At 50.3% G+C, this 57,671-nt stretch carries 37 protein-coding genes (2 of these 37 cut by a window edge); 8 read left to right on the top strand and 29 right to left on the bottom strand.

Annotated elements, in window-relative coordinates; genetic code table 11:
- From METTU_RS04345 to METTU_RS04320, 6 genes are all read left to right on the top strand, one after another.
- Positions 1-307, top strand: the 3' end of a protein-coding gene (locus tag METTU_RS04345) for an HD domain-containing phosphohydrolase (RefSeq protein ID WP_006890090.1). The gene continues 1,337 nt to the left of window position 1, outside the view; 307 of the gene's 1,644 nt are visible here — the last part of the coding sequence; the start codon falls outside the window, past its left edge; the stop codon is at positions 305-307.
- Positions 308-580: 273 nt separating this feature from the next.
- A complete protein-coding gene (locus METTU_RS04340) occupies positions 581-2,815 on the top strand; it encodes a CHASE2 domain-containing protein (protein WP_006890089.1) in 2,235 nt (744 codons plus the stop codon).
- 105 nt (positions 2,816-2,920) lie between these two features.
- A complete protein-coding gene (locus METTU_RS21565) occupies positions 2,921-7,741 on the top strand; it encodes a beta strand repeat-containing protein (protein WP_006890088.1) in 4,821 nt (1,606 codons plus the stop codon).
- Between the two features lie 28 nt (positions 7,742-7,769).
- Positions 7,770-9,104, top strand: coding sequence for a FecR family protein (locus METTU_RS04330; RefSeq protein WP_006890087.1), 1,335 nt, complete (start codon positions 7,770-7,772; stop codon positions 9,102-9,104).
- 80 nt (positions 9,105-9,184) lie between these two features.
- Positions 9,185-10,810: a ShlB/FhaC/HecB family hemolysin secretion/activation protein gene (locus METTU_RS04325; RefSeq protein ID WP_006890086.1), complete on the top strand. Its 1,626-nt coding sequence runs from the start codon at positions 9,185-9,187 to the stop codon at positions 10,808-10,810.
- Positions 10,811-10,906: 96 nt separating this feature from the next.
- A complete protein-coding gene (locus tag METTU_RS04320; protein ID WP_006890085.1) occupies positions 10,907-13,189 on the top strand; it encodes a PAS domain S-box protein in 2,283 nt (760 codons plus the stop codon).
- A 514-nt stretch (positions 13,190-13,703) separates the two neighbouring features.
- On the opposite strand, the gene METTU_RS04310 is transcribed toward METTU_RS04320, so the two are convergent.
- The 8 genes from METTU_RS04310 to nrdR all read right to left on the bottom strand — a co-directional run bounded on the left by METTU_RS04310 (position 13,704) and on the right by nrdR (position 19,664).
- Complete coding sequence (locus METTU_RS04310; RefSeq protein ID WP_006890083.1) at positions 13,704-14,210, bottom strand: phosphatidylglycerophosphatase A family protein; 507 nt, start codon at positions 14,208-14,210, stop codon at positions 13,704-13,706.
- On the bottom strand, positions 14,194-15,129 hold the full coding sequence (gene thiL, locus METTU_RS04305; RefSeq protein ID WP_006890082.1) for a thiamine-phosphate kinase: 936 nt from the start codon (positions 15,127-15,129) through the stop codon (positions 14,194-14,196). The genes METTU_RS04310 and thiL overlap by 17 nt, the downstream gene beginning before the upstream one ends.
- A gap of 33 nt (positions 15,130-15,162) precedes the next feature.
- The gene (gene nusB / locus METTU_RS04300) at positions 15,163-15,597 is read right to left on the bottom strand and encodes a transcription antitermination factor NusB (RefSeq protein ID WP_006890081.1); all 435 of its coding nucleotides are present in this window, start codon (positions 15,595-15,597) and stop codon (positions 15,163-15,165) included.
- Positions 15,597-16,073, bottom strand: a complete 477-nt coding sequence (gene ribH / locus METTU_RS04295) for a 6,7-dimethyl-8-ribityllumazine synthase (protein ID WP_006890080.1) — start codon at positions 16,071-16,073, stop codon at positions 15,597-15,599. The genes nusB and ribH overlap by 1 nt, the downstream gene beginning before the upstream one ends.
- A gap of 168 nt (positions 16,074-16,241) precedes the next feature.
- Positions 16,242-17,345, bottom strand: a complete 1,104-nt coding sequence (ribBA, locus tag METTU_RS04290; RefSeq protein ID WP_006890079.1) for a bifunctional 3,4-dihydroxy-2-butanone-4-phosphate synthase/GTP cyclohydrolase II — start codon at positions 17,343-17,345, stop codon at positions 16,242-16,244.
- Between the two features lie 15 nt (positions 17,346-17,360).
- On the bottom strand, positions 17,361-18,017 hold the full coding sequence (locus METTU_RS04285; protein WP_006890078.1) for a riboflavin synthase: 657 nt from the start codon (positions 18,015-18,017) through the stop codon (positions 17,361-17,363).
- A gap of 58 nt (positions 18,018-18,075) precedes the next feature.
- A complete protein-coding gene (gene ribD / locus METTU_RS04280; protein ID WP_006890077.1) occupies positions 18,076-19,161 on the bottom strand; it encodes a bifunctional diaminohydroxyphosphoribosylaminopyrimidine deaminase/5-amino-6-(5-phosphoribosylamino)uracil reductase RibD in 1,086 nt (361 codons plus the stop codon).
- A complete protein-coding gene (nrdR, locus tag METTU_RS04275) occupies positions 19,161-19,664 on the bottom strand; it encodes a transcriptional regulator NrdR (protein ID WP_006890076.1) in 504 nt (167 codons plus the stop codon). The genes ribD and nrdR overlap by 1 nt, the downstream gene beginning before the upstream one ends.
- Before the next feature lie 207 nt (positions 19,665-19,871).
- On the opposite strand from nrdR, the gene METTU_RS04270 reads away from it, so the two are divergent.
- Positions 19,872-20,522: a class II aldolase/adducin family protein gene (locus METTU_RS04270; protein ID WP_040579605.1), complete on the top strand. Its 651-nt coding sequence runs from the start codon at positions 19,872-19,874 to the stop codon at positions 20,520-20,522.
- Between the two features lie 36 nt (positions 20,523-20,558).
- Entirely contained in the window at positions 20,559-20,816 is a 258-nt protein-coding gene (gene grxC / locus METTU_RS04265; protein ID WP_006890074.1) for a glutaredoxin 3, read from the top strand.
- A 193-nt stretch (positions 20,817-21,009) separates the two neighbouring features.
- Here grxC and METTU_RS04260 read toward each other — a convergent pair whose 3' ends face one another.
- From METTU_RS04260 to METTU_RS04160, 21 genes are all read right to left on the bottom strand, one after another.
- Positions 21,010-22,191, bottom strand: a complete 1,182-nt coding sequence (locus METTU_RS04260; RefSeq protein WP_006890072.1) for an O-succinylhomoserine sulfhydrylase — start codon at positions 22,189-22,191, stop codon at positions 21,010-21,012.
- A gap of 120 nt (positions 22,192-22,311) precedes the next feature.
- Positions 22,312-23,820, bottom strand: a complete 1,509-nt coding sequence (gene purF / locus METTU_RS04255) for an amidophosphoribosyltransferase (protein WP_006890071.1) — start codon at positions 23,818-23,820, stop codon at positions 22,312-22,314.
- 42 nt (positions 23,821-23,862) lie between these two features.
- A complete protein-coding gene (locus METTU_RS04250; protein ID WP_006890070.1) occupies positions 23,863-24,354 on the bottom strand; it encodes a CvpA family protein in 492 nt (163 codons plus the stop codon).
- A gap of 16 nt (positions 24,355-24,370) precedes the next feature.
- Positions 24,371-25,333, bottom strand: coding sequence for an SPOR domain-containing protein (locus METTU_RS04245; RefSeq protein ID WP_006890069.1), 963 nt, complete (start codon positions 25,331-25,333; stop codon positions 24,371-24,373).
- Between the two features lie 9 nt (positions 25,334-25,342).
- On the bottom strand, positions 25,343-26,614 hold the full coding sequence (folC, locus tag METTU_RS04240; protein ID WP_006890068.1) for a bifunctional tetrahydrofolate synthase/dihydrofolate synthase: 1,272 nt from the start codon (positions 26,612-26,614) through the stop codon (positions 25,343-25,345).
- Between the two features lie 13 nt (positions 26,615-26,627).
- On the bottom strand, positions 26,628-27,596 hold the full coding sequence (gene accD, locus METTU_RS04235) for an acetyl-CoA carboxylase, carboxyltransferase subunit beta (RefSeq protein ID WP_081466921.1): 969 nt from the start codon (positions 27,594-27,596) through the stop codon (positions 26,628-26,630).
- 40 nt (positions 27,597-27,636) lie between these two features.
- On the bottom strand, positions 27,637-28,440 hold the full coding sequence (gene trpA / locus METTU_RS04230) for a tryptophan synthase subunit alpha (RefSeq protein WP_006890066.1): 804 nt from the start codon (positions 28,438-28,440) through the stop codon (positions 27,637-27,639).
- Positions 28,437-29,639, bottom strand: a complete 1,203-nt coding sequence (gene trpB, locus METTU_RS04225; protein WP_006890065.1) for a tryptophan synthase subunit beta — start codon at positions 29,637-29,639, stop codon at positions 28,437-28,439. Before trpB ends, trpA begins: the two co-directional genes overlap by 4 nt.
- Positions 29,636-30,268 carry a phosphoribosylanthranilate isomerase gene (locus METTU_RS04220; protein ID WP_006890064.1) on the bottom strand — a complete coding sequence of 211 codons (633 nt, stop codon included), beginning with the start codon at positions 30,266-30,268 and terminating at the stop codon, positions 29,636-29,638. Before METTU_RS04220 ends, trpB begins: the two co-directional genes overlap by 4 nt.
- 242 nt (positions 30,269-30,510) lie before the next feature.
- A complete protein-coding gene (locus METTU_RS04215; protein ID WP_254257817.1) occupies positions 30,511-31,140 on the bottom strand; it encodes a DUF2231 domain-containing protein in 630 nt (209 codons plus the stop codon).
- A 294-nt stretch (positions 31,141-31,434) separates the two neighbouring features.
- On the bottom strand, positions 31,435-32,238 hold the full coding sequence (truA, locus tag METTU_RS04210) for a tRNA pseudouridine(38-40) synthase TruA (RefSeq protein ID WP_006890062.1): 804 nt from the start codon (positions 32,236-32,238) through the stop codon (positions 31,435-31,437).
- Positions 32,239-32,268: 30 nt separating this feature from the next.
- On the bottom strand, positions 32,269-32,775 hold the full coding sequence (locus METTU_RS04205; RefSeq protein WP_006890061.1) for a L,D-transpeptidase family protein: 507 nt from the start codon (positions 32,773-32,775) through the stop codon (positions 32,269-32,271).
- Between the two features lie 69 nt (positions 32,776-32,844).
- Positions 32,845-34,179 (bottom strand): 23S rRNA (uracil(1939)-C(5))-methyltransferase RlmD, encoded by a 1,335-nt coding sequence (rlmD, locus tag METTU_RS04200; RefSeq protein WP_006890060.1) that lies wholly within the window; start codon positions 34,177-34,179, stop codon positions 32,845-32,847.
- Between the two features lie 2 nt (positions 34,180-34,181).
- Positions 34,182-34,769 (bottom strand): YdbL family probable chaperone protein, encoded by a 588-nt coding sequence (locus METTU_RS04195; RefSeq protein ID WP_006890059.1) that lies wholly within the window; start codon positions 34,767-34,769, stop codon positions 34,182-34,184.
- 336 nt (positions 34,770-35,105) lie between these two features.
- Positions 35,106-40,028 (bottom strand): response regulator, encoded by a 4,923-nt coding sequence (locus METTU_RS21560; RefSeq protein ID WP_006890058.1) that lies wholly within the window; start codon positions 40,026-40,028, stop codon positions 35,106-35,108.
- Positions 40,029-40,085: 57 nt separating this feature from the next.
- Entirely contained in the window at positions 40,086-42,401 is a 2,316-nt protein-coding gene (locus tag METTU_RS04185; protein WP_040579603.1) for a TonB-dependent receptor, read from the bottom strand.
- 391 nt (positions 42,402-42,792) lie between these two features.
- Positions 42,793-44,292: a TolC family protein gene (locus METTU_RS04180; protein WP_006890056.1), complete on the bottom strand. Its 1,500-nt coding sequence runs from the start codon at positions 44,290-44,292 to the stop codon at positions 42,793-42,795.
- A 386-nt stretch (positions 44,293-44,678) separates the two neighbouring features.
- The gene (locus METTU_RS04175) at positions 44,679-46,820 is read right to left on the bottom strand and encodes a peptidase domain-containing ABC transporter (RefSeq protein ID WP_006890055.1); all 2,142 of its coding nucleotides are present in this window, start codon (positions 46,818-46,820) and stop codon (positions 44,679-44,681) included.
- Positions 46,821-46,855: 35 nt separating this feature from the next.
- A complete protein-coding gene (locus tag METTU_RS23025; RefSeq protein ID WP_006890054.1) occupies positions 46,856-55,144 on the bottom strand; it encodes a calcium-binding protein in 8,289 nt (2,762 codons plus the stop codon).
- Between the two features lie 13 nt (positions 55,145-55,157).
- A complete protein-coding gene (locus METTU_RS04165; protein WP_006890053.1) occupies positions 55,158-55,646 on the bottom strand; it encodes a hypothetical protein in 489 nt (162 codons plus the stop codon).
- Positions 55,647-56,086: 440 nt separating this feature from the next.
- A protein-coding gene (locus METTU_RS04160; RefSeq protein ID WP_006890050.1) for a calcium-binding protein crosses the window boundary here: on the bottom strand, positions 56,087-57,671 show its 3' portion. It continues 518 nt past the right edge of the window; 1,585 of the gene's 2,103 nt are visible here — the last part of the coding sequence; the start codon falls outside the window, past its right edge; the stop codon is at positions 56,087-56,089.

Below are 57,671 nucleotides of genomic sequence, written 5' to 3'. Positions count from 1 at the left end.
CGTTGTTGAGTATGCAGGCGGTCATCATGAGCGTATGGACGGCAAGGGCTATCCCAAGGGATTGAGTCGCGAGGAAATGTCCATCCCGGCACGGGCAATGGCGATAGCGGATGTATTCGAGGCATTGACAGCAAAAGACAGGCCCTACAAAAAAGGTAAAAAGCTTTCTGAAGCGTTGTTTATCTTAAAGAAGCTGAAAGAAGACAAGCACATTGACCCTGATCTGTATGATGCATTTATCAAACAGAAAATCTATAAAAAATATGCTGAAAAATTTTTGGATGATGTCCAAATCGACATCGACTAAGGATTTGGTTGAAAATAACTTCCCGAAACCACTATTTTCGATCATCGTGCTGAGCTTGTCGAAGCATGATCGGCTTGACGCGGTAGGCCGAAATTTTCCCGCTCACCCTTCGACAAGCTCAGGGCGAACGGAAAAATTTCACTTAATCCATATCGGGAAGTTATTACTGACCATATCCTAAGTAGATAGTCTTGTAAGGTGCGCATGCGCACCCTTTTCTAAAACCCTCCCCAAATCAATAAAAGCGCGCGGCGCGCCCCCTAGGTTTCTTTGATGAAATTCAGTAATAAATGGCTTAAATCTTATCGTTTTCTGGCATGCGCCCTAATCACGCTGTTATTCATGGCGCACACCGCGCATTGGCTGCACATTCCAACCCTGCAGCGCATGGAAAATATTTTATACGACTTGCGCTTGCGGACGACCGTTGTTAACACCGTCGATCCGCGCATTGTCATTATCGATATAAACGAGGAAAGCCTGGCCAAAGAAGGCCGTTGGCCCTGGCGCAGAGATAAACTGGCCTATTTGGTCGACATACTGTTCGATTATTACAACGTTAAGTTGTTGGGCTTCGACGTGGTTTTTTCCGAGCCGGATACCAGCGCAGGAGTCGAATTGTTGGAAAAACTGGCATCCGGCCCATTGCAAAAGGATGCCGATTTTTTATCGACGCTGGAAACAATGCGCCCGCAATTGTCTTACGATGACATGTTTGCCAAAAGCCTGGAAAACCGGCCTGTCGTCCTGGGTTATTTCACCAGCCATATAACCGAAAAAACGCCGGAAGTGGGCCTGTTGCCGCCTCCTGTGGCAGCGACCGATGAACACCCCTTCAGCCCTTTACTGTTCAAAGAAAAAAGCTACGCCGCTAACCTGCCGAAATTGCAAACAGCGGCCCTGTCCGGCGGTTTTTTTAACAATCCCAATGTCGACGAGGATGGCGTTTATAGAAGACTGCCGCTATTAATCAATTACAACCATCAGGTTTATGAAGCATTGTCGCTGGCGTTATTCAAAACCTTGCTGGGCAAGCCGGAAGTTAAATTTATTACCGGTGAGGGCTATGGCAAAAGCAATATCGACAGCCACCTGGAAGGTCTTGAAATTGAAGGCTTTCATATTCCTGTCGATCAAAGCGGCACCCTGTTGGTACCTTATCGCGGCCGGCAAGGCAGTTTTCCTTATGTTTCGGCAACCGATGTGCTGAACGGCGTTACCGACGTAGAGAAGTTAAAAGACAAGATTGTTATTGTCGGCACCTCGGCGGCGGGCTTACTCGACTTACGGGTAACACCGGTACAAAACGTCTATGCAGGCGTTGAGGTGCATGCCAATATTCTCAGCGGCTTGCTCGACCAATCGATTAAATCCAGGCCCAGCTATATTCTGGCCGTTGAATTGGCTGAATTACTGTCGATCTGCCTGCTGGCTGTCTTTATGTTCCCCCGCTTACCGGTGTTTTTATCCGCCATAATCTTCAGCGCGTTACTTATCGGCGGCATAGCTTTCAATTTTTACTGCTGGGCGATTTGGAACATCGATACCGTGCTGGCAAGCCCCATCACCTTATTGGCCTTGCTGTACGGCATCCAACTATTTTTCGGTTTTTTCTTTGAAAGCCGAAAGAAAAAACAAATGGGCAACATGTTCGGCCAATATATTCCGCCCGAATTGGTAGAACAAATGAGCCAATCGGATGAAGAATTTTCGTTAAAGGGCGAAAGCCGGGAAATGACCGTATTATTTTCCGATGTCCGGGGCTTTACTACCATTTCCGAAGGCATGGAACCGCAGGAACTGTGCGAACTGATCAACGACATTTTAACGCCGGTAACCCGCGTCATACATGAATCCAAAGGCACTATCGACAAATACATCGGCGATGCGATCATGGCGTTTTGGGGCGCTCCGATGCACAACCCGCAACATGCCGCCTACGCCGTCAGGGCGGGCTTGGCAATCTTGCAAGCTTTAACGGCCATTCAAAAAGATTTTAAAGCCAAAGGCTGGCCGGAAATCGACATAGGCATAGGCATTAATACCGGAAAAATGAGTGTGGGCAATATGGGATCGCAATTTCGCATTGCTTACACGGTGATGGGCGACGCGGTCAATTTGGGTTCACGTTTGGAAGGACTCACCAAGCAATATGGCGTAAGAATGATTGTCAGTGAAAGCACCCTGCTGGCGGCTCCGGAGTTCACCTACCGGGAACTCGACAAAGTACGCGTCAAGGGCAAGCATAAGCCTATCACCATTTATGAACCGCTGGGCGTAACAGAGGGCATCAGCCACGAACAATTGCAGATTCTCGACTTATTGAATCAGGGCCTGCACGGCTATCGACAACAACAATGGGCCACCGCCCAAACTATTTTCGAGCAATTAGCGGAGCGGTATCCGCAGGATAAGTTGTACCCGATTTATCTGGAACGGATAGCCTACTACCTTGAATCGCCCCCCGAAATCGATTGGGATGGCGCGTTTACCCATACCCGTAAGTAACACTTTGGCAATTGGTTCTCATTTTTCACCGTTGCCCTTAAAGAATTGGCTTAACACCCGATATAATGTAATAAAATAATTACAAATTAAAGTGCATTAATCACGATGAAAACCTATCGGAAAAAACAGTCTACGCGTCACCGGTCATTGTTTGACGCAAGCTTGCCGCTACGTCGTGCGCTGAATCTGGCTATTTTAACGGTGCTCTACCCGTCTTTTTCTCATGCCAATCCGGACGGCGCGCAAATCGTTAGCGGACAAGTCAGCATTGATACCGCCACGCCGGGCGTGACCACCGTCACCAACAGCCCCAATGCGATTATCCAATGGCAAAATTTCAGCATCGCCCAAAACGAACTCACCCAGTTTATTCAGCAAAACGGCCAAAGTGCGGTACTCAACCGCATTATCGGCCAAAACCCCAGTGAAATTCTGGGACAATTAACCTCCAACGGTAAAGTCTTTTTAATCAACCCTAACGGCATCGTGTTCGGCGCAGGCTCTGCGATTGACACCCAAGGCCTGATTGCCTCCAGCCTTAACCTGAGCGACCAGGATTTCCTTAGCGGCAACTACCATTTTATAGCCGGTTCCAGCGCCGGAAACATTGTTAATGAAGGCATCATCCGGGCAGGAAAAGACGGCAACGTTCTTCTTATTGCCCCAAAAATAGAAAACAGCGGCATTATCAAGAGCGAGGGCGGTTCCATAACCTTGGCAGCCGGACAGGAACTGACCATTACCAACCTGGATTCACCTGATATTCGTTTTCAAATCCAGGCCCCCGCCGATAGCGTCCTTAATCTGGGTAAGCTGCTAACCGAAGGCGGCGCAATTAATGTGTTTGCAGGCACCATCAAACACAGCGGCGAAATCAATGCCGACAGTGTCCAAATGGACAAACAAGGCAATATCCAACTGGTCGCGCAGCAGGATATAACCTTAGCCGCGGGCAGCAAAATATCGGCCAATAACAGTCAGGGCAATGCGGGGACTATCCATATTGAAAGCAAAACCGGCACAACTCTGGCTCAAGGCTCAATCGAGGCCCAAGCCACCCAAACCGGCAAAGGCGGCAACATAGCATTGCTCGGCGAGCGCGTCGGCGTACTGACTCAGGCGCGTATTGACGCCAGCGGTGAAAACGGCGGTGGGCAAGTTTTAATAGGCGGTGATTATCAGGGCAAAAAACCCAACCTCCACAATGCCAAAGCTACCTATGTAGGCCAGGGCTCGACCATTAAAGCCGACGCCAAAACCAAGGGTGACGGCGGTAAGGTCATCGTCTGGTCGGATGAGGTCACCCGCGCTTACGGCAACATCAGCACCAAAGGCGGTAGCTTGAGCGGCAACGGCGGTTTTATCGAAACATCCGGACACCAATATCTGGATGTCGAGGGCATTCGCGTTAACGCTTCGGCTACCAACGGCACCACCGGTAGTTGGCTACTTGATCCTAATAATATTAGGATTATTCATGCCACCAGCGCGTCGTCAGACGTATACATGAATGGAGCTAACCCCTTTGCGCCGCCCTCGGATGCGACAAACTCTACCCTATCCGATTACACTCTTAATCAAGCGCTTAGCGGCTATACCAGTGTTTCGCTGACCACGGCAAGTACCGGTACAGCCGGAACCGGTGATATTTTATTTGACGGGTCTAATGGCTCGATTGTACTAAGCAAAAATTCCGCCGATACGTTTTCGACCACACTGACTTTTAATGCTTTCAATAATATTAAGTTTCTTTCTTCCAGCAATACGACCATAGAAACCACTGCGACTGCCGGTACAGGCGGCCTTATCGTAGTGTTCAATCCCGGCACCGGAAAGGTAACCGTTGAGAGTGGAGCAACCTTGAACCTGAATGGTCAAGGAGGCGATTTGGAAGCTCAAATAAGCGGCGGAAAAACCTGGGAAAATAGCGGAACCATCAATATGCTGGGCAAGTCAGTTATCCGCCCCTACCTGTCCTCATTATCAACCTTCGACAATCTTGCCGGAGGTGTATTAAACATCGGCACTACGGGCGGTTGGTCATTCCTCAGCAATTCAGGCAACCAGGAAGGTATTGTCAATAATGCCGGGACAATTAATGTCAATCAAAGTACCTCGTGGGAAGCCAAGTTCTCGCAAGTCGCCGGCGGGATACTCAACCTGCACGCCGGTTTGTCCATGCAGCATCTTAATGTCGCTGCTGGCACTATCAATATTGACAGCGGTATAACGCTGTGGATTCCGGAGAATCATTCAGGCTTAAACAAGTTTGACGGTACATCCATCAATGGACCGGGACGACTCCAGATTGGTTATGCGGTTTCAAGCTACTCGCCTACCGTGAATTTCAATAATGTTAGCACCAGCGGACTTACCCTATTAAGAGAAGAAAAAGGCTCTTTGGCATTTTCCGGCACGAATACATTTGCCAATACTAAATTCTTCGCTAATGGAACCAGCAACACCGATTGGATAATACCCACTGCAACCTATACGGGCAATACGGAATGGTGGGCCAAGGGTAACATTACGCTGAACAGTAATCTGAGCACTGCCGGCAATATGACATTGGGCGCCGGGTGGAACGCCAACATTGCCACGCCTGCGAGCACATCGACCGGCATGATCACCCATAGCGCCGCCTTAAGCGCCGCCAATGTTATTTTCAAGGCCGGTAAAATGGCACTGACCGGCGGCACAATCAATGGCAGCAGCTCTGTCAGTCTCTTAAGCAGCAACGCCATTGACCTTGGCGCAGGCCCCACCGACGCGTTGAGCACACTTGAACTCAGCAACGCCGAGTTAAATACCATCACGACCCCTATTTTGCGTATAGGCGATACCGGCAGCGGCGCCATTGACATCAAATCGGCACTGACATTAGCGAATATTACGACCGCACTGAACCTGACATCCGGCGGCGCCATCACCCAACAGGCCGGTGCAACAATCGCCGCCGTACCCGGACTGAATTTATCAGGAACTTCAGTGACATTAACCGAAGCCAATTCGGCCGGGGTAATTTCCGGTTCGGCCTCAGCAGGTGATTTTCGATACCGCTCTTCCAGTTTGCTGACCATTGCCACGGTGGATGGTGTCAGTGGTATTACAGTACCTTCTGCCAATAATATCGCTTTGGAGTCCGGCGTGGGTATTGGCCAACAAACAGGCGCAAACCTTAATGGCGGCGGCCTGGCGCTAAAAACCATTGGATCGGTGAATCTGCTCAATAGCGGCAACAACATAGGCAGGCTTGCCGCCGATTTGACTTCGGGTACAGGTAGTTTCGATCTTTTTACGGGCAGCAACCTTGTCGTAACCAATATGCTATCGGCCGATGGCTCCACAACACTGAATGGCATTACCACTAATAACCAATCCATACGCCTTACTTCCAATGCCTTAAGCATCAATCGCCCCATAAATGCCGGTAGCTCCAGCGTGGACCTGACCACAGATACGCTGATATGGGATGCCGCAGGCTATGGTAGCGTGGTTGGCAGTCAAGCAGACATTCGCCCCTATACGGCGGGTCGTCCTATCACTGTCGGTGCCGCATGCATTGGCGGTTCCGGAACTTGTCTGAGCATAACCGATCTGTGGAAAGTATCCGCCCCCGTTATCGGCATCGGTAAAAATAATGCGGGGGCCATTTTTGTTAGCGGCATCACCTATGGCGGCACAACCCTCACTGACAGAAACTCAATAACTACCCGCATCGGCTTAATCAGTAACGGTGGCGTCACACAAGGCGCTACAGGCATTAACGTACAGGATCTTGGCATTGACGCAAACGGTACGGTGTTACTCAATGCAGTCAATAACATCACCAATCTTGCCGCTAAAACCTTAGGGCAAAACTTTACCTTTAATAACGGCCAGGGTTTCACCGTCACCCAAATGAGCGGCGGCACTACAAATTCCACTTACAATTTAAACGGCATTGACACCTGTTCGACGCCGGGCGGCTGTAATAATGCCGCATCGACCGGCGATGTATCTTTGACCGCCGGCGGCCCATTAACTATCGACACCGGGGGCGTCAGAGCCGGTGGCGATATAACATTGGTTGCGAGTGGCAATATTATCCAGAATGGGGCGCTTTCGGCTGGATTAAACGAAAACTTGACACTCGCTACCACGGGCGGCAATTACATTAACACTGTCGGTAGCGGCGCTCTCAATGTTTTCGGTACCGGTCGCTGGTTGGTCTATTCAACCAACCCAACCAGCAACACTTTGGGCGGATTAACCCCATCATTCAAACATTATGGCTGCCAATACGCGACCGGTTGTACTGATTACAGCATTCCCACCACCGGCAATGGCTTGCTTTACAGTATTACGCCCGTACTGAGTGTTACACCTGGGGCTGCCGGTAGCGTCTACGGAAGTCCGATCAGTCTAACCGGACTAGGCTATACATTAACGGGTTACATTGACGGTGATACCGTTGCCGGCTCTGGTGTCGAGGGCACAGTCGCCTTCTCGACCGATGCCACGGCGAGCTCATCTACGGGCAGTTACAACATCACCTATAATGCAGGATTAAGTAATAATCTGGGGTATGTCATTTCCGATAATACGGTGAGCCTGGCTGAATACACTATCACGCCAAGTTCAACGATTATTACTGAAGATCCGAGCAAGACCTTGATTAATAATGAAGAGTCGAACAAAACTCTGATTATTGACGAAGAACTGAGCAAGACCTTGATTAATAATAAAGAGTCGAACAAAACCTTGATTATTAATGAAGAACTGAGCAAAACCTTAACCGATTCCACAAAAAAAACTGACGCCGGTGTATTGGGAACAACGCCTCAATCAGGGCAGCCATTAGCCGATGAATCGGGTAGTAGCGCCGGCGGATTTTCCGGTTCCACAGAGGAAAAAGATAAAAAACCTCAACTGTGTACCAAATGATAATTCATCCTCTTTCTATAAAACCGCCATGCCTATTCAAATAACTCAACTCGTTAAAAGTTATGGCTTATGGCTGTTCTTATTAACTGTTGCCCTACCCGTTTATGCGGCGCCTCTAGTCGTTGGTCACATTAGCTTTGTGAAGGGCAGCAATGCCGCCCAGCAACCCGGGGGGACGCCTCGAATTCTCGGTAAGGACACGGAAATTTTCCAGGGCGACAATATCCAGACCACCGAACGCAGTTTTGTGATTGTCGAATTTACCGACGGCGCCAAGATTACCGTGCGTCCAAACAGTAACTTTAGCATTGACCATTATGACAGCCAATCTGCCAATAAAACGGCACAGTTGGTGTTGCATCAAGGCGGCGTTAACACCAGCACCGGCGATATTGCCAAGGCCCATCCGGAAAACTTTCAAATAAAAACACCGACATCCACTGTTAAACCCGAATCCGAAAAAGCGGAGTTTACTGTGCGTATTTGCGACAAAGATTGCGAAGATAAGGGAAAAGAAGCCGCCGCCAATGCGGTAAGAACCGAGCAAAGCGTAGTAGCTCGCGTGGTCGATATTAAAGGTGAAGTGAGCGCCATCAACCGTGCCGACAAAAATGCAAAGGAGCGCCCCCTGTCACTGGGCAAACCGGTATATAACGCCGATTCCATTCATAGCGAAAAGGATAGTTATGCGCTTCTGGTCTTTCCCGATGGAGAAAAAGTCACTCTGCAAGCCAATAGCGAACTGGATATTAAACAATATAACTATCAGATTAAAGACAAAAAAGACCAGGTTTTATTGCGCTTAACGACGGGAGGGCTGCGCGCACTAACCGGCAGTATCGGAAAAAACAACCATGATGCCTTTGCCCTGGATACGCCGGTCGCCACTATCGGTATAAGAGGCACAGGCACAGACACCTCTACAGACGGAGTAAACCTTGATCATTCTACCTGGCAAGGGCTCTCCTTTTTGCACAATGAAGCGGGAGAATTTGATGTACCGGAGGGTAGCAGCAGCTCCACTTTCGGTCAAAACGGCATACCTCAGATATATCCTACGCCGCCGAATGCCCCACAGCCTTCCGAGCCTCGACCGGATACTAATAAATCCGATCCCAAGAAAGTGTTTGAGGAAAAATCTGCCACCAAAGGCGATACAGTCGTTAAGTCTACGAGTGGAAATACGGCCGTTGAGAATAACAAAGGTGAAAAAAACACGGTAAACGAAGGCGAAACCGGTTCTGCAAACTCGAACGGTGAAATCACATCCGAGCAATCGGATAATACGACAGCTGACAATCCGTCTGGCAGTGGAAGTTCATTCGACGATGCCGACAACTCACTCGAAGGCTGTACAATATAATGTAACTTTAGAGGCGCTGCAGTACTCCGTCTCTACACAGGTAATGCTGAAAATGATTCAGCGACACAACTTGAAACATCATGAAAAAACAACAACAAGCGGATAAAAAAAATCATTGGTTTACTGTCCGCCTAGCCAGATCGACCTTACTCACCGCCAGTTTATACCTGATACCCCAAGCATTTTGTTTGGCAGCGGCCGCGCCGCAGGAATTCAAGTTTAACATTAAGCATTTTTCGGTTGAGGGTTTGTCGCCGCTGTCTCAATCCTTTATTGACGACTATTTTAAACCGCTACAAAACCGGTTATATACGCTCAAAGAGCTACAGGAAGTCAGTAAGGCGCTTGAGTTGATTATTCGTGAACAGGGCTATCCCTTTTATCGAGTTATAGTGCCGCCGCAAACCCTGGCTACCGGCGATGTAAAACTGCAAGTTATCTCTTTTACCTTGGGTGAAATCGAAGTAACCGGCAATAATTACTTTCCCCGGAACAATATTATTGCCAGTTTGCCGGTTCTTAATAAGCTCGAATCGCCCAATACACAAGCGTTGGCAGAAGCTATTAAAGTGGCCAACAAACACCCTTCAAAACAAGTACAACTGACCTTTAAACCCAGCAAAATCCCCGATAAATTAGACGCCGATATTACCGTGTCCGAACACCGTCCTTACCAGGCGTCTTTAATTGCCAATAATTACGGCACGGCCAGCTCGGGCGATTACCGGCTGACCGGCACACTGCAATACAGCAACTTATGGGGCTTGGATCATATCGTCAACGGCAGTTATTCAACCGCTCCCGATCACGCCGATACGGTCAAACAATACGGCGCCAGCTACAGTCTGCCTATCTATCGACTCAAAGGCTGGCTGAGCGCCTATTATGCCAATTCCTCGGTCAATACGGGCACCATCGCGACCGATTTAACGGTGACCGGATCGGGCGAAATGTACGGTATCCACTATCAGCAGTATTTACCCAAATGGGGCCAATACGAACATAGCCTGGATTTAGGCATTGATAATCGCTATTTCATCAATGACATTCAATTTCAAAATATCCAGTTGGGCGCCAATGTCCGCAGCGCACCTTTTAGTGTGCTTTATAAAGGCGAATATCCCTGGCTAAATACCCACACCGGCTATTATGTGCAGTGGGTGGGCAATACCGACTTCGGCGGACACAATACCCAGGCTCATTATCAAGCAGCTCGCCTTAATGCCAAGCAAAACTGGGATTTGTTGCGCTATGGCAGTAGTTTTTCAGTCAATGTTAATGAATGGCTGATGCAAACCAGTCTTACCGGACAGCATAGCCACAGTCCGCTCATTGCCGGAGAACAGCTCGGCATTGGCGGCAGTTTTGATGTGCGAGGCTATGATCAACGCGAAACCGGCGCGGATAGCGGTGAAATTGTAAAATTTGAAGTGACCACTCCCGCCTGGTCTGCCCTGAGCGTCGTCGAGGGACAAAAAACCAATTTATTTGTATTCTATGATTATGGACATGGCCGTCTGCAAAGCACCACGCCGGGACAAGTCAAAGACTGGAATCTGAGCGGTACGGGAATTGGTGCGCGCTTTCAATGGCGGGAGTATTTTCAAGGCAATATTACCTTTGCCAATGCCCTGGACACTGTTGAGGTAGGAACTACCCAAGCGGGCAACAATCGTATCCATGCCAATATTGTGTTCAAATACTGAAGATTGAGTCATACTCTACGCGGAACCTTATCGCGCTGTCTTGCAAGATGAACTCAGCGCGTTGCACGTAAAAACACTTATTACAAGCTGAAAAACATGCATCAGTTCGCACCCCATATCATTGTCATTGAGCTGGTTCGTCCAGATGACGTCGCGCCTCGTATTAAGCAGCTTACCCCCTCCGCCGCTACGTTGTTAGGCTATGGCGAGCAAGAACTTATCGGCAAGCCTGTTGACCTTATCTACGCGGCCGGAAACGACAAGGCACTATGGCAAGAAGCCCTTGCCGATGCAACTGATAAAAACACCCGCCAAAGCCCTTCGGCTCGGCTCAGGACAGGCTTTGCCTGTGAAATAGTCACCAAGGCAAATGACAAAATCCAGGTATTAATATCGCTTTCTGTCTTATCCAACCCAACGCCCAATAAAACCGACATTGCTTTACTGATTCAGGACAAGCCTGTCCTGAGCGAAGTCGAAGATTTCAGTGTTGAATCGGCGTTTACCGAAAGTGAAGAACGTTTTCGACAGATGGCGGAAATGGCCGGCGAATGGTTATGGGAGCAAGATCCTGAAGGTTACTACAGCTATAGCAGTGCCGCTGTTAGCCAAATACTGGGTTATAGCCCGGATGAAGTGCAAGGCAAACACTATACCGAGTTTTTAACCCCCCAGGATAAAGCCACCCAGCAGCACTACGCGACCAGTCACCGGCCTTTTTATGCGCTGCTGTCCCACTATCGGCACAAAGACGGTCGCCAGATACTGACCGAATCGACCGGCTTACCGATAATCAATGCAGCAGGAAAGCTGCTTAAATGGCGCGGTGTTGATCGGGACATTACCGCAAGAATGCATTTTCAGGATGCGCTTATCGAAAGCGAAAAACGTATCCGTTTGATTATTGAAAGTTCCTTGAGCGCTATCGTGATTATGGACTCTTACGGCATCGTTACCGACTGGAATCACCCGGCAGAAAAAATATTCGGCTGGACTAAGGATGAAGCCATCGGCCGACGTCTTGATGAGTTAGTTATCCCTCCCCGACTTCACGCGGCGCATCGACGGGGCTTGGAACACTTTCTGCACACAGGTTCCGGCCCGTTGTTAAATCGATTGATTGAGCAGACCGCCATTCGACGCGACGGTACTGAATTCCCCGTTGAACTGAGCATCTCACCCTTAAAACTGGGTAATGCCTACATATTCAGCGGCTTTATCCACGACATCACCGAGCGTAAGCGCCTGGAGCATCGGTTTCGACAAGCAGTGGAATCGGCGCCCAATGCGATTGTTATGGTAAACAAGTCAGGAACGATAGTGATGGTCAATGCGCAAACAGAGGCATTTTTCGGTTACTCACGCGCTGAATTAATTGGGCAACCGGTTGAAATATTAGTGCCGAAGCGCTTTCGCAATGCGCATGTCGGCGTTCGCCAAGCGTACCTCGCCACCCCTGTGTCCAGGCCTATGGGAGCGGGTCAAGACCTCTACGGGTTACGCAAAGACGGGACTGAATTTCCCGTTGAAATAGGCCTCAGTCTGATAGACAGTAAAGAAGAAACATTGGTACTGAGTACCATCGTCGACATTACAACGCGAAAAGCCACGGAAGCGGCCATTCGCCAAGCGCAAATCAATCTGGCCATTGCTCAAAGCGAAATCAAGATTGCCCAACGCATTCAGGCCTCTCTCTCGCCCTCGGCGCCGATCAAGTCCAATCATTTTGAAGTCACCGGTTATTGCTTACCGGCCGATCAAGTCGGCGGCGACTATTTTGATTATTTTTACCGCAATGAAGACCATTTGGACATGATTATTGCCGATGTTTCCGGTCACTCAATCGGCCCCGCCCTGTTTATGGTGGAGACCCGTAGCGCCATTCGCACTCAGGCAAATGGTTCGGGTACGCCCGCAGAAACGCTAAAAGTCCTCAATAATTTTCTCTTTGAAGATTTGGACAGGTCCGACTACTTTATTACACTATTTTATTTGCAATATAACATCACCAACCACCAATTGAGTTTTGCCAACGCAGGCCATCCTCCCCCTTTGCTACTGAGTCTTTTCCAATCCGAATGCAGGGAACTGGATGCTGACGGCTTAATACTGGGAGTCAACAAAAATGTAGTGTTTGAAGAAAAAACCACGACGCTATCCCAAGGCGACTTAATTTTGCTGTATACCGACGGCTTAACCGAAGCGGAAAATGCCGATGGCGAGTTTTTCGGCCTAAAGCGCGTCAATGACATCCTCGTTCAACATGCACTGAAATCTCCTCAAGCCATCATTGAGGCACTGTTGGAACAGCTAAAACAATTTTGTCGCAGTGAATCCTTTAACGATGATATTACGCTAATGATTTTTAAGCGGCATTAATAACCGACAGGATCAATTGCTCGCATCAACTCAGGGCAATTTACGAAAAATAGGTTATTTATCGAATACTTGCCATTACCAACCGTCTCTCCGCAACACCGTGGTTCCTCTAGCCGGGCGGCTTGGCGCTTTTCATTCTCCGCTTTTTGTCTCCACTATAGGGGATTGCTTACATTTATATGTGTTACCTTTAAAATTACACCAAAGAGCCTTATAGGCTCATAGTGCCGTTTTTGGCTTAGATTAAGGAACAATAATGCTTGGGAAATTAACAGAAGAGGCATGGGTTCTGTATCTGAAAATCCTGGATATTGAACGCATATCAGGCTTTTCAATAAAGCGGGATGAACGGGTTTACAGATTAACAGATCAAATTTATTACCGATACAAACGGCGACGGACTGCCTTGGAGCTTCAGACGATTAGAGAGAAACGATGATCAGCAGAGAGGGGATAAGGACGCTTATACTGAACCGCGCCCCACCTGAGAAGTTTTATTGCTAAAGAACCTGGTTTAGAAATAGCTTGAAAAGCCTAGCAACAAGCCGCCGGCAAACACGCCCGCCAGCACATCATCCAGCATAATCCCCAGGCCGCCATGCACCTGCCGGTCAATCCACTTAATCGGCCACGGTTTGAGTATGTCGAAGAACCTGAACAGGACAAAGCCCAGCACCATAGCCTGCCAGCTAAAAGGAACCAACCACATCGTTATCAGGTAACCGGCAATCTCATCCCAAACGATGCCGCCAAAATCATGCTCATCAAGCTTTTTTGCGGCGATGTCGCAAATCCGGATTCCGGCAACCGTCACGATTAGCGTCAACAGGCTATAAACGAACAGATTGGTTTGCGCAAATAACCAGTAAACCGGAATCGCAGCTAAGGTACCCATGGTGCCGGGAGCTTTTTTTGCCAGACCGGAGCCGAAACCGAAGGCTAGAAACAGGATGGGATCGGACAGTATCTGCTTGGGTGTCAGCTTGTTTTTACCCAACTGGGTATTAAGAAAAATGCTCAAAGCCTTTGACCTCTAATGGTTGGATATGACCCGATTTATTCAACCGCAAACCAGGCTTGGATTCAATGATGCCGATTTTAGTCGCCGCTATGGTCAACTGCGCCGCCTGCTCAGGGCTTACGGTAAAGCACAACTCGTAGTCGTCCCCGGCGGTCAGCGGCATAGACCAATCGCCGGTATCGTTGATGTAGTCCTGCACCGCTTTGGACAACGGCAACGCGTCCCAATCAAGGCACGCGCCTACCCTGCTTTGTTCCAGAATATGACCCAGATCTCCCGCCAAACCATCCGATAAATCGATGCAGGCATTGGCAATGCCGAGTAAGGCCAGCCCTGCTTCGATTTGCGGCTCCGGCCGGTTAAATCGCGCTAAAGTGGCCTCGGAATCGGCACAGATATAACCTTGCTTTATCTTTAAGCCCAATCCCGCATCACCCAAAAAACCGGTCATATAAATAAAATCGCCGGGCCGTGCCGCTGAGCGCCTGAGCGCTTGGCCTTTCGGAACTAAACCCATAGCCTGAACGGTCAAGGTCAATGGACCGGACGTGGTATCGCCGCCAATCAAATCCACTGAATAGCGTTCGGCCAAGTTTAAAAAACCTTGGGCAAACGCCGTCAACCAGTTTTCATCAACCTTAGGCAGGGTTAAGGCCAGTGTTACGGAAACGGGCTTTGCGCCCATCGCGGCAAGATCGCTCAAATTGACTGCCAGCAGCTTATGTCCCAGCAGTTCCGGGTCGGTCCCGGCAAAAAAATGCACGTTTTCCACCATGGTATCGGTGGTCACGGCTAACTCGAAACCCTCGGGGATGGACAACAACGCGCAGTCGTCGCCTATGCCCAAGTGCGTTGAAGGATTTTTGATCCGCTGCTGAGTGAAGAAGCGCTGGATTAAGGCGAATTCGGAAAGTGGCATGAGATTGGATTAAAGACTAAAGGTATATGCCCTTCACCTTGCGCCTTTTGCCTTAATTTCCCCCGCCCTTGTTTGCTGAGCGACCTTATCCAGTATGCCGTTAACGTACTTGTGACTACCGTCGGCGCCAAAGTCTTTGGCGAGATTGATGCCTTCATTTAAAACAACCCGGTACGGCATATTTAACCGGTACAACAACTCGTACACACCGATTCTTAAAATAGCCCTTTCGACCGGATCAATCGTATCGACAGGACGATCTACAAATTCCGACAAAACCTGATCGATCGCATCCAGGTTTTTAGGCACGCCGTAAAACAACTCGACAAAATAACTTTTCTGAGCGTCTTTCAAGCGCTCTTCTTCCAGAAACTGCCGTTCAATCTCACTAAGATTCTGGCCGGCCATTTGCCATTGATACAATGCCTGTACAGCAGCCTTTCGGGCATTGGTTCGAGCTTGACTCATTATATTTCCAGGTTATTAAATAAACTTACCATTTCAATGGCGGATAGTGCCGCTTCCGCGCCTTTATTACCGGCTTTGGTGCCCGCACGCTCTATCGCCTGCTCAATACTGTCAACGGTTAGTACCCCAAAACTGACCGGCACATTGTATTGCAGGGAAACCTGCGCCAGGCCCTTAACGCATTCACCGGCGACATATTCAAAATGCGGCGTGCCGCCTCGGATTACTGCGCCTACGGCGATAATCGCATCGTATTTTTTAGCCGCCGCCACGCGTTGAACCACCATCGGCAACTCAAACGCACCGGGAGCCTTAACCAGATGAATATCCGCTTTATTGGCACCGTGGCGAACCAGCGCGTCAATCGCACCCGCTTCCAGTTGTTCAACGATGAAACTGTTAAACCGCGAAGCTACGATGCAGAATTTTCCGCCTTGAGCGAGTAAATTCCCTTCAAAGGTTTTTAATGTTGACATGATGTTTCTCTATTGTGTGATTAACGTGTAATGTTGTTGAAGTCGCGTAGGGAGTGATTAATTCACCACGAAGGCACGAAGAACACGAAGTTTTATTGGTTTCTCTTCCTGTTCTTCGTGCCTTCGTGGTGTTATTTTTTAGTTAATACCTAATGTGGCAAATAATCTTCAACCCACATGCTCGGCGACTTCCAAATCAAACCCGGACAATGCGACATATTTCTTCTGGGTGCCTAGTACCTTCAGCTTATGCACACCCAGATCGGCCAGTATTCTGGCGCCGGTTCCGGTGGTGCGCCAATCTGCGGCGCCGACAGCCGGAGTCGGACTCACAATGCCGTTATCTTCCAGCTGATAGTGATGTATCAGTTCCGCCAGCGATTTATTGTCTTCGCTTTGCCTGATGACGACCAATACCCCGCGTCCTTCCTCCGCTATTTTTTGCATAGCCGAACGCAATGGCACGCTGCAATCGCTACGCTTGGATGCAAACAGGTCATCCAGCAAATTTCTTGCATGAACCCTGACTAAAACAGGCTCTTCGCCGGAAACCTGGCCCATGACCAGCGCCAAGTGCAGGTTATTGTCATTCCGGTCCTGATAGGCATAAAGCCTGAACTCGCCGAATTCGGTGGGATAAGCGCACTCGCTGATGCGTTCCAGCGTATTTTCGTGCTGAATGCGATAATGGATCAGATCGGCGATAGTGCCGATTTTAAGGTCGTGCTGCTTGGCAAACACTTCCAGATCAGGCCGTCTTGCCATCGAACCGTCTTCATTGAGTATCTCAACGATAACTGCCGCCGGTTCCACGCCTGCCAATCGTGCCAAATCGCAGCCCGCTTCGGTGTGTCCGGCACGGTTTAATACGCCGCCGGATTGCGCCATTAACGGGAAGATGTGCCCCGGCTGCACCAAGTCATCGGCTTTTGCATCCGCCGCTACTGCACATTGAATGGTACGCGCCCGGTCGGCTGCTGAAATGCCGGTGGTTACGCCGGTTGCCGCTTCGATGGACACGGTGAAATTGGTTGAATGGGCGGTTTTGTTTTCATTGACCATCAACGGCAAACGTAATTGCTGACAACGCTCACTGGTCAAGGTCAAGCAAATCAGGCCGCGGCCGTAACGGGCCATAAAATTTACATCTTCCGGGCGAGTGCATGAAGCCGCCATCACCAGGTCGCCTTCATTCTCACGGTCTTCATCATCCATAATGATGACCATTTTGCCTAAGCGCAAATCTTCTATAATTTCTTCGATTGTATTCATTTTACCTTTAGGCCGTTAGCCGAAAAAACCGCTTTTTTGCAATAATTCTTCTGTGATGCCGCCATGGCTTTTAGCCGCCGCATCACCCTTGATGAGCCGTTCCAGATAGCGAGCCAGCAAATCCACTTCCAGGTTGACTTTAGTTCCGACCACCGCATCGCCCAGCGTGGTCTCTTTGAGCGTATGCGGCACAATATTCACGCTGAACACGGCGCCATCGACGTCATTGACGGTCAGACTGATGCCGTTAATGCAAATAGAGCCTTTTTCGGCAATGTATTTGGCTAAGTTGTCAGGCGCTTTAAATTTAAAGCGAAAAGAGCGTCCGTCTGCCCGCTTTTCCATAACCGTGCCAATGCCATCGACATGGCCGCTGACGATATGCCCGCCCAACCGGGTCGTCGGCGTTAGGGCCAGCTCCAGATTAACCGGCGTACCCACGGTTGCGGCATTTAATAGGGTTCTGGACAAGGTTTCATTGGACACATCGGCGCAAAAATAATCTTTACCTAACTCCACTGCGGTCAGGCACACGCCGTTAACGGCAATGCTGTCGCCAAGCACGACGTCATTTAATGGTAATTTTCCGGTCGCTATAGTCAATCGGCAGTCGCCGGATTTCCGCTCGATTGCCGATATTTTGCCCACTGCCAAGATAATGCCTGTAAACATGGATGCCCTGTTAAGTTGTAGGGGCGAATTTATTCGCCCAGGGCGACTGAAGTCGCCCCTACAATGGTGTATAAGTTAATTTCAAATCCTGGCCGACCTGCCGGACATCGCGCAATTTTAACTGCTTTTTATCCGCCATTTGTTGTAAACCCGGCAGGTTAAATAATCCGCGCCCCTGGTCGCCTAAAATGCACGGAGCCATGTAGATCACATACTCATCGACCCAATCTTCGTCCAGTAACGCACCATTCAGCACGGAACCTGCCTCAACCAGCAGCTCGTTGATTTGCTGTTGGCCTAAAAAATCCATCACGGCCTGCAAATCAAGTCGCCCGTTTTTACAGGGCAGTTGATAGACTTCAAAACCCACCTGTTGCAACGCGCCTTGTTTTTGTTCATCCTGCGCACAGGTTAAGATTAGGCTGCGTCCCGGCAGTTTAGCCATCTGCGCGGTAACCGGCATGTTCAGATGCGTATCCAGCACTACCCTGACCGGTTGCAAGACATCTCCATCTACACGGGCATTCAGCGCAGGATCATCCGCCAACACGGTATTGATGCCGGTTAAAATCGCCGAGCTTTCCGCTCTTAATCGATGCACATCGGCTCTGGCCTCATTTGAGGTAATCCATTTGCTTTCACCCGATGCCATGGCGGTGCGTCCATCCAGGCTCATCGCCAGCTTGCTGCGCACAAACGGGCGGCTATCAGTCATGCGCTTGATAAAACCGCGATTTAACGCCAGCGCGTCTTCCTGCAATACGCCGCAAATAACCTCAATTCCTGCCACTTTAAGCTTTTTCAATCCGCTGCCCGACACCTGAGGGTTCGGATCCTGCATCGCCGCAACAACCCGGCTGACTCCGGCTTTTATCAACGCATCGCAACACGGCGGGGTTCTGCCCTGATGACTGCAAGGTTCCAGCGTTACATAGGCGGTTGCGCCTTTAGCATCCGGTACATTTTTTAACGCTTCAACTTCTGCATGTCCCTGGCCCGCTTTCACATGCCAGCCCTGCCCGATCACTTCACCGTCCCTGACTAAAACACAGCCTACACGGGGGTTCGGATCGGTTGTATAACGGCCTTTTTTAGCCAGGGAAATGGCTTGCGCCATATAAAAAGCATCGCGTACCGAAGACATTATTTTTGTCGCCCCGGTTCCGTACCGGTTGCGACACTTCCACCATCCCTGGCGGTCGTTTGTAGATCTTCAATCATGTCGGTGAATTCACTGACATCCTGAAAACTGCGATAAACCGAGGCAAAGCGCACAAAAGCCACATGATCCAGTAAACTTAATTCTTTCATGACTTTTTCGCCCAACTCCTGTGCCGATATTTCCCGCTCGCCCGACGCCCGCAACTCCTTTTTTATTCTATTGATCGCGGCTTCAATATCGTCACTGCCTACCGGGCGCTTTTCCAGAGCCCTGAGCATGCCTGAACGCAGCTTATTTTCCTCGAAAGGCTCACTTATCCCGTCGCGCTTAACAATCCGGGGCAGCGTTAATTCAGCCACCTCGTGTGTAGTAAATCGTTCCTTACAAGCATTGCATTCACGCCGACGGCGAACCTGATCGCCTTCATTTGCCAATCTGGAATCAAGAACCCGCGTATCTTGCGCCCCACAAAACGGACATCGCATAGTTAAGTCACTGTTTTATATATACCGATTACCTCCATGGATGGAGGAAATGCCGATGACTGCCGGAAGCGGTCGCGGCAAAATAGGCCTTCAAACTCGAAAACCGTTAATTTTATAACACTCTGCATTTTATCTGTATTTTATTTTCTAAACTATACTGTAGCCGTATTCCTGCCTACTCAACCACACCGCCCAAGATCCTGCCACATGAAAGAACAAGAAGGTGTAATAAAATACCAGTTAAATCATACGCAACGGTCGATTAGCTCCCCGTTATCATTGACCGAAATCAACGCCTGGCGCACTATTGCCGTGCGACTTGACCTTATCGGACAAATTCCTGAACGATACGACAACATCGGATTCGGCAATATCAGCCAAAGAATCGATCCTCGTAGTGATCAATTCATCATCAGCGGAACTCAAACCGGACACATTAAACAACTTAGCCCCGAACATTATTGCCTTATCGTCAAAGCGGAACCCCATCAAAACCGGCTTCAGTCCTGCGGCCTGCGCAAACCGTCTTCCGAATCCCTGACCCACGCCAGTATTTACGCCCAGGACAATACTATTCAAGCCGTTATTCATGCCCACAGTCCTGAAATCTGGAAGCATACCTTGGCGCTTGGACTGCCTCACACTAGCGCCGATGTCCCTTACGGCACGGTTGAAATGGCGACGGCTGTTGAGCAATTATTTCAATCCGGCAACCTATCGCAGACTTCATTATTTACCATGCTGGGACACGAAGACGGCGTAGTTGCTTTCGGCAGAAACATGCAGGAAGCGGCCTGGGAACTGATCAAATATTTATCACTGGCCATCGGAATTGAACAACAGCGCATTAACCGATAAAATGCTTGATCCTATATTAGCAACCCTTAATAAAATATGCCGGAAATACAAATCTACACGACCAATATTTGCCCTTACTGTATGATGGCTAAGCGCCTGCTCGACAAAAAAGGCGCTTCCTATACAGAAATCAATGTGGACGCCAAGCCCGGTTTAAGGGAAGAAATGATGCTCAAAACAAAGCGTCGAACGGTTCCCCAAATCTATATAGGCGATTATCATGTCGGCGGGTTTGACGAGTTGTATGCGCTGGATCAACAAAAAAAACTGGATGATTTACTGAAAGCTGCGTAGGTATTAAATTTAAATAAATTTTCACCACGAAGACACGAAGATTTATGTTTCATTCTTCGCCTCTTCGTGATGTCTTTGTGTGACTTGCGTAGGCGGGGTAACGGCTTTTCGTTGCCCAACCTTTCAGTGTTCAATGAGGGAATTCGCCTCGCATTGAAGCAGAAAAATATCGGGCATAAACGGCATGCCCGATCTACAAACCTCTTGAAATATCCTTTTTAATATCTTCAACATTTTCCAATCCTACTGAAATTCTTACCAAACCGTCTTTAATACCGGCGGCCACTCTGACTTCCGGCGTTAACCGACCATGCGTGGTAGTAGCAGGATGGGTGATGGTGGTTTTAACATCGCCCAGATTTGCGGTAATCGACAGCATTTCAGTGGCGTCGATCAACTTCCAGGCGTGCTCCTTGCCGCCGGTCAATTCAAAACTGACTATACCGCCGAAATGGCTTTGCTGGCGCTTGGCCAGTTCATGCTGAGCGTGCGATTGCAAACCGGGATAATGAACCTTGGCGACACTAGGTTGCTGCTCCAGCCAAAGAGCCAGTTCAAAGGCGCTGTCGCAATGCGCTTTCATTCTGACTGCCAGCGTTTCCAACCCGGACAAAAACACCCAGGCGTTAAAAGGGCTCATGGTCGAGCCGCCGGTGCGAAGATAGGGGTAAATATACTTTTCTATGATCTCTTCACTGGCAACGACGGCGCCGCCGACACAACGTCCCTGCCCGTCTATATATTTGGTTGCCGAATGAACGACGATGTCCGCGCCTAATTCCAGAGGTTTTTGCAACACCGGCGTACAAAAACAATTGTCAACAATCAGCAAGCAGTCGTGTTTATGAGCGATGTCTGCAAGCACCGAAATATCGGCAATTTCAGTCAAAGGGTTGGAAGGTGTTTCCAGAAACAAAAAGCGGGTATTCGGTTTAATCGCCGCTTCCCAAGCCGCGGTATCGATTAAATCGACAAAGTCCGTTTCAACCCCGAATTTGCTGAAATAATTCTGGAACATCAATACAGTGTTGCCGAACACACCCCGTGAACACACCACGTGATCGCCCGCTTTAAGCAAGCCCATACCGACCGCCATAATGGCCGCCATGCCGGAGGAAAACGCCAGGCAGCGTTCGCCTTTCTCCATTAACGCCAGTCTCTCCTGAAAGGCGCTAACCGTTGGATTAGTAAAACGAGAGTAGATATTACCGGGTTTCTGCCCGGTAAAACGTAAAGCGGCCTCTTCGGCACTCTTGAACACATAACTGGATGTGGCAAAAATCGGGATGCTGTGCTCATCTTCATGAGTGCGCTTATGTCCGGCTCTTATCGCCTGAGTTTCCAGAGAGTAGTTGTTCCAGTTAATGTCTTTCATTTGTTTTTAAACGTATTTATTTGTTAAAAAGATCAGGCAAAAGGCTAAGGGCGAAAGGCAAACAACAGGCTTCAATACGGCCGATCTTTACCCTTAGACCTTCGCCTTTAGTCTTGCTCCTCAATCACCGTTTTGCATTCCGATAATGAAATTTTCCGAGTTTCTTTCCGCTTGCGCGCCGTCATTGCGCAAAGCCTCAGTCCGCTCCAGATACTCATCGTCAATGTCGCCGGTGATGTATTCTTTACTGAAACAGGAGGTATCAAAATGCTGGATGTCCTGATTACCTTTACGAACCGCATCGATCAGGTCATTCAGTTCCTGATAAATCACCCGATCTGCGCCGATTGCTACACGCACCTCGTCTTCGGTGCGATCATGGGCAATCAATTCATGGGCGGCCGGCATATCAATGCCGTAAACATTGGGGTAACGCACCGGTGGCGCAGCAGAGGCAAAATACACTTTTTTGGCCCCGGCATCCCTGGCCATCTGGATAATCTGTTCGGACGTTGTGCCTCTAACAATCGAATCATCGACCAGCAACACATTCTTGCCTTCAAACTCAAGACTGATCGCGTTTAACTTTTGCTTGACCGATTTTTCGCGCATTTTTTGACCGGGCATGATAAACGTCCGGCCGATATAGCGATTCTTTATAAAACCTTCACGGTACTTTACGCCCAGAATGTTAGCCATCTGCAACGCCGCCGTCCTGCTGGTATCGGGAATAGGAATAACTACATCAATATCATGATCAGGCCAGTCTCTGAGCACTTTTTTGGCCAGCTTTTCACCCATACGCAGACGCGCTTTATAGACCGAAATACGATCAATAATAGAATCCGGTCTGGCAAAATATACATATTCGAAAATACACGGACAATGATCTACTTCATCTGAACACTGCTTGGTATGCAATACGCCTGATTCTTCTATAAACACCGCTTCGCCCGGTTCTATGTCCCTGATAAGCTCAAAGCCCAGCACATCCAGAGCGACACTTTCAGATGCGATCATAAATTCCGAACCTTGCTCGGATTTTCTTTCGCCAAACACTATCGGTCGAATACCGTGAGGATCCCTAAACCCTAAAATCCCGAATCCCGCAATCATAATTACAACTGCATAAGCGCCCCGACAACGGCGATGTACACCGGATACCGCCTGAAAAACATCGTCCACGCTTAATTGCAATTTACCCAAACTCTGCAATTCGTGAGCAAAAACATTCAACAAAACTTCGGAGTCGGAATCGGTATTGATATGCCGCTGATCTTCCACGAACAAGGCTTTTTTTAATTCTTCGGTGTTGGTTAAATTACCGTTATGCGCAAGCGTCAAACCGAAAGGAGAGTTTACGTAGAAAGGCTGCGCTTCCGCAGAACTGGTGCAACCCGCTGTTGGATAACGTACGTGAGCGATACCCATATTGCCTTTCAATCTCAACATCTGGGCATTGGTAAAAACATCACGGGTCAACCCGTTTTCCTTGCGTAGATGTAACCGCCCGGCCTCACAAGTCACAATGCCCGCAGCATCCTGACCTCTATGTTGCAAAACTGTCAGAGCATCATATAACTCTTGATTAACAGTTTGATGTGAAACGATAGCAGCAATACCACACATTATTTTTTAACCTGATTGTTTTGTAGAGATTAGCGAAAGAAATTAACGATAACTGATGTATTCCGCCATGCCTGACGAAAGGTGATCTCGCAACCATACGGCGAGCAACTGAAAAGGTGGAATCAATGTTGACTCTGTCCACCATGAATCCTTGGGCAAGGGCGTCAATCCCGCCAGTATGACAACGACAGTAACGACAATCATGCCGCGAACAACGCCAAAAACCATCCCGCCGAAACGATCCATAAAGGTTAACCCGGTTTTCTTAGCCAATACGCTCAATAGAAAACCGATTAAACCGCCGAGACTCAACGTGATTGCAAATAAAGCCACAAAAGAAGCAACCATTCTGGCTGACGGGTGGCTGATAGTCGATTCCAGAAAACCGGAAAACTCACGACTGAACATCAAGCTCACCCAAATTGCCAGCATCCAGAATACTAATGAAAAAACTTCCTTAGTAAATCCACGCAGCAACCCGCTGACAAAGAAAATAAAAATAAGCCCGATAAGGGTAAAATCGATCCAAATCATGCTGTTACTAAGCGCGTCACTCGGAAATCAGGATTGCCTTTATGTTCTGCTTATCCAGTCTTGCTTTCATTGCGGCCGCCTTTTTTCCGTCAAGTTCCGGGCCTACCCGGAGCCGATATGAAGTTCCTTTATCTGTTTGAACGGTATCCAATGAGGCGGGCAAACCTTGTTCATGCAAACTTTCCCAAAGAGACATTGCATTTTCTTTTTTACTAAAACTGCCTAATTGAATGTACCAACGCACCAATTTCGGAGTCGCTTTGGGCGGTACAACTACCGGTTTTTTCGCTTCCGCTACAGCGGCAGCCAAGCTCTTCGCGCTACTAGGCTGTTTAAGAATCGGTTGCCGTGCAGCATCACCCACAGCTGCTTTGGGTGCATCCATTGACGGTTCAATTTCAGGCTTTTTAACCGTTAATTTTATCGGCTCTACGACTTTTTTAACCTTTACTGGCTCTTTTGTTTCTACATGAGATTCTCTGGCCTGCATTTTGGGAGCCATGCTTTTGCGGATGCCATCCGCAGTAGCGTCTGTAGATAAAGGCTGCTCAGCGGGAGTCTGTTTTAGCCGCGATTTTGGCTGGCTGTCTTCAGGCTCAACGACTTCTTCCGCACCGGCATCCTCTTTGGTATAGCCTTCAGATTCGGTATACAAAGACTCTTCGGAACGCCCCTGTTTCGGCTGACCGGCTACAGGTTCATCGATAACTTCCTCTGCTGCACCGGTACTCTCAAGCGTATCGCCGGAGGCTTCAGTAGATAAAGGCTCCGGGTCCGGCAACTTTGAAATCTGTTCGGCACTGGTCGGCAACTTACCGGCTGTGTTTGCGCCTGAATCAGCTGGAGCGGGAATACTCAACTCACTGACTAACTGACCGCTATTATCGACGGGATCATCGAACAGCATGGGGATAAAAATAGCACAGAGTGCCGTAACAACGACGGCACCAATCAAACGTTGTTTTAATTCATGATCCATTTCGTCTACTCACTTTTTCTCAAATTCAACCAAGCACTCAGATACCAAAAAAAAAGATCCAAAAACCAATAACAGATCACCTTGTTGCGACTGGTTCTTTGCAGCAGAAAATGCTTCAGTAAAGTCGGCAAAACCAAAAGAAACATTGGACACCGAACTTTGTGAAAAAATCTCACGCATAACGGACTCCGAAGCGGCTCTAGGGTTTGCCAACGGTGCAAAAAACCAGTCGTAAACCACAAAATTCATAATTTCAAGGACACCGGCAATATCCTTGTCTTTCATCATTGAAAAAACAGCATGGATGCGCCTGCCTGGGAAAACAGTCGTCACATAATCGGCCAGCGTCCTGACTGCCTGGGGATTATGCCCCACGTCCAGCAGTACTGGAATTTCGCCATCAATCAGTTGAAAGCGCCCGGCTAACCGGACATTTGCCAGTCCCTGTCTAATCGATGCTTCAGTTACCGGTAAGATTTCAGCCATCTTCGTCACCGCTAAAATGACCGCGGACGCATTATGATACTGATGCTCCCCTTTTAGACCCGGCTCCGGCAATTGTAGCATTTTCCGGTCAGCAAAAAACCAATCCCACCCTGTTGCCCGCTTTTTATAACTAAAATCTTTATCAATACAATACAGCAAGGCATGCTGTTCAACAGCACTCTGCATCAATGATTCCGGGGGATCGGGATCACCCGTGATAGCGGGAATTGCGGCCCGGAAAATACCGGCCTTTTCCCGTCCTATCGCTTCTCGTGTACCGCCCAGCCACTCAATATGATCGATACTGATGCTGGTGATCAATGCCACGTCGGGATCGACAATATTGACAGCATCCAGTCGCCCGCCCAAACCGACTTCAAGCAATTGCACATCGACTCCGGCACGCTGGAATATATCAAGCGCCGCCAGTGTGCCGAATTCAAAATAGCTTAATGAGGTATTGCCCCGTACCGACTCTATTCTTGCAAATGCCTCGCAGATTTTGTCATCCGATACCGGTTTACCGTCTATTTTTATTCTTTCATTATATTTCAGAATATGCGGCGACGTATAAGACCCTACCCGATAGCCTTGCGCCGTATAAATGGATTCAAGATAAGCGACGGACGAGCCTTTGCCGTTGGTTCCGGCAACAGTAATGGTCGGGGGTTTGACATAATTGGGATTAAGCGCATGAAAAACCTGTGCCGCCCGCTCCAAACCTAAATCAATTACTAAAGGATGTAAGCTTTCCTGCCACTTCAGCCAACCCTGTAGTGAATCAAAACGTATCATTAACCGATATTTGTCAGTCTTCCTGATCCGGGTGATGTTCAACATCATCCGCTTCAACTTGAAATCCCCCTGCGCCTTCGGCCTCCCCCTTTGTCAAAGGGGGACTGAGGGGGATTTTGTCTCTACCCGCCATCAACATAGCTAAGATACCGGCTATTTTATCGCGCATTTCACGTCTGTCGATAATCATATCGATAGCGCCATGTTCCTGTAAAAACTCGCTACGCTGAAAACCTTCCGGCAGCTTTTCCCGGACGGTTTGTTCGATTACACGGGGACCGGCAAAGCCGATCAAGGCATTGGGTTCTGCAACATTAATATCGCCCAGCATCGCCAAACTGGCTGAAACGCCGCCCATGGTCGGGTCGGTCATAAACGAAATATACGGAAGACCCGCCTCGGACAACTTGGTTAATGCCGCGCTGGTTTTCGCCATCTGGAACAAGGAAAACAGCGACTCCTGCATACGCGCGCCGCCACTGGCCGTAAACACAATAAACGGCACGCCCAGTTCCAGGCTCTTGTTGACGCCACGAACAAACTTTTCGCCGACCACCGAACCCATTGATCCGCCCATGAAGCCGAAATCAAAAGCGGCTGCAACAATATCACGGCCTTTTAGCTGACCTTTCATCACCACCAGCGCGTCGCTTTCTTTAGTCTGTTTTTGCGCCTGAGCGATTCGGTCTTTATATCTCTTACTGTCTTTGAATTTTAACGGATCGACAGGCTTAATATTTTTGCCTATTTCTTCATGGTCGCCTTCATCCAAAAACATATTCAACCGCGTCCTGGCCGAGATGCGCATGTGATGCTCGCATTTTGGGCAAACGCTAAAATTTCTTTCCAACTCCGTGTTATAAAGAATTGCATTACAGCTAGGGCATTTATTCCACAATCCTTCGGGCACAGCGCCTTTTTTATTCGACCCTTCGGTTCTAATTGTTGAAGGGATTAACTTCTCAAACCAACTCATTCGTATGCCCCATCGTATTTCATCATCGTATTCCAAACCCTGTCTTTTAGCTATCCATTGCCTGGCGCATGGCGACCAATAACTCGATTATTTCTCTTTTAGCGCGTTCCGGATCATCCGGGTTTGCTTCGACTTTACTGATCAGAGCGCTGCCGATAACCACGCCGTCACCCAAACCTGCAACCGTCTTGGCTGTTTGTGCGTCTTTGACGCCAAAACCGATCGCCACAGGCAATCGCGTATTCGCCCTGATTTGCTTGAGCTTGGTTTCGACGTCCGCCGTATCCAAATGCCCGGCGCCGGTTACGCCCTTCAACGAAACGTAATAAAGGTAACCGCTACCGGCAGCATCCATCTTTTTAATACGCTCATCCGTACTATTGGGAGCCAACAGAAAAATCGGGTCAATATCACGCGCCTTTAACAAAGCAACGCATTCTTCCGCTTCTTCCGGCGGCAAATCAACGGTTAAAACACCATCGATCTCAGCGCGTTGTGCGGCATTGGCAAAATCTTCATAACCCATGGCTTCAATAGGATTCACATAACCCATTAACACCACCGGCGTTTGTTGATTGGTTTTTCTGAATTCTGCCGCAATAGCCAATGTGCGTCTTAAGCTCATTTTATGCTCTAAAGCGCGCTCACTGGCTCGCTGAATAACCGGGCCGTCCGCCATAGGATCGGAAAACGGCACACCCAATTCGATAACATCAGCACCGGCCTCAACCATGGCATGCATCAACGGCAAGGTGAAATCAGGCCTGGGGTCGCCTGCAGTAACGAATGGGATTAACGCCTTACGGCCTGTTTTGGATAACTGTTCAAATGTAGCGGCTAATCGACTCACAGCTCTATCCCCTCGCGTTGCGCCATCGTTTGCATGTCTTTATCGCCACGACCGGACAGACAGACAATGATAATTTCATCTTTTTTCATGGTAGGTGCAAGCTTCATCGTGTAAGCCATAGCGTGACTCGATTCCAATGCAGGAATAATACCTTCCATCCGGGTCAAAGCATGGAAACCTTCCAATGCTTCGGTGTCGGTAATATTGACATATTCCGCTCTGCCGGTATCTTTCAGCCATGCATGTTCAGGACCGACACCCGGATAATCCAGACCGGCTGAAATGGAGTGCGTCTCGATGATTTCACCATCGTCATCTTCCATCAGATAAGTCCGGTTGCCATGCAGTACGCCGGGACGACCTGCGCATAGAGGCGCGGAATGACGACCTGTTTCAATGCCGTCGCCGGCCGCTTCAACACCGATCATTTTTACTGAACTATCGTCAATAAAGGGGTAAAACAAACCGATTGCATTCGATCCGCCGCCAACACAGGCAACCAGCGCATCCGGCAAGCGTCCGGCCTGATCCAGGCATTGCTGTCTTGCCTCACGGCCGATGATCGCCTGAAAATCCCTGACCATCGCAGGATAAGGATGCGGACCTGCAACCGTACCGATAATATAAAAGGTATTGTCGACGTTGGTCACCCAGTCTCTGAGCGCTTCGTTTAACGCATCTTTTAAAGTTTTTGACCCGGATTCAACGGCGACAACTTTCGCGCCCAGTAACTTCATCCGATATACATTCAAAGACTGCCGTGCAACATCAACAGCGCCCATGTAAACCACGCACTCCAATCCCAGCCGCGCTGCAACCGTCGCCGTCGCCACACCATGCTGGCCGGCTCCGGTTTCAGCAATAATACGGGTCTTACCCATGCGTTTAGCCAATAAAGCCTGACCAACCGTATTGTTTATTTTATGTGCGCCGGTATGATTCAGGTCTTCGCGCTTTAAATAAATCTGCGCGCCGCCAAGCTCTCGACTCCAGCGTTCGGCATGATATAGAGGCGAAGGTCGACCTACGTAATGCTTTAAATCAGCATCCAGTTCCGCCATAAATTCAGGATCGTTTAAATACCGCTGATAAGCGGCATTCAATTCCTGAATCGGTGGAATCAATGTTTCCGCGACGAACATTCCGCCATACGGGCCAAAGTGTCCCCGCTCATCGGGCATATTATATTTTTCTGTCATATTATTATTCTGTCACCCTCATTAACTTCACGTATGAATGCCGCCATTTTCAGCGCATCCTTAACACCTTTTTCCGTTTCCACACCGCTGCTGACATCCAGAGCATAGGGTCTTACTGTCTGCACCGCCTGCCTGGCGTTACTCTCATCCAAACCGCCCGCCAGTACAATAGGCAAGGCGCACTGTTCAGGAATCCTGTTCCAGTCAAACCGGCTGCCCGTACCGCCTTTCGCTCCCGGATGATAGGCATCCAGCAGCAACCCTGCCGCATCATGATATTGCCGGGCCAAGCCTGAAATATCGATGCCTTCCTGCATTCTCACCGCCTTCATATAACGTTTGCCGTAAAGCCTGCAAGCTTCAGCGGGTTCATCGCCATGAAATTGCAGGCAATCTATCGATACCCGCTCCAGAACCTCGCGTATCCGTGCTTCCCGCTCATCAACAAATAAAGCGATGACTGAAACAAACGCAGGTAAAGCATTAACAATTTCAATAGCTTGATCAATACCCACATTTCTTGGACTGGGCGGATAAAACACCAAACCAATTGCGTCTACGCCTAATCGAGCAGCGCAAACAGCATCTTCAACACGGGTAAAACCGCAAATTTTAACGCGAGTTCGCATAAAGTGATATGAGAAATTTAACCAAAAAAAGCTAGCCGCCTAGAATAACATAAAATGACATTATGATTTGCCTGTAATCGTCATTAATTTAGCTCATAAAAAACAACCGCACCAACAAAAAAGGCCGATGCAATATCGGCCTTGTGCTTAATAACACTAAAAAATGCAGTGAGACTGAGTTTGCAATACAACCCAGAAATTTCAAAATGCCTTTAAATTTAAGCGAAAAAACTACTCTTTAATTAATGCTCATGTTCATGATGCTCGTGGTCATGAACATGCTCATGACCACCAACATTCGGAACTTGAACCGCTTTAACAGCCACGCCATATTTGTAAACCATCAATCCGCCTAAATCAGCGCCCAGCATCATTAGCATACAAAGCAACCCCGCTAATATAAGGAAAAAACCGTTAGCTCCGCCCTGAATTATTCCACCGCTTTTCAAGCGCCAGGCCGACAATAAAATCGCCAAAGACAGTACGGATACGCCAAAATGTTCATGCCGTTCCATGATCGCATGAACATCGTCCCCATGCGCTACGGAACCTGCGGCAATAAAACCGGCGGTTACCGTAAATACGGCCGCTACGGTACCAAAATAAAGCAGCCACCCGGCGACGTTACGCCAGTGTTGTTTTTTAGCCAGCGTCCCGACCACGTCCAAAGCAAAAAAAACCGATAGGAATGCAATGGGAAAATGCACCAGCAATGGATGAATATTATCCATATTGGCAATGCCGGGCATTAAAGCCGAAAAAATACCTTTAGAATCAAGAGCCGAAAGCTCTTCAAAAAAAGCCAGCAGACTTGCAATGCTGTCGGCAATGCCGTCACCGTGCTCGGCTCCGCCATGAATTTGAAAAGACATAAAGTTATTCATATTAACCATCACTATTATTTATAAGGAAAACAATCTACTTGATATTTGGACAATTGCAAATAAGTAAGAAGCATTGCAATGCAGTTAATTCCGGAAAAATTAATTTATCCACGAAAGCCAAAAGCAGGCGACACAAAAAGCACGAAAGAAAGAAGCGGAAAGGCGAAAGTAATTAAACTACCAAGTTACTTGAGACTCATCGACAGACGTTACGAGCGCTATGGTGCGACCCTTTGCCCTTCGCCTTTTTTCGTGTCTTTCGTATTTTTTGTGGACTCATCATTAATCATGCCGCTTGGCACCAACCGGCAATTTATCAAACACAGCATGCTTGGCAATGCCGTAATGCTCGGGATAATAAACCGCGCCCAGATACAAGCCATAAGGAGGTGCCGTGACACCGCCCAGTTTGCGGTTTTTAACCTCAAGCAACTCTTGCGTCCAGCTTTCATCCTGCTTTCCAGCCCCTATGTCCATTAATACCCCGGCAATATTCCTGACCATATGGTGCAAAAAAGCGTTGGCGGAAATATCGATAATGACTTTATCGTCGTCCCGATAAACATCAATAAAATACATCTCCCGGCAAGGACTTTTGGACTGGCAACCTTGCGCCCTGAACGTGGAAAAATCATGCTTGCCGATCAGATGTTGCGCAGCCCGGTGCATTTTATCGGCATCCAACGGATTGTGATGCCAAGTCGCCTGATTACGTAATAACGCCGATTTGATCGGCCGGTTAAGAATGACATAGCGATAAAAACGCGCAATGGCGCTGTATCTGGCATGAAAATCGCCCACCGCCGGTTTTACCCAGGTGATCCTGACATCATCCGGCAGATTGCTGTTACCGCCCAGCACCCAGGTGTGCAGTTCGCGCTCTACTTTTGCGTCAAAATGCACGACCTGCTCAAGCGCATGCACACCGGTATCGGTTCTTCCGGCGCACTGCACGGTAACCGGATGATTGGCGACTTTCGATAAGGCCTGTTCAAGCACCTGTTGGACACTGCGCTGATGAGTTTGCCATTGCCAGCCTGAAAATCCGCTGCCATCGTATTCAATGCCTAAAACGATACGCGTCATCCAAGTCCCTTTACGCTTACAAAAAAACAGCTACTCATGAATATAAACCTTAACTCCAACCTCAATCCTATTAAACAAATCCAGCACATCGGCATTTTTCATCCGAATACAGCCATGCGATTCAGGACTGCCGTTCATCAACTCATCAGGACAACCGTGGATATAAATATACCGCCAAGCGCTATCGACGTTGCCGTAACGATTCTTACCCGGCTCCAGCCCGCCCAACCACAAGATCCGGGTCAAAATCCAGTCGCGTTGCGGATGCTGCCTACCCAAATCGGCACTGTAAATTTCACCGGTGGCGCGCCTGCCGACAAAAACCGAGTTTAACGACCGACCCTCGCCGATTTTGGCCCTGATCTTATGCCAGCCGGTAGGCGTGCATTCACTACCCATCAGTTCGCCAGCGCCATTTTTGGCGGTGGAAACGGCATAACACTGCACCGGATGTCCATCCGCATAAACCGTCAGTTGCTGGCTGGCAATACAAATATCCAGATAATTCTGCATATCGCCTGGCTGATTATTTTTCATTTAGCGCCCAAGCCCTATCCGAATCAGAACGTCATATTTCGATTTAACAAAAATGAGTCATTACGTTGTTTATTTTTCAAATAAAGCCATCGACTCGACATGCCCGGTCTGCGGAAACATATCCATCACCCCGGCTTTAACCAGTTTATAGCCCAGCTCATTAACCAGAATTCCCGCATCACGGGCGAGCGTTGACGGATTACAGGACACATAAACAATCTGCTCGGGCTGCCATTTTTTAAAATGATGCAAAACATCGGACGCACCGGCCCTGGAAGGATCGAGCATGATTTTGTTGTATTTCCGGTTAGCCCAGGGCTGATCGCTAATATCCTTGCTTAAGTCGGCCGCGTAAAACTCGACGTTTTCGATGCCGTTATGACGGGCATTTTCCTTGGCGTGATTGACCAAGGGCTGGTCACCTTCCACGCCGACCACATGACCTGCAAATTTAGCCATCGGCAAAGTGAAGTTGCCCAGGCCGCAAAATAAATCCAGCACCGAGTCGTTTTCATTCAACGCCAAAGTCTCCAGCACCCGGTTGATCATTTGCTTGTTAATTTCATAATTAACCTGGGTGAACATGGCCGGTTTGAATTTAAACTCCAAGCCTTGATCCGGCAGCGCATAAGTCGGTATCAGTTCCGGCTCGCCATCCAACGGCACGATGGTATCAGGACCTTTGGATTGCAAACACAGAGATATGTCATGCTCATGAGCGAACTCACGCATCCGTTCCTTATCGGCATCGGTCGGCGGCTCCAGCACCCGAAAAGACAACACGCATTGCTGATCGCCGATGGCCACTTCGATCTGCGGAATTTTATCCTTGATGGTCAAACCACCGATCATTTCCGACAAGGCCATCAGTTTAGTGCCGACGACAGGATGCATGACGATGCAGCTTTCAATTTCGGCCAAATACGGATGCCGTCTTTCCCTGAACCCCACCAGCACCCGGTTTTTTTTCTCGACATATTTAACGCCCATCCGCGCTTTGCTGCGATAACCCCAATGCGGGCCTACCAACGGTTGCCAAAGCTCCGGTATTTCAGTCTTGCCGATGCGCTTGAACTGATCGACCAGCAAATCCTGCTTGATCCGGATTTGCGCAGACGCTTCGACATGCTGAAAACTGCAACCGCCGCATACGCCGTAATGCGCACATAACGCATCAACCCGATCGGCCGCGCGACTTAACAGCGTGACGACCTTGCCTTCCGCATAATCCTTGCGGCTTTCGGTATAAATAAACTCCACTTCCTCGCCCGGCAACGCCTCATCGATAAATATCACCTTACCATCGACGTGCGCCACCCCTCGCCCATCATGGGCCAACGATTCTATAGTGACTTTAACCGGCGTTTCCGGTAACTGCTTTCTCGCTCTTCTTCTATTTGCCATGTCTATTTTTGTTTCCAGCTTCCTGAGGATTGATACCACCAGCCCGCTTGAGCATTACTCACCCAGCGACCGGCAAAAGTTGATTTGATTTGCGCCGCCCAATCGGGATGGCCGTTGGCATTGGCAATCGCCTGATAAAGATTTTGCCGGTCGGCATTTTCTGCGGCGACCAGTTTATTGACCTGATTCCTGTCTTTAAGCGGCACGCTTTCAGCATCCCTGACCGCCAACAGGCCGTCCGCCTGAATGCCGATAAAACCCGCCGCATACAAAGGTTGCAGACTGGCAAAGCGGCTTTCCATGGCGGCGCGCAACTGTCTGATTTCAGCGCTATCGATTGCCAAGTCCGCCTCATCGGCCTGCGCTGGCGACACCACCACATTGATTGCACTATCAATCACCTGATAAATACTCGCCTGCCAATCCGGCAAACTGGCCTTAGGCTTGGGTTCCGCTTTCTGTGGGACGACATTTTGAATGTCTTTGATGATTTCATCCGCCGCTTTTTCAGCAGCGGCAGCGGGAAAATAAATGTTGATGGTGACACAGGCAGTCAACAATAACGCGCTTAATACGGATATTTTTCTCATAACGCTCTCCAAATTATTCAATGCTTACTTGATCTGATGTCGAAACACGCAGTAATCGCGCCATTAATACACCCCAGTCACGGCGAGGATTATAGCCGATCACATCAATCCGTGGCAGACCGCCGCCGGTAATAAACCGGAAAAAGGGGGATGGTGTCGGATATTCTACAGAAGGATATGCGGATAAAACCGAAAGTTATCGCCTGCGAAAAAAAGCTGGACGATTTTTCCCGCACTGAATCGTGGTCGCGGAACACCGGCATGTCTTACATCGGATATGCGGGACATTTTTTTCCGCCGCCTAGATCAGGATAAGTTCAGGGCTAAACCGCATGGTTACCCGGCATCGAGGGGATTGTAGAAATGGTAGCGGTTCTTGCCCGATTGCTTGGCGGCATACATGGCTTGATCGGCATGGCCTAGCAGCACGTCCGGGTCATTATCATCGTTAGGGAAAATGCTTACACCGATGCTGGACGTAAGCGAAAACGATTGATCCTGAATGCAAATCGGCAAGGCAATGACCTCATGTAGTCGCTTCAGGGTGGCTATACATTCCTCCTCGTGATTTAAATTCGGCAGCAATACCACGAACTCATCGCCGCCCAGACGGGCGACGGTATCCCCTTCACGAAGGATGTTGCCCATCCGCCGCGCCATTTCGATCAACACCTGGTCACCGGCTTGATGCCCCAAAGTATCGTTAACGGATTTGAAACCATCAAGATCCAGATAACAAATACCCAATATTTTTCGCTCACGTTTGGTTTGACTGACCGCCTGTTTCAGGCGATCAGCCAACAACACCCGGTTGGGGATACCTGTCAAGGCGTCATAATGGGCAATGCGCTTCAATTCCTTTTTATGCCGCTTGATCAACAGCTGGTTATGCACCCGCATTAAAGTAATGCCGGGACTGATGGGTTTACTGATGTAATCCGCCGCTCCCAGTTGTAGACCATAGGTTTCGGATTCCTGATCGAACGCGGCAGTCACAAAAATCACCGGAATATCACAGGTAAGCGGATTTTCCTGTAAGCGTTGGCATACCTCGTAACCATCCATCACCGGCATTCTGACATCAAGCAGAATGAGATCGGGATGAGGGGCACACTGCGCTATATCCAGTGCCCTCTGCCCATTGCCGGACACCTTGACTTGGTAATCCTGAGTTAGCAGTAAAGCCAGTACTTCCAGATTAACGCGCGTATCGTCGACGATCAGGATAGTGGGGCGCGGGTCTTGAGCTGATGTTTCAATTTCCTCATTTGGCACGTCCATGAGTGCGTTCAGCACAGATTTGGCCTTAGGATAATCGGTATTCAGAATGTATTGGACCAGGGTATTGTATTCCGCCTGTTTGTCATCCGAAAAAAGCATTTTGAGCCGGGCGAGCAGCTCGTCGTTGATAAATCTGTCATTGGCAAGCAGAGCGTCCAGTTCGACCATAAGTTGCCGATAAGTCGATACATCCCCGGCCGGAAACGCAACGGATGCCGATTCAGGATGCCTAAAATCCGGATTGAGCTCAGCATCCCGGCTCTGCAATGCTGGAACAGCGGGTTTGACCCAGCGAGTCAACGTCGGAAAAAACTGCTCCCAATCAATCGGCTTGCAAATATGATCGGTCATACCATTGGCTAGACAACGTTTTCGATCTTCCGCCATCACGTTGCCCGTCATGGCGATGATCGGCAGATCAGCAAAACGCGGATCGGCACGAATAATACGGCTGGCTTCAAAACCGTCCATTACCGGCATCTGGCAATCCATTAACACCATTGCATAATCGTTCTTGTCGATCATGGCAATCGCTTCAGCTCCGTTAGTGGCGAGATCGACCCGAATGCCTTCATAACCCAGTATATCCGGCATCATTTCCCGGATGGCCAAATCATCCTCCACGAACAGCAGATACACATTGTTCAGCTCCGGGTACTTATTCGACTTAACCGTTTGCAAAGCTGACTGATTAAACTCGCTCACGGCCTGCAAGCCGAGAGTGACTATAAAATAAAAGGTACTGCCAAACCCCAAACGGCTTTCGATGTTGATAGTGCCGCCCATGGCTTCGACCAGCTCCTTGCTGATGCTCAGCCCCAGCCCGGTACCGCCGTACTTGCGAGTGGTCGAGTCATCGGCTTGATTGAAAGCAGCGAACAAGTGGCTTTGTTGCTCTTCGTTCAGGCCGATGCCGGTATCGATAACACTGAAGCACAAACAGGCCTCTTTAGCATCAGAAGCCTGTAACTGCACCTGTAGTGTGACGCTGCCCTTCTCGGTAAACTTGATGGCATTGCTCAACAGATTGAGCAGCACCTGCCCCAGCCTTAGCGGATCGCCGATCAAGGTGGTTGGCACATCCGGGTCAACCTCAAAGCGCAGCGCCAATTGTTTACTGTTTAGCAGTGACGACGTTACGTCATCCAAATACTGCATGACCGTCTCAAGCCTGAATTCGGTGTATTCCAACTTGAGTTTACCGGCTTCGAGTTTGGAAAAATCCAAAATATCGTTGAGTATGCCCAGCAACCATTTAGCTGAGGAGTTGATTTTATAGAGATAATTGCGCTGCTTTGCCGTTAAATCGGTTAGCAAAACCAAATGGGTCATGCCCATGATGGCGTTCATCGGAGTGCGAATTTCATGGCTCATGTTGGCTAAAAACGCGCTTTTGACTTGTACCGCGGCCAACGCCTGCAAGGTCATGTCTTGAAGCTCCTCCGTGCGTTTGGCAACCTGATCTTCAAGATTAGCCTGAATCCGCTGGAGTTGGCGAACACGCCATAAATAGGCAGCCAGCAACAGACTTAATAATAAGCCGACCACGAATGTCCGGAACCACGCTGTTTGCCAATAATCTGGAGTAATAGTGATGGGCAAGCTGACCCCCGTTTCATTCCAAATTCCAGTGTTATTACTGGCTTTGACGCGGAACAGATACTGCCCTGGATCAAGATTGGTATAGGTTGCAACACGGTTGCTGCTATCGGTTTCCATCCAGTCCTGATCAAAACCTTCGAGCTTGTAAGCGTAACGGTTGTGCTTGGGATCGGCGTAATGCAGCGCCGAAAAGCGCAGGGAGAACATCGACGTCTGCCGTGACAACGTCAAAGCCTTAGGTTCGGTCACGCTGCCTTCCAGATTAACATCGGCATTCTTAAAGTCATCGGCAAGCGAACGGTTGAGCACACTGATGTCGGTTATTGCAGCAGACGGTGGCGTCTGGTTGTACCGAATTCGCTCAGGGTGAACAATGCCCAAGCCATTGCTGTTTGCAAAATACAGCGTACCGTCCCGGTGCAGTATCTTCGATGACACGCCGGCCTTACCCGCCGCATAATCCCCTTCGGTAAGATAGTGATTACTAAACTGCATTTTTGTTTGGTCAAAATACGACAATCCCGCAACGGTACTGAGCCAAAGCTTTCCTAAATCATCAACACCGATCGATAATACATTGTCGGAACCTAAACCATTATGGCTATCGTAATTGCGAAAGCTTATGCTGCCGTCTGCCGCAACTATTGCCTGGCTAATACCGTTGGTTGTGGCCATCCACACGACGCCATGACCGTCCTCCTGCAAATCTCTTATAAAGTTACTCGCTAGGCTGGCAGGGTTGGCAGGATCGAAATGAAAATTTTGGAATTGCCCGGTGGCGGGATCAAGCACCCCCAATCCTCCGCCTGATATTTCACCGCCCCCCACCCAGACCTTCCCGGAACGGTCAACTAGAAGCGCTACAATGGAATTGTCAGCAAGACTGTGAGGATCAAGCGGATCGTGATGAAACTCTCGAACAACGCCTGAAGTTGAATTATATTCAATCAAGCCGCCGCCAGTACCCAACCATAGTGTGCCATGAAGGCCCGGGGCAATTGTATTCACGAAATTATTGGCAATACTACCCAGCGGTATTGTTTGAGCTCGCTCCTGCCGGAGATCATAACGAATTAAGCCATTACGGGTGCCTATCCACAGCGGCCCCTGAGGTTGTTGATACAAACTATAAATAGTACCGCTGGGCAATCCGTGTTCAGAGGTATTCTTGGCGACCAGTTGTTTGACAATCTGCCGGGTTTTAGGTTCGATCAACAACAATCCAGACCGATTACCTAACCATAGTTGCCCCGAATCAGCAGCGGCCATCCCTGTTAATACGTTATCGGCTTTGTCGTCTATGCCTTTCATTGTTCTTGGAACCAGTTGTTCAAATCCGTCAAAGGACAAATCAACGCGGCTAATTCCATCCGCAGTGCTAACCCAAAACGCCCCAGAGCGATCCAACAATAATGAAAAAGCCTGATTGCCAATAAGGCTGTTTGGATCTTGGTATTGATGTTGGTAACTGTCGAATTGTTGTCGAGCCTCATCCCAACGCAGTAAGCCGTTTAAAGTTGCTATCCAGATAGTTCCCGAGCTGTCTTCGACAAAATCGTAAGCCCTAAAATTTCCAGAGATTCCGGGGATCGGCAACTTCTTTTTCTGTGTCCAATCCTGCCCGGATTTCCAGAGCTCAATCCCGGCCTCAGACCCCATCCACAAGCGTTGCTGACTATCAACAAACAAAGCTCTGATATTATTTGCGCGCGGAGCATTGTCATGAGAGTCGACTTGATAATGTTGAAATTGGGTACTACCCGCAGGCAGATAATCTATGCCTCCAGGCCAAGTTGCAATCCATAGACCACCCTGCTTATCAAGTACCAGCGTGTCGACGTTATCCCTGGCCAGGCTATCGGACTGAGCAGACTCATGCCGATAAATGCGAAATTGTCCCGTGTCGGGATCAAAGTGCTGTAGTCCCTGCCGTGTGGCTAGCCATAATCCGCTTTTGCCATCCGAAACGATTTTGCGAATTTGACGATTTTCCAGCGGATCGCCCTGTTCGGCCTGTGGCTGGTATGTTTTAAAAGTATTGGTTTCGGCTTCAAAAAGTGCCAGGCCATCGAGAGTGCCAAGCCACAACCGGTGTTGTTGATCCTCAAACAAGCTAGTAACTGTATCGTGGGGCAAGCTGCCTTTAGTGTTCGGAACATGTTGAAAATATCTGGATTGATAGCCGTCGTAACGATACAGGCCTGAGTTCGTACCCATCCAGATAAAGCCCTGATGGTCCTGAATCATAATCGATGGTGGACTGTACTTTATAACACCGTTTAAGGTAACGAAATGCAACTCAGGTGCTGTCGCATAAGCTACAGGAATCAATATCGACAGCCAAACCACCAACAAAGATAGTAGCAAAATGGGCATTTTTTTTCTCGATAGTGGTGGTATTAACATAGTGTTTAAAAAACAGGTTCCATCAACTTAAAAATCAGTAGATAACATGACACTGAAACTACGAGGTGCACCGACATAGTAAGACGGAGCGCTGCCGCCCACGCCCAATGCACGGTTAGTAAAGCCGCTGCCGCTACCGGCATTCAGATTGAGGTAATTCTGATCCAGCAGGTTGTAAACATTAAGACGCATGGTCGGGTCGCGGAACCATCCCGTCGAAGGCAGACGATAGCCTGCATCAAAACTGACCAGCGTATAGCCGTTGATCGATTCATCGTTGACCAGCGTCGAATAGCGTGCGCCGGTGTACTTGGCCGACACACTGCCCGACCACGGCCCATCGCGATATTGCAGCGCCGCGCCCGCCATATAGCTTGGCACGTCGGGAAACGCCTTGCCGGCAGTCGCTTCAACCGTATTGGCGGCGGTTTGTAGATTTTGTCCGATGCGGCTGTCGGTATACGTGAAGGAGCCGTACACGCTCCAATTCGGCAAAAAACGCCAGGCTGACTCCAATTCAACACCTTGGGTCGTGGAATCCCCGACATTGTAGTTAGTGCTGATATTATTGATGGGGTCGAAGGCCGAAGCAATACGGTTGCGGTAATCGATGTAAAACAGTGTGCCGGAGAATGACACATCCTTGCCGGTATAGCGGTAGCCCAAGTCCCAGTTGGTTGCCAATTCCTCGCCGACATTTACGGTGTTTAGCGTGTAACCGGTTAATTTGCCCTGATTGTTAAAACTGCCGCCGTTAATCAAGCCGTAAAACACCGAGTCCGGCGGTGCCTTGAAGTTTTCGGCGCGGTTGACAAACACTTGCTGGGTATCGGTGAACTGGTAACGAACGCCGACACTCGGGAGCGGTCTGGCGTAAGTTTGTTTAATGTTGTAATCGGCACCGCCGCCTTCAGAAGCATAATTGGTAAAATCGCGCTGAATTTGGGTGTAGCGTAGTCCCAGTGACAGGGTGAGTTTGTCGTTCAGGAAACCGATGTCGTCCTGACCGAAGAACGATTGCGACGTATTGAGGGTCAGGAAGTCGCGGCCCTGATAAGGTGAGCTACTCTGTCGAAGCAGGTAAAGTGAGGAATTATCCAGCCAAGGATCAATGCTCTGACCTGCGGCGTCGAATGGCACAGCCGGTTGCGTGCGACAGTGGTGCGCATACTCGAACCAGTAGCCGGCCATTAAGTGGTGATTACTGATTTGACTGTGCATTCGCGCGGTAACTCCGGGCCGCTCGGTTTCTGTCACGGCACCGCTGTAAACCATTATGGTATCCCGTGTATCGCCATCTCGGTTGATGTCACGAATGCCACCACCAAGTTTGTTAGCGACGTTGCTTTCCGCCAGTGTTCTTAGTTGATTGCCACCCGTGCCATAACCGTAGCTGTAATAAGGGTCAACATCGAGCTTAAGATTTGGCAGCAGTTGGAACCGGCCTTGTAGCGTGGCCAAATAATTGCGGTACGGATTGAGATTGAGGTTGTAATAGAGGTCTGACGGTATTTTTTCGACTTGTGCGCTGCCATTGATCCCAGCCAGATGTTGCGGGGCTTGGCCGCCGAAATCGGCATCGCGGCCCAACGTTTGAATTTCGGCTAAGGTTAAAGTGCGCAGATTGTTGTTGAGCATCTCGTTATACAACAAGCCGCCGGTAATACTGCTGCCGGGCGCCAGGTTGAGCACGCCTTTAAAATCCAGATGTTCGCGATCGGCGCCGCCGTAGCCTTTCCACTTTTCAGCCTCGGCTTTGGAAACCGAAATAAAAGCCTTAAAACGGTTGTCGCCCAGATAACCGGTATCGGCTCGCAAAAAGGTCTTGTAAGCATTATAAGCGCCGTAACTCTGTTGCACCCGGAAGCGTGAGTGATCGCTGGGATCGGAAGTGACAAAGCCTATCGAACCGCCGGTTGCCCCGACCATAGGCGCATCAGTTGCACTCGAACCCTGGGTGACTGAAATCTCTTCCAGGTTTTCAAGATCGACCAGTTCGGAAGGATAGACGGCATAGTTGCCTGCATCGTTGATTGGCGCGCCATCAATGCTGACACCAATTTGATCGCTGTTGAAACCGCGCATCCGCAAACCACCGCCAAATAAGCCGGTGGCGTCGTAGCTGTAAGTGTTAACCCCCGGCAGTAAATCCATGGCCTGGTAGGCGTTATTAAGCGTGTTTTTCTGCTCGATGGCGGCGCGTGATACGACACTGTGCGAGCGCGCCGCGTTCTGCGGATTCATCAGGCCATTGCCGGGCGGAGCAACGCCTTCGACCACCATAGGTTCAAGCGTTATACTATTATCCGCCTGTACCGTAGCTCCAGCCAAAATGGCGGTCATAAAGACAATGTGTCTAGTTCTGCGTAGCACTTTGAGGAATATCCCTCTCCTAAGTCGATTAACTTACAAGAGTATAGTATAAATGCTTACGTAAAAGTTGTTATTTGCTTACACTGAAAAAAGCCTGATTGAGCACTTTATTTTCCTTGGAAGATGGGACCATCAAAGGCTTAGGATATGGTCAGTAATAACTTCCCGATATGGATTGAGTGAAATTTTTCCGTTCGCCCTGAGCTTGTCGAAGGGTGAGCGGGAAAATTTCGGCCTACCGCGTCAAGCCGATCATGCTTCGACAAGCTCAGCACGAACGGCTCGACGATCGAAAATAGTGGTTTCGGGAAGTTATTTTCAACCAAATCCTTAGCTCGTTCATTCCAGTCAATGACAGCGGCTACTCTCTTAAAAGTTTGTCGGGGTGCATCGATAACAATTCCGGCTGATTGCCCATATCCGTTAGCACTGGGTCGGCATGATTTATCCCGAGCAACACCTCGGCGAATTCATCAGGCCGCAAAACGAGATACGCATTCCACGCGGCAAGCTTCGCATCTGCCAACAATTCATCGGTAGCCTCCTGCTCCTTGGACAAACTGATTTGCGCCTGGGACACGGCATCAAGATCCGCATAGCCATCTTTAAATAACTGGCTCGTTTGCTGAAAAGTTAAGCGCGTTTGGGCTGTCTGTAATTGGCTGGATTTTGCGGAAAGCTCTGTTTGGATTTTGGCATCCAACACCGTTCTAAGCTTGGTCTCGGCATCGATCAGTGCCTGTCGATAGAGCGCATCGGTTTTCAGCACATCGGCATGCGCTGTCTCGACTGCCGCATATTCCGAAGTAAAGGGCCCCAAGGGTTGCTGAAGCACGACGCCGAAACGGTAACTATTTGGCGAAGTCGAACTGACAGCCGCATCGACACTATTCGGATCCTGCCCCAGCCAATCATAGCGTCCGATCATGGCAACAGTGGGATAAAAACCTGCGCGGGTCTGGTCAAGTTTATGCTGTGCCATCACCGCCCGTTCTTTTGCGGCTTTTACGCCCGGATCGTCCTGGACAATCAGCTCAAGATCGTCATCATTCAAGTTCATTTGTTCCACATCGGGAATGGGAGCATCAAGCCGGAACACATGTCCGGCGGGAAGGCGCAATCCCAGCGACCTTGCCAATACAGCAGACTTATCATACAAGGCCTGACAAACCTGAAACATGCCCTGCTCGCTTTTGGCGAACGTTACTTTCTCCTTACTCAATGCAATTTGATTATCAACGCCTTCCTCAAACCTCTTTTCGGTACGCTGCAACACACCGCGCAACAATTTGCTCGTCTCGGCCTGGTGCAAAAGCGCCGTCTGCGCTTTGAATAAATCGTTATAGGCAATCAGTACTGTACTTAACGTTTCATTAGTCTGCCTGACAAGATCGTAAGCGCTAGCCTGAACACCTGCTTTTGCACTGCGGTATCCGGCCAAATCTTTACCGCCGTTAAAGAGATTCCAATTGGCATTCAACGAGGCGTAACTGGAATACTGGCTTCGCTGCCCGCCGACAACAGTTGACCCAACCGAGGTGGATTGAGCCGCCGGGTTTTGGGTGACAAATCGCTCCCCTTGCATAGAAACACTTGCCGACGGCAAAAACGGCGTCACTGCGGCCAACACCTGCGTATTGGCTTTTTTTAGCTCCAGTTGGGCTATCAAAACCTGAGGATGCTCAGACATCGCAACGACAACAGCTTCCGCCAGGGACAGCGGCTTAAATATCGTCCCCGAACGACACGCCGACTCTTCGCCAATCTGCGCTTTAGGCAGTTGACCGTCCGCTGAAAACACCGGAACGGAGACACCGGCCCACACGACACAAACAAAACAGCGTAATACTTTATTGATCATATTTGATTATTTTTATTAGTTACTGATGTCGCACACTGTCGAAGCCCGCATAGGCATATCCGCCGTAGGGCGTGCCGTGCGCACCCTAGTCACTACCAGATCATCTGTTACAAACACCACGAAGGCACGAAGAACACGAAGTTATTGAGCGATTCCAGAACTCAGTTTGGGCATATCGGCTAATCGCAGGAGTGCAGGCTTCGCCTGCTCTTGCTCTGGCAAGCAAAGCTTGCACTCCAGACACTCGCAACTTTAGTCATTAACTGAATTTTAAAATGCTGTTACTCGGCTGAAAGCCATATGTCATCAGAAAATATTTGATTCTTTAGACCTTCGTGTTCTTCGCGTCTTCGTGGTGAAAGTCTCTTTACTATTGTTAGTCATACTTAAGCTAACCGCACCACCTCATCCACCTTCAAACTCTCAGGCAGTTGATGGGTGATGAACAGCATGGTGACCTTGCCCTTCAGTTGATTGACGGTGGCTGCAAAGTGTTCTGCTGTGGCGCTATCCAGGCTGCTAGTCGCCTCGTCGAACAACAAAATTTTAGGCTGCTTGAGCAAAGCGCGAGCAATCGCCAGCCGTTGTTTCTGCCCGCCCGACAGCCCTACCCCGCGTTCGCCGATAACGGTCTGGTAGCCTTCCGGCAGCTTCTCAATGGCCTCGTGAATTTCCGCCAATTTGCAAGCTTGCACTACTTGTTCGAAGGTGGTGTGCGGATTGGAGAAAATCAGGTTTTCATAGAGAGTGCCGGAGAACAGCACGGTTTCCTGCGGCACCACGCCAAAGTGGTGCCGCAGCTCATTGGCAGAAAAGTGACGGATGTCGTGGTCGTCAATATGAATACTGCCCTCGCTGGGTAGATAAAAACCCAGCATCAGTTTAGCAAGCGTACTTTTGCCGGAACCGGACGGCCCCATCAGGGCAATGCATTGTCCCGGTGAAATGCTCATATTGAAGTTTTGGTACAAGTAAGGAAGATTATCCGCATAACGGAAACCCAAGTTACGAATCTCCACCTTGCCGTGTCCGCCGCCTTCCCTTGCAGGCTTCAACGAATACGGCTCGGTGGGGGCATGCATCACATCGCCCAAGCGCTTGACCGCAATATTGGCCTGCTGAAATTGCTGCCATAATCCCACCATACGCAGCACCGGCTGCGAGAGCCGTCCGGCAAACATCTGAAAGGCTACCAGCATGCCGATGGTGAAATCCTGAGTGGTCATCGCCAACCAAGCGCCAAGACAGAGGATTGTCATCGTCATCATCTGCTCCAAGGTATTGGCGGCCACGTTGTAGCTATTGGACAGTTGCCGTGCATTAAATCCGGCTTCCAGATAACCGGCTAAATATTCGCCATAGCGCGACACCACCTGCGGCTCCATTTGCAGGGATTTGACCGTTTCCATACCGGACAAATACTCGGTAACGAACGATTGATTGCGCGCACCGAGCAGAAACTGTTGATTCAACCGCTCGCGCATCAAAGGAGTAATGGCCAGACTCAACAGCACAATCAGCAGCAACATGGACAGTGCCGCAACCGAAAGCAGCCAGCTGTAATAGAACATGATCGCCAAATAGAATATCAGGAACGGCACATCCAGAATCAGCGTAACGGCGGCTCCGCTCAGGAACTCGCGAATGCTTTCTATGCCTTGCAAGCGCGCAACCAACGTACCGGTAGAACGATGCTCAAAATAGCGTAGCGGCAACCTGAACAAATGGGCGAACACCTGCGCACCCAACACAGCATCAATGCGGTTGCCGGTATGCGTCACCAGATACTGCCGCACCCAGCTCATCACCGCATTGAACACCATGAAGATAGCCATGCCGACTGCAATAACCACCAGCGTACTCATCGAATGGTGGACTATCACCTTATCGATAATGGTTTGAGTGAACAACGGCGTAGCCAAGCCGACCAATTGTAAAGCCAGCGATGCCAGCAGCACATCGCGCCAAACCTTCTTGTGTTTAAGCAATTCCGGCACGAACCAGCGAAAGCCGAACTCCTTGCCTTCATCTTCATCCACAGCCTTACTTTTAGGTGCGGCGAACTGCAACACATGTCCGGCGCAACGAGCAGTGAATTCAGTCAAAGGAAGATGTTGCGGCTCCTGGCTGCCCGGTTCAAAAAACAGAATTGTGCCTTTTTCCAGTCGCACCAACAGGGCGAGGCCGTGCGCTTCCAATTGTTGTTCAACTTGCGCATCGGGCTCACGTGGCTCTTTGACAAGCTCTGGACCATCTGGCGGATTGAGTGCTGCAAAGCACGGAAAGTTGAGATGTTCCATATCCGCATCCTTCACCTTGCGCCAGCGGCCTTTAAGTCCCAGCTCATGCAGGGCATGTTGCAAGAGTGCCGAATTATAGGGCGAAGGGAACTGGCGCAACGCCATTGCCGCATCAAACGGCACACGATGCACCTGACAGGCACATTGCAATGCCCAAATAAAAGTTTCGGTACTGATCGGCAAGAGATGCTTCTTACCGTTCACCATACGGTGCAGTGCATCCTTCATCGTTCATGCCCTGCTTCAAGTTTATACGCCATCGTTTAGCTTAACCTCGTTATGCCTTCGCCCAACCCGGACAGGTCGCGCAAGAGCTGCGGATTTGTACCGAAGGAGGGATTGCTCAGCACGTCTTGGGCCGCAGTCTGGCTAAAGCCGCTAAAGTCGCCGTTTTTGCCATACTGGTTAGCCAGGTCACCGCCCAAGGCTTCGCTGTCGCTGGCAGACAAGTGTGCGGTAAGCAGGCTGTCGGTAGCGCTCCAGTGCATGAAATTGGCGCTGCCGCCGTTCGCTTGGTCAAAGGCATTGACGATAGCGGTGAAGTCGAAGTTCTGGATCGATTTGTTCAGTAGCGGATCGCTTGAAGCGCGGTCGAATCCGGCTATGGCATCGGCCATTACTTGAAGATTGAGGACGCTCTTGTGGTTGGCATTTGTGTTATACCAACCACTCAGGGTGACCTGATCGCCATTTCCCGCCTCCACAATCAGGTCTTTACCTGATTTGGACAAGGCAAGGTCGGCATACTGGATGCCGCCTCCCAAGCTTAAGGTGTTGTCGGTTCCAACGCCGCCATTGACGACATCCATGCCGTCACCGCGGTTGAAGGCGATGATGTCTGCGCCGTTGCCGGTGGTGATGGTGTCGTTGCCTGTACCGCCAACGAACATTTCATTGGCGGCGTTTCCGCTCAGTGTGTCGGCGCCTGAGCCGCCATCCAACAGGTTGGTTCCTGCTGTGTCGGACAGGCTGTCGTTATCCGCGCCACCTTGCAGGATGTCATTGCCCGCATTACCTTTGAGGGTGTCGTTGCCAAGATCGCCGTTCAACAGATCGCTGCCCTTACCGCCAGTCAATACGTTATCCCCGCTGTTACCGATCAATTGGTTGTTCAAGCTGTTGCCGGTGCCGTTGATTGCGGCGGCACCGGTCAGGATGAGATTTTCGACGTTGGAGCCCAAGGTATAGCTGACGGAGGACTGCACCGTGTCGATTTCTGTGCTCAGTGTGGAGGTTTCTTTTACGACGTCGCTTGCATTGTCCACGACGTAGGTGTCGTTGCCTAAGCCGCCGATCAGGATGTCGGCACCGGTACTGCCGTCCAGTATATTGGCTGCCTCATTGCCGGTCAGGGTGTTGTTGAGTGCATTGCCTATGCCGTCGATAGCATCCGTCCCGATGAGTGTGAGTTTCTCGACGTTTTCACCCAAAGTGTAGGTGATGAAACTTTGTACGGTGTCGGTGCCTTCGTTTGCGTTCTCCGTCACCACATCGCCGGTGTTGTCCACGACGTAGGTGTCGTTGCCTGCGCCACCGGTCATGGCGTCCGATCCCTCACCGCCATTCAACACGTTCTTTCCGGCATTGCCGATCAAGATGTTATCCAGATCATTGCCTGTGCCGTTGATTGGGGATGCACCTGTGAGCGTGAGGTTCTCGATGTTGTCTGACAATGTGTAGGTCACGGAGGATTGGACTGTATCGATGCCTTCGTCATCGCCCTCTGTGACGGCATCGTTTACGTTGCTCACTACGTAAGTGTCGTTGCCCAAGCCGCCTATTAAATGGTCGGCTCCGGCGCCGCCATTTAATATATTATCCCCACTGTTACCGGTCAGTGTGTTGTTCAAGCTGTTGCCGGTGCCGTTGATCGCGGAGGTACCGGTCAGGGTGAGGTTTTCCAGCTTTGAACCCAAGGTATAGGTGATGGAGGACTGCACTGTGTCGATTTCTGTTTTCAGTGCGGAGGTTTCTTTTACCACATCGCCTAAGTCGTCCACGACATAGGTGTCGTTGCCTAAGCCGCCGATCAGGGTGTCGGCACCTGAACCGCCATCCAAGGTATCGTTACCTAAGCCACCGGTCAATGTGTTCGCGGCGCTGTTGCCGATGAGCACGTTGTCCAACCCATTGCCTGTGCCGTTGATGGCGGCCGTCCCGGTCAGTGCGAGATTTTCGACATTTGCATTCAGGGTATAACTGATCGAGGATTGCACGGTGTCCGTGCCTTCGTCCGCGTTCTCGGCAATAACATCGCCTAGACTGTCGATGATGTAGGTGTCGTTACCCGAACCGCCGCTCAAGTAATCATTGCCGGCTCCGCCATCCAATAAATCGTTACCGTTATTTCCGTAAAGATCGTCGTTACCGCCTAAACCCTGAAGCGTTGCGTTTTCATCTACCCATGCTTCCAGGAAATCGGCTTGTTCCGTCCCTGAATTAGAAACAGCAGACACCAGCGCTTGTAACTGAGCTACATACCATTCCGTACCATCAGCAAACTCTACTCGCTTGATGTGATAGGCCTCTCCATATCTCCAGTTCCGTATCGTTAGTTGATCGCTCGTGCCGTTGATACCCAGCACCAGATCCTCGCCAGTCCGGGTGAAGCTGATGTCGCCGGCCGCTATCCCGACGCCAAAGCGGAGGGTATCCACATTGCCTGCTATATCGGGGCCAGTCCAATTTTCAATGGCATCCTGCCCATCTCCTAATCCAAACATATAAACATCATTCCCCAATCCACCACTCAAATAGTCATTGTCTGCACCGCCATAAAGCACATCATCACCCTCGCCGCCTATCAGCATGTCGGAACCTGACAGCCCGACCAATGCGTCCGCAGCCGCGGTACCCAGCAAGGTATCGTTGTCCGTGGTACCCTCTATCAAATTGATGGGGTTTACCGTTAAGGTGAAGGTGTCACTGACCGACGCGCCAAATTGATCTGTTGCGGTCACGGTGATGTCGATCGGGTAAATAGCGTTGGCATCCGGGGTGCCGCTAAAGGTACGGGTCTCGGGATCGAAGCTTAACCATTCGCTCCAGGCATTTTGGCTGTAACTCAAGACGTCTCCGGCATCTTGATCGATAAAGGCGTTCGCCGGAAGGGTGTACGAGAAGGGGAGGTATTCCGTGGCAATTTGATCTTTCAAAGCGGTGGTAATGACAGGGGCATGCTCAGGAGACGGGCCGGCCAATGCCAGCATTTGCGCCATTGTCATGCGGCTGCCGTCGGCAAATTCAAAAAACTGTATACCGGTCTTGACGTAGTATCCGTCTTCATCCGCGCGCGGCATGACTATTCTCACTACCGAATCGGCTTGCCAACTCATATCCAGTGTTTGAAACAGCTTGATATTGTTGTAATCGTACGATCCCCAGTTGGATGCCGGTAACGACTCACTCCCCCATGAAAAGTTGAAACTGGAAAGATTGATTCCCTTGTCAAAAACGACGGTGTTGCTATCAATGCCTCCCCCATATCCTCCGCTAAAACCGGTATCGTAAATTAAATCGGTTCCTGTATCGTCCGCCATGACATAGTACCGATCATTGCCGGCCCCTCCTTCTAACAGGTCATTGCCTGAGCCACCGAAGATTATGTCATCATAATAGCTGCCTATAATCAGGTCGTCGCCGGAACCGCCATCCAATAATGCAGCCCTCGCGTAACTCTGAATCGTGTCATTGCCTCCGCCGGCATGCACGATGCCAAAGTCGTCAGACAGGGTAATGGTGTTATCGCCCTCGCCTCCGTTAATAATGTCAACGCCTGCATCGGAGTAATATCCCGTTACCGCAAGGGTGACAGGTAAAATGCCCAGCTGGGAAAAGCTAACCGGATCGGCACCTTGAATGTCATAGCCTGTGCCGTCGGCAGGGGTGACCGACAAAGCCGTTGCAACTTGATGGGTGGTTGTGGAGGTATGAGTAAAAATAGGCGATTCGGTATAAATATAAGGATTTTGTAAGTTATTTGTCCCGTAGAATTCCGTCAGCGCATGCATTTCCTGATCAGTGTATAAATAATGCACTGACAGTGTTTTGTATGTATTTGAATTTGAAAAGGTTTGCAGTGCGCCCCACTCGACCTGTACGTTCTTTGCGATAGCGGATGATCCCATGCGGCTGTAGTTTATTTCCGCCGCATCGCTCGAATAGGTCGAAACACTGAACTGGCCGATCGTTAAACCCGTGGCACTTAAAGAATAATAGTTTGAGTCGGCCGGAACATTGCCATTATATCCCGGCGAGCGGACATAGTTGTCTGTCCGGTGGCTGAGTGTAACCTGCAAGGGCGTCCACCAGCTTCCGTCCGCTTGCAGCACCATGCCTTGCGCTTGGTAGGCTTGAATGACGGTGTCTTGAATGCCGGCAATAAAGCTTTCCTGCACGCGATCCATTTCACTGCGATTGGCCCGGTAGGCGGCATTTTCCGCCAGCAACGCGCTCAGCTCGCGGAGCGAACCTGTTTGATCCTTGACTTGCCAGTCATGATTCAGGGTATAGAAATTCTTCAATGTCAGGCTGTCGCCGGCCTCGGTAACGCCCAGCAGCAGATCCTCGCCCACGCGGGTTCCGGTCAGGCGGGATAGGTTGTAGGCGCTGACTTCGATCATTGAGGTTTCGCCTTCGACTTCGAACACTTGATCGGCTCCGCCGCCACGGGATAAGCGATAGGTGTCGGTGCCGGTTTCGCCATGCAGGTCGTCGTTGCCGCCGTTGCCGATCAACAGGTCGTCGCCGGCTCCGGCCAGGATGATGTCGCGGTAATCGGTACCGCTGAGTGGGTTGTTTCCGGCGCTGCCTTGCAGGGGCGTGACGTCCAGTGCGGCCAAGGTGTCGGCAGTGACTTGCAGGCCGTCCGCAAATTCAAACGCTTCCACGCGTTTTGCGGGGTCTGTGTACCAGCCGGTCACGGTGATGGCATCGGCCAAGCCTGAGACGGTCACCGACAGATCACCGTTGGCCTGATGCTTGAAGGTGACATCGCTCAGGGCAATACCTGCGCCGAATATCACCCGGTCTTGCGAGCTTTGGCCGGAACCGGGCATGTCGGTTTCTTGGATGACATCCTGCCCGTCGCCCGGACGGTAGTGATAGTCGTCCGAACCCAGGCCGCCATCTAACAGGTCGTCTCCTGCGCCGCCCCATAGGCTGTCGTTGCCGTCTTGGCCGTAAAGGGTATCACCGGCTTGGCCGCCATACAGGGTATTGTCGGTACCGTTACCGTAAACGGTCTGCGGCTCGGCCCGGAAGTTCAGCAGGAATTCCGCCGAGGTCATGCGACTGCCGTCGGCAAATTCGAAACTGTAGTGGTCAACGCCGCTGGTGATCGTTGCGGCCTCCACGCCGTTCACTTTCATCCGCAGTGCGGGCTGCCCGGCCATGGTTAGGGTGCTGACTGTCAAGTTGGCGGCGCTTATATCGGCGGCAAAGCGGATGATATTTTGGCCTTCCGTATCGGTAATCAGGTCGGCACCGGAGGTCGCGCTCAGCTGATAGGCATCATTACCGGCTCCGCCCAGCAGCAGGTCGCGGCCCGCGCCGCCGATCAGGGTGTCGTTACCGGCTCCGCCACTGAGGGTGTCGTCACCCCATGCGCCGCTGAGCATGTCGTCACCGCTACCGCCGTGTAAGCTATCGGCGCCGGCACCGCCGTAGAGTTTGCCGCCGCTATTATCCAGTTGCAGGTTAAGGGCGGTGGTCAGCGAGGCACCCACCAGGGTTTCCAGGTCCAGTTGGTTGCCCTTAGCAAATTGGAGGGTGGCATCGGTGCCGAAAAAGGCATCCTGGATTTTGAGGATGTCGCCGTTATCCAGGGCGATGTCCAGGCGGAGGTATTGGCTCTGGTTGCCATAATGAGTCGCTTTTAATCCGCCGGCGCCGAGGCCGTTGGCTTGCGCCAGTTGGAGGGTGTTGTGGCCTTCGGTGTCGGCGAGGGTGTCTTCGCCGGTGACGTTGAGGTAGGTATCGTCGCCTGCCCCGCCCATCAGGATGTCGGCTCCGGCGCCACCATCTAGGCTGTCGTTTCCGGCACCACCGATCAAGGTATCGTTGCCGCCCAATCCGTTGATGCGGTCGGTGGTGTTGGTGCCGGTGAGTGTGTCGTCCCCGCTGCTGCCATCCAGGTCGAAGCCGCGCGCCAGCAGTTGGTTGATGCTCAGCTCGGTGCCGTCGGCGAAGCGGAAGGTGCTGACTGAGGAGCTGTTGAAGACGTCGTTGGGGTCGAATCCGTCGATGTGTACTTGATCGCCGTTGCCCAGATCAAGTTCCAGAGAACCGAGCCGCAAGGTGATGTCGCCGGCGCTGATGCCTTCGCCGAACAGGAGGTTGCTGTCTTTGTCGGGGTCGATGACGGTATCGCGGCCGTCGCCCCGGTTGAAGATGTAGGTGTCGTTGCCGGCACCGCCAACCAGCGTGTCATTACCGGTGCCGCCGATCAGTACGTCGTCGCCTTGTTGGCCACCGATAATGTCGACACCCGCACCGCCCACAATAACGTCGTTGCCTTCTTGACCGTTGAGGCTGTCGTTGCCGTCTTCGCCGAAGAGGACGTCGTTACCTTGGCCTGCCCAGACGTAATCATCGCCTGCTCCTGCATAGATCACATCGGCACCAAAATCCGCCGGGGCCGGGTCGCCGACCACCGGCGAATACTGGCGTATGCCGTTGGTGGTGGCGATCGTCCAGTTGAAGTCGGTTGCGACATAGTCGGCGTCGCCGCTGATGTCGTCATCGCCCGCGCCGCCGATCAAGAGGTCATTGCCTCCGCCTCCGGTGAGGACATCGTTGCCGACTCCGCCGATCAGGGTGTCGTCGCCGGATTCGCCAGCCAGCCATTCGCCTTTCTGGCCGCTGCCGGTTTGGCTGTTGCCGGCGGCGATGGCGTCGGCAACGCTGATGGGTGCATCCGCGTAAAGTCGGTCGTCATTGGCGCCGCCTGCCAGGATGTCGTTATCCGCGCCGCCTATGATGACGTCGTTGCCCGCACCGCCGTTGACTTTGTCTTGGCCCGCGCCCGCTTCGATCAGGTCGTTGCCGCCGCGTAGCGCGGTGACGATGTCGTTGCCGCCACCGCTGAGGATGTGGTCGTTGCCGGGGCTGTCGTAAAGGGTGTCTTCCCGGTTGGCTTCGGCTTGGCTGGGGTCGGTTATGATGTTGCCGAGGGCGTCGGCACCGGTATTCAAGGACGCGAGGTCACCGGCGATGTCCAGGGTGGTTTGCGGAGTGGTCGCGGCAACCGCGCCGGTCATGGTTAGATTAAGGTTGCCGGGCTGGTAGTCCTTGATCAGGATGTTGCCGTCGATCACCAGCCCCTGACCAACGTCCACGTAGAGGTGCTTATCGGCGTCACGGTGGACGCGGGCATCGCCGTATTGGCTGCCGCCTGACAGCGTAATGTCGTTGTAGAGAATGCGGCCTTGGCCGTCGCTGTCTAAGATAGTATCAAAGCCGTCGCCGGAGGTGTAGACGTAAGTGTCGAAGCCATCTTCACCCACTAATCGGTCATTGCCTTTGCCGCCTTCAAGGTAATCGTTGCCGCTCAATCCATCGAGAAGATCATTGTCATCGCCGCCCAGCAATTTGTCATCGTAATCAGTGCCAACCAAGGTGTCATTTCCAGCACCGCCGATGTATCTGATGCCGTTCTGTACCCAACCGTTCAGTGGATGGTTGTCAGCGCCAATATCAACAAATGTTCTTGACTGCGTTCCGAAAATACGGTCATCTTGATCTGTTCCGTAGAGAATGGGTTTGTTGTCGGCATCAAGAAATTTAGTGACGCCACTTTCAAATAGGTCAGTGGTTAAAGAAGATGAATCAATTGCAAATTTCGCTTCGCCTATAATCGGATCCCGATAAAAGACATTTTTCGCAATGTCAAGGGCGTACTCGGCTTGCGTATAATCCCTCATGCTACTGAGACGATAGGCTTCTTTGCTGTCCTTGTCATAGATCATATTTACCGTCTTTCCTAAGAGGGAGGGATCAATTTTATTTTGTAGAAAGAAGTCATCTATCGTGTTCAACCATGGCGAAGTATCAAAATCGAAATCATCAATACCCGGTAATAGAGCAAAGTTTTCAATATGCCTAGTCCCGTCCGCCTCGACGATAAACTTAGCGCCCTTAGCAATCGCAAAATCTGTATGCCCAAAAATGTAAGCCCTCAGATCAAAATCAGCGGATGTCACATCATATTCAACTTGGGAAATATTGAAAAAACGAGGGTCGTCAGGTATTAAATTTACTAATAAAAGACTCTCTATATCTTCAATTGCTACCTCTTGCCTAACACCAGTACCAAGCATAATTGCACCTGACATGAACAAGTTAACGAGTGCGGATTGGGCGCCATTGGCCAGTCTTCCTGGACCGTCCGTCATAAAGGAAGCGACATCTGTCAGGGTAATTTCAATAGGGCTAGCAGATGCTCGGTGCGTCAAGTCTTCATCCTGTAAATTGGCAGGGGTAGACAAATCGCCATATAAGTACAGGTTGGTTATTTCGTTAATGCCTAATGCGTTCCAATTAATAGTGGTCATGATGTGTTCCGTTTTAGTTTATTGAGGTTTTTTTGTTGCCAGGTGTTGTAGATGCCATCCCTGTAGAATGGTAAGGTCTACCACAGGCCGTCATATAGGTAATGCTTTCGTAGTAAGTAAGGGTTTTATATTTACCAGTTGTGTTAATTTCTTTTACTCTTTGATCGCTCATTTCATAATTAATATAGACATTGATGTCAAAGCCCATCACAAAGCCAAAAAGATTATTGCCATAAACCTGACAACAATTGGGATGATGAGCTAAATAAGTTTCTGCCGTATTATCATAATCCTGTATTTTCATATCTCCTGTTTTGAGCAATTCGTTAAAAACAATCGTAAAAAACTCTTTATCGGTTAATTTTCGGTGTTGCTCAAAGCAAAAACCTATATGGGAAACATATACCAGCCAAATCGCACTTAGAACTAATAAAGGATGACCTTTATTGGATTTAGATTTTTTCATTTCTGGGTGTTTTGTATCTTCATTAACAATTTTCATATTCCACCTTTCGTAATCTATTTAATATCATCCACATCTGTCGCCTATCGGCCCTTTCCGGCCGCTCACACTTGCCGTACAGCACCGTAGCTAAAATGGCGGATTACGACGACGCGCGGAAAGTCTTTACATGCGTAATAGGGGACGGGAAAAAATGGGGACGTAGCCCAATATTCTGAGCCTGATATTCTGTTCGACATTTCTGTTCCTGTTCATCACCATACTCATTTTTTCCTCAACCCAAAAGATAAAGCGACGTGCCACGATTCTTTTTCATGCTACTTTTCTCCGCACTTCATCATGAGTAATTCCGCTCGTCAGCGTGTCGTTGCCGGTACCCGTCCGCAGTGTGTTGATCGACAACATCATTGTGACTCAATAAGTTGCTGATGTATGCCCGCTAAAGCTGACGCTCTTGTAGGTCTATCTCTATAAATAACCTAAACGTGTGTGGTTTCTGTATTCTCAACGAGAATATTATCGAAAAAATTTTCCCCTTGCAGCACCATGCCTTGCGCTTGGTAGGCTTGGATGACGGTGTCTTGAATGCCGGCAATAAAGCTGTCCTGCACGCGATCCATTTCGCTGCGATTGGCTCGATATGCGGCATTTTCCGCCAGCAACGCGGTCAGTTCCCGGGACGCGCCCGTTTGATCCTTGACTTGCCAGTCATGATGCAGGGTATAGAAATTTTTCAGGGTCAGGCTGTCGCCGGCCTCGGTAACGCCCAGCAGCAGATCCTCGCCCACGCGGGTTCCGGTCAGGCGGGATAGGTTGTAGGCGCTTACTTCGATCATTGAGGTTTCGCCTTCGACTTCGAACACTTGATCGGCTCCGCCGCCACGGGATAACCGATAGGTGTCGGTGCCGGTTTCGCCATGCAGGTCGTCGTTGCCGCCGTTGCCGATCAACTGGTCGTCGCCGGCTCCGGCCAGGATGATGTCGCGGTAATCGGTGCCGCTGAGTGGGTCGTTTCCGGCGCTGCCTTGCAAGGGGGTGACGTCTAGTGCGGCCAAGGTGTCGGCGGTGATTTGCCGGCCGTCCGCAAATTCAAACGCTTCCACGCGTTTTGCGGGATCTGTGTACCAGCCGGTCACGGTGATGGCATCGGCCAGGCCGGCGACGGTCACCGATAGGTCGCCGTTGGGCTGATGGTTGAAGGTGACGTCGCTCAGGGCAATACCTGCGCCGAATATCACCCGGTCTTGCGAGCTTTGGCCGGAACCGGGCATGTCGGTTTCTTGGATGACATCCTGCCCGTCGCCCGGACGGTAGTGATAGTCGTCCGAACCCAGGCCGCCATCTAACAGGTCGTCTCCTGCGCCGCCCCATAGGCTGTCGTTGCCCTCTTGGCCGTAAAGGGTATCGGCGGCTTGGCCGCCATACAGGGTGTCGCCGGTGTCGTTACCGTAAACGGTCTGCGGCTCGGCCCGGAAGTTCAGCAGGAATTCCGCCGAGGTCATGCGACTGCCGTCGGCAAATTCGAAACTGTAGTGGTCAACGCCGCTGGTGATCGTTGCGTCCTCCACGCCGTTCACTTTCATCCGCAGTGCGGGCTGCCCGGCCATGGTCGTGGTGCTGACCGTCAAGTTGGCGGCGCTTATATCGGCGGCAAAGCGGATGATATTTTGGCCTTCCGTATCGGTGATCAAGTCGGCACCGGAGGTCGCACTCAGCTCATAGATGTCATTACCGGCACCGCCCAGCAGCAGGTCGCGATCCGCGCCGCCGATCAGGGTGTCGTTACCGGCTCCGCCACTGAGGGTGTCGTCACCCCATGCGCCGCTGAGTCTGTCACCGCCGCTGCCGCCGTATAAGCGATCATTGCCTGCACCGCCGTAGAGTTTGCCGCCGCTATTATCCAGTTGCAGGTTAAGGGCGGTGGTCAGCGAGGTGCCCACCAGGGTTTCCAGGTCCAGTTGGTTGCCGTTGGCGAACTGGAGGGTGGCGTCGGTGCCGTAAAAGGCATCCTGGATTTTGAGGATGCCGCTGTTGTCCAGGGCGATGTCCAGGCGGAGGTATTGG

Origin of the sequence: Methylobacter tundripaludum SV96, from assembly GCF_000190755.2 — a bacterium.
Classification (GTDB): Bacteria; Pseudomonadota; Gammaproteobacteria; order Methylococcales; family Methylomonadaceae; genus Methylobacter_A; species Methylobacter_A tundripaludum.
Note: the sequence above shows the minus strand (reverse complement) of the source record. Positions and strands in the feature narration are given on the sequence as shown.

What these genes read in the sequence shown, in the direction of transcription:
- METTU_RS04340 (WP_006890089.1), top strand. Translation starts at nt 581, where the DNA reads ATGAAATTCAGTAATAAATGGCTTAAATCTTATCGTTTTCTGGCATGC.
- purF (WP_006890071.1), bottom strand. Translation starts at nt 23,820, where the DNA reads ATGTGTGGTATTGCTGCTATCGTTTCACATCAAACTGTTAATCAAGAG.
- folC (WP_006890068.1), bottom strand. Translation starts at nt 26,614, where the DNA reads ATGATACGTTTTGATTCACTACAGGGTTGGCTGAAGTGGCAGGAAAGC.
- ribBA (WP_006890079.1), bottom strand. Translation starts at nt 17,345, where the DNA reads ATGAATACAATCGAAGAAATTATAGAAGATTTGCGCTTAGGCAAAATG.
- METTU_RS04205 (WP_006890061.1), bottom strand. Translation starts at nt 32,775, where the DNA reads ATGAAAAATAATCAGCCAGGCGATATGCAGAATTATCTGGATATTTGT.
- ribD (WP_006890077.1), bottom strand. Translation starts at nt 19,161, where the DNA reads ATGTCTTCGGTACGCGATGCTTTTTATATGGCGCAAGCCATTTCCCTG.
- METTU_RS21560 (WP_006890058.1), bottom strand. Translation starts at nt 40,028, where the DNA reads ATGCCCATTTTGCTACTATCTTTGTTGGTGGTTTGGCTGTCGATATTG.
- truA (WP_006890062.1), bottom strand. Translation starts at nt 32,238, where the DNA reads ATGACGCGTATCGTTTTAGGCATTGAATACGATGGCAGCGGATTTTCA.
- grxC (WP_006890074.1), top strand. Translation starts at nt 20,559, where the DNA reads ATGCCGGAAATACAAATCTACACGACCAATATTTGCCCTTACTGTATG.
- METTU_RS04215 (WP_254257817.1), bottom strand. Translation starts at nt 31,140, where the DNA reads ATGTCTTTTCAAATTCATGGCGGAGCCGAGCACGGTGACGGCATTGCC.
- nusB (WP_006890081.1), bottom strand. Translation starts at nt 15,597, where the DNA reads ATGAGTCAAGCTCGAACCAATGCCCGAAAGGCTGCTGTACAGGCATTG.
- METTU_RS21565 (WP_006890088.1), top strand. Translation starts at nt 2,921, where the DNA reads ATGAAAACCTATCGGAAAAAACAGTCTACGCGTCACCGGTCATTGTTT.
- nrdR (WP_006890076.1), bottom strand. Translation starts at nt 19,664, where the DNA reads ATGCGATGTCCGTTTTGTGGGGCGCAAGATACGCGGGTTCTTGATTCC.
- METTU_RS04175 (WP_006890055.1), bottom strand. Translation starts at nt 46,820, where the DNA reads ATGAAGGATGCACTGCACCGTATGGTGAACGGTAAGAAGCATCTCTTG.
- METTU_RS04180 (WP_006890056.1), bottom strand. Translation starts at nt 44,292, where the DNA reads ATGATCAATAAAGTATTACGCTGTTTTGTTTGTGTCGTGTGGGCCGGT.
- METTU_RS04325 (WP_006890086.1), top strand. Translation starts at nt 9,185, where the DNA reads ATGAAAAAACAACAACAAGCGGATAAAAAAAATCATTGGTTTACTGTC.
- METTU_RS04260 (WP_006890072.1), bottom strand. Translation starts at nt 22,191, where the DNA reads ATGAAAGACATTAACTGGAACAACTACTCTCTGGAAACTCAGGCGATA.
- METTU_RS04245 (WP_006890069.1), bottom strand. Translation starts at nt 25,333, where the DNA reads ATGGATCATGAATTAAAACAACGTTTGATTGGTGCCGTCGTTGTTACG.
- rlmD (WP_006890060.1), bottom strand. Translation starts at nt 34,179, where the DNA reads ATGGCAAATAGAAGAAGAGCGAGAAAGCAGTTACCGGAAACGCCGGTT.
- METTU_RS23025 (WP_006890054.1), bottom strand. Translation starts at nt 55,144, where the DNA reads ATGACCACTATTAATTGGAACGCATTAGGCATTAACGAAATAACCAAC.
- METTU_RS04285 (WP_006890078.1), bottom strand. Translation starts at nt 18,017, where the DNA reads ATGTTTACAGGCATTATCTTGGCAGTGGGCAAAATATCGGCAATCGAG.
- trpB (WP_006890065.1), bottom strand. Translation starts at nt 29,639, where the DNA reads ATGACAGAAAAATATAATATGCCCGATGAGCGGGGACACTTTGGCCCG.
- METTU_RS04330 (WP_006890087.1), top strand. Translation starts at nt 7,770, where the DNA reads ATGCCTATTCAAATAACTCAACTCGTTAAAAGTTATGGCTTATGGCTG.
- METTU_RS04320 (WP_006890085.1), top strand. Translation starts at nt 10,907, where the DNA reads ATGCATCAGTTCGCACCCCATATCATTGTCATTGAGCTGGTTCGTCCA.
- METTU_RS04250 (WP_006890070.1), bottom strand. Translation starts at nt 24,354, where the DNA reads ATGATTTGGATCGATTTTACCCTTATCGGGCTTATTTTTATTTTCTTT.
- ribH (WP_006890080.1), bottom strand. Translation starts at nt 16,073, where the DNA reads ATGTCAACATTAAAAACCTTTGAAGGGAATTTACTCGCTCAAGGCGGA.
- thiL (WP_006890082.1), bottom strand. Translation starts at nt 15,129, where the DNA reads ATGCCACTTTCCGAATTCGCCTTAATCCAGCGCTTCTTCACTCAGCAG.
- METTU_RS04165 (WP_006890053.1), bottom strand. Translation starts at nt 55,646, where the DNA reads ATGAAAATTGTTAATGAAGATACAAAACACCCAGAAATGAAAAAATCT.
- METTU_RS04195 (WP_006890059.1), bottom strand. Translation starts at nt 34,769, where the DNA reads ATGAGAAAAATATCCGTATTAAGCGCGTTATTGTTGACTGCCTGTGTC.
- METTU_RS04220 (WP_006890064.1), bottom strand. Translation starts at nt 30,268, where the DNA reads ATGCGAACTCGCGTTAAAATTTGCGGTTTTACCCGTGTTGAAGATGCT.
- METTU_RS04185 (WP_040579603.1), bottom strand. Translation starts at nt 42,401, where the DNA reads ATGACCGCCATTTTGGCTGGAGCTACGGTACAGGCGGATAATAGTATA.
- METTU_RS04270 (WP_040579605.1), top strand. Translation starts at nt 19,872, where the DNA reads ATGAAAGAACAAGAAGGTGTAATAAAATACCAGTTAAATCATACGCAA.